This is a genomic window from Chitinophaga sp. sic0106 (assembly GCF_019219075.1).
In the GTDB taxonomy this organism is placed as follows: Bacteria; Bacteroidota; Bacteroidia; order Chitinophagales; family Chitinophagaceae; genus Chitinophaga.
Genome location: NZ_JAHUWJ010000027.1, coordinates 1 through 57,671, shown reverse-complemented (window position 1 = coordinate 57,671; position 57,671 = coordinate 1). Strand labels below are relative to the sequence as shown.

Genomic DNA, 57,671 nt, shown 5'->3' with positions numbered 1-57,671 from the left:
AGCTGTGCACCGAGTATCGGCATTCCTACCAGGGAGCCGGCTAATGCGCCCACAGCCCCGCCGCCAATGCCCCAGGCTACCTCTGTGTCATTTTTTATGGTCTGAAAACTATTTTCAGCGTTGGCATGCACACTGTATTGCTTGGCTGCAAAGGACACCAGCTGCGTATAGGTCTCAGGGTTAGCCAGGGTTGATGTTAATGCCTTGCCGAGTCCTGCCAGCGGATACCGCCTTGCATAGCGGCGTTGCAATTCATCATCACCGCCACCGCTGCTTCCACCACTCCCGCCGCCGTCACTGCCTTCGCAGGAACATTCCACTTCTGAAGGGATCAGGTCACCGAGCTTGCCGATTTCTTCCTTTACGGCATCTATTGCGGCTACGATGGACCCTGCTTCATTGGAAAATTGTGCTATCTGTTGTTGTGCGGCGTTGCTGATGGCGTCCCGGTTATCATGCATGGCCCTTACCAGGGTATCAAACTGGTCAAAGCCACCGGACGAACCTTTTGCCTGTAAGCCGAGATTTTGACGGCTGGTGGTATAACTCCAGTCAACCTGACCTACTCCACTGAGATTGGTGGCGCTAACAGCTACTCCTGGGAGGGACTGGTGTGACCGAATACGCTGCAGCTCAGTTTCCGCTTGCCGTTGTTCCCGGTAAAAATCTTTCCGGCGACGAGCCATGGCCACTTCCAGGTTGCTGAGTTTGGTCAGGGCATCCACCTGGTCATTGATCAGTTTCAGCTGATCCTGTGCTAATTTATTTTGGGCCTTACCATCATCCTGCAATTTTCTGTTGGTTTCCGTTGCCTGTTTCTGCAATTTTATCAGATAGGCTGTCAGGTCTATTCCACCATTACTAATCGTAACTTGAATACTGTTTTCTCCAGCCATAAGATTAATATTGAATAGTGTTTAAATCGATATTGGACAGGTCGCCAAAGAGTTTATCTTCCTGTTCAGGATCTTTTCGTTCCCTGATCCAAATACCATCTTTCAATTCTTTTTCATTCTCTTTCTGGTGTAAATGGAATTCCTGCGACTCAGTAAATGCCTGTTCCTCGAGATATTCGACCAGGATATTGATCTGGCACAGCTCACGATGAGCGGCCGTGCCAAATCCTACCTGGTATTTTTTCCTGTACCATTTATCCAATGGGTAACGATTATTCCATTTTACAGCATATGATTTCAAGTTATCCAATGCCGGATGTTCCATTATGGTTGTTTGTCGTTGGGATTGGCCAGCAGCTGATCCCATTGTTCAAACCAGGGTACTACTTTAGAGATATACTCGTTGAGCACCATTTCCATTTTGTCGCGGTCCAGGGCAAAGAGTGACTTCACAGTCAGATCGTCTTTGAGTTGTGGCAGCAACACATTGAAGGTGGCTACCGCATCAATCGTCACTGCGCTGCGCAGGAAACCTGCATCATAGCTGTATTTCAGCTTTTCATAATTACCTCCAGAGAACTGTGCCTTCAACACGTCAATATCAATTAATTGACCGGTGTTGGGATAATTGATGGTATAATCGTTATTGCCAATACGGACGGATACAGATCTGAGTGGCATTTTCTTTTCGTTTGTGCCTTCGTTCATTATGAAAAAGCATTAATTGTTTAGAAATGTGTTAGGGGTCCATTACTTATTATTGGATATAAGTAATCGGGGTCAGGTATTTGAATGACTGGTTATGTCCGGCGATAGCTGCTTCGCTGATGTTGAAGCTGTCGGATTCAATCAGACAGTTTTTCACGCTGGCGTAGGGCTGTAATTTAGGTTTGATGACACCTTGGGCATCAATTACGTCAGATACCTTTTTGAAGATATCCAGTTGTACGCCATCCGTATCGAGGATCAGCTGATCTTCGAATGAAGTACCATCATTGAGTACCTGCGAACCGATGCTTGGGAATGCTCTTCTGATTGCATTTTTAATACCTGTTTTATCGAAGCGTACTTCCATAAACTCACAGGTAAGCGTACCTTCCCACTCGGTAACTGCCTGTTCAGACGCCATGATGGTGCCGATACCTCTTACGGGTACTCTACGGATATTTTCAGTAGCGGTTACGTTACGCATTAAACCGATTACTTCTCCTTCACATTTAATTAAAGCTATAGCTCCAGTAAAAACCTTTTCTGCCATTGAATAAAAAATAAATACAAACAGCGATCTGCAATCGTTACGGTGGAAGTATTAAGCTTCCAGGATCACGCCGGTGATCACTATTTTATTCACTTCATAGTTTGGCACAAACTCGTACAGCACGTAGTAGTTATCACCGGAAACGGTAGCACTTACATTACCGAAGCGGATGATCAGGTTATCCGTGAGTGCGTTAGCTGTTCTGCTTTGCAGGAATCCTTCCAGCCATGCTTTGAGGTCGGCTTCAGTAACGGTATTGCGGTTAGGGCCCACATTATCTTTACCGAAGAATTTACGTTTTGCATTCACCACGATTTCTTTGTTCAGCTGTGCGGTGATCCGTTTCACGGCGATGCTGGCGGAGGTACCATCTTCATTGACGAGGTACTCGTTTTGCTGCAGCGTATTGATACCCTGAAGGATTACGTAGTCGTCCAGTTCGTAATCGTAGTGGGTCACCAGCAGCCCGCTGTTGTTAGCCAGTTCCAGCTCGGCATTATCCAGTTTATGTACTTCTCCGTTGATACCGATACGTTTGAAAGTAGCCGGTGTTTGTGGAGCAAGGCCTGCGATGCGGCCTAATACTGCGGCGGCTTTATACAGCTGACTTACCAGTTTAAAACCTGATTGGGTGGTTATTTTGGCAGCACCATGCACAAGGATTACTTTATCATTATTGTAATAATGTGCGGCAGCAATGCTGGAGTTTTCACCGGTATTGAATCCGGCTTTATCTGCCTGGCCTGCGGCCAGCATAAAGCGCTCGTATTTGGATTCACCGCTGGTGATAAAGTCGAGCAGTTTCTGGTTGTTAGCATGTTTCACCTCATTGGCATAGCGGGTGCTGAAGAAGAAGGTGAAATCCTGGGTGTTCAATGCGCTCAGTGCTGCATCAAAAGCTGCCGGGGTATAGGATTCTGTTGCACCTGTTGCCAGTACATAATCCGGGTAGGTTACCAGGTCGGCCGCTACGATAGCGCCGGTGGTAGTTACCGCTGAATCTTTCAGGCGGAAGCCGGTTTTAAATGCACTGCTGGCATTCATCCAGGCTACCAGCTCAGTGATGGTGGCTACTTCCGGGGAAGACACGATTTGTGCCGCACGGGTGTCGGCAGCTGCAATGCCGTCGTACGGGGCATTGTTCAGCGCATCAGTACCCCTGAAGGCGCCATGGTAAAGTGACAGTACAAACTTGGTGGCATCTGAAACACCAGCACTGAGTTTAGCGGCATAACCACGTACCAGCTTACCGGCGGTCAGCAAACCGTTTGCATTCATTCCTTCGTCCAGGGTTTCGATATCCAGGCTACCGTTTGTCAGCTCCAGGCTGATAGCAGCAGGCGCCGTTTCTCTGGCATGGATGAGAAATACTTTGCTTACGCCATTGATAGGCGCCGCAGAAGATCTGGCAGGTTTGAACAGCGGTAAAGCCAGGTTCCACAGCTCACCACCTTTCACAAAATCACGCATCGCCTGCAGGGAAGAAAATTCGTAGATACTGTCGGCTCCCTGCTTCGCAGTGCCCAGCACGCCTGTACCCGCACCGAAACCAGCGCCAATACCGTCATCAATAATTACAATGTTACCATAGGATAAATTGGTTGGCGGGTTAACAATGCCTGATTTGGTAATTGCATACACGCCTGGTAACGACGTCAGCTTTCCGTTAATGTTTACTTTTGTTGCCATTAAAAATACTAATCAATAATGATAGCAATCTTTACTCAAGATTCTGTGAAGCGATCTTTTTATGCAGAAATAATACTGCCTTATTGCAGTCCCGCGGGAATGGAAGGAGCGCTGTAGTTATACTCAAAGTTCAACAGGATCACCCTGCTGGATATGGCGGGTAATAACGCCTCATAACGCCCGCTGCTTCCGCCCCCAATGGTTAACTGCTCCAGCCCTGATAAATGCAGATGTAATTGCAGGGATAACAACAACCCGGTCATCGTTGTATACAGCATCGCTGTTTCGGCAGGATTATCGGATAGTATCGTCAGCGACATCGTCGCTTTCTTTCGCCTTGTAAAATAGGTAGCCTCTCCATCTCCCAATACCAGATCATCCGCAGTCACAAACCCCTGCCCCAGCGCCAGCCACTCATTAGTGGATGCAGGCTCCTCACTCTCCATCGCCAGGATCAGTGCAGGAGACACCGTTTGCTGCGCATCATACCGGTACCCCATTGACAGCTGCCTGCCGCCGGATTCTTCTATCAGCAACGACTTTGCCTGCTGGTAGAAATCATAACCCTCCCACTGCATCCCATTCAGCAATACGGCCAGGTAATCCATAGTACTGGTCTTAATATGGGTCAGTGCTTTACCTATACTTTCCCTCACCAATGATTCAGGAAAAATATTCAGTGATTCCGCCATAAAAAATACAATTGAAAACTCATCCCGATGTTAACAAACGCCTGCAGTTATAACTGGATTAACAAACTAAAAAAACAAGTATGCAACATGCTTGATCAAAAATAATTGCATCTCTTTAAAACGGCTGCAGGAAAGTATTTCAGGGATTAATTCATTCGGTTAACTAACAATCTTTTGATAAGTCAAAGATATAAATTGCGAAGAAGAAAAACAAGTTTAAAATGATAAAATTGAAAACTTGTTTTTCTCATAATTTATGCAGCAGATCGCAGGTATTGCACCACCGGCACATCGGTTGTATCTGCATAAATTTTTAGGTTCAACTGCTGTATCTCCGCAAAATAAATCATCTCATTTAAAGTATAAGGCACACCTTTACTCCAGCAATAAAACAACTGTTGATCAAGGTAAGATGTGATCCCGTTGATAGCAGCCAGGTAAAACTGCTCCTCCTTATCCAGCGGATCTTTCAGGGTAGTAGCCATACTCACTGATATTTTCCTTTCCACATCGGTAAATGTTAGCTGATGCATGTAATTGTTATGTTTTAATTATAAATAATAAGACTGCCTGTTTGTATATCGCTCATCTTTTTTTACGGAAAATGAACAGTAATACAGCCACCAGTACCAGCACGTACCACCACCATTTTATCCCTACGGTTTTACGTGTATGCGCCAAAGTTTGTTGCTGCTGCTGCCGTGTTTCATTTTTACTGGTATTAATTGTTTTACGGGAGATAGTAACCGGCACCTGACGCGGTTCCGCGTAAATCTTCGTCTGCAACTGCTGTGTACGGGTATTGAACACCGCTTGTATATGCAGGCCATTCCCATTTACGGCTCTATGCACTATACGATCTTTGCATGTATCACATTGCAGATCTATTGTAGTCGTAAGACTATCTCCCGCTATCTCCACCAGCGTATCGAGCGTGGTGGCAGTAGTAAGCGTATGCAGTTCGGTCCATTCGGCAGAGGATTGCAGCTGCTGCACCGACCTCACCGTTTTCCCACAGGCTGCCAGTCCCAGCGGCAGCAACAGCAACAGGTATTTCATAGGTTAAGGATGTGAATTTTTATGAATAAGCTTTGCCAGCACGGTGTATTGCGCAGCAGCATCCTGCAACTGATGCATCGTGGTGTCCAGCTGCTGCACATTCCGGTGATGAGTCATCACAATCATGCTGTCAATCGGCCTGAATACTTCCGGTGCACTGGCCGGAGCAGAGGCCGACGGGGAGGCACTCAAGGTGATCATCACCAACATCACTACAATTATTGGCTTCATTTAATGGTGTCTTGTTTTATTTGTTCGGCTATCTTTTTCCGGATTTCAGTCACTCTCTTTAGCTCCATGGCCGCTTTCAGGCGGAGACTATCAATCTCTCTGTCTTTTTCATCCAGCTTTTGCTGAGTCCGTAGTTGCAGGTCCACCGCAAAGGCAGCGAACTTTTCATTGCAACGGATCGTTTGAATTTCGTTGTGTACTCCCCAGGAAAACAATGCGATGATAGCGGCTATACATCCCATAAATGCCCCGATTACGAAGTCTTTTTTCAGGCTTTTGTCGAGTGTCTCATAAATACTTTTTTTGATACTCATTGAATTGTTTTAAAAGGATACCATTCTTTTTCATACATGACTACCGGCTAATTACCAGCCACGAGTATAAACCCATACTGTTCTTCATAGTCGTTATACTCATGCCGTCCAATCAAAGCTATCGTTCCTTCTGCTTCTGTTTCGATCCTGATTTTACCCTGCCATACGCGGCCATCAAAGGAGGTGAACTTGGTAGTTACATCCAGGATAGCATCGTTGTACAATTGCGCATTGGTGATGATTACATCTGGCTGCTGCATCCTAATTCGTTTTTTCCGTACCTGATTGTTCTGCCAGTTCCCTGACCTGAAACTCATAGAAACGTTTTTTATCGATCCTATTCACTACACGTGCCCCTTTATGAACCGCTGCAAACTCTCCTGCATCAAAGGCGCGCAGCAACGATAATTTCAGCAGCTCCAAACCTTGTGTTCGTGCATACGCCAAAGCCTTATCTCTATGCGGAAACAACCCTGCGGGCAACTGATCATCTACATAAAAAAGTGTACGGTTTATTTTTACCATGCCGGCATGTAACGCCTGTTTTCCGATTACAGGAATATAAAAAGATGCGCGCATCACCAGTGTTTCCACCTGCAGCAACTGTTCCTGCAGCTGCTCTGCCGCTGTAAAAACAGGAATCATTCTCGGCTCAGCAGGATGCAACACCGGCATACTAATGCAGGCAGCAATGTTATCCCATACCTCATCAAAGTGCGCACGCTGCCTTACAGACAGGCTTTGGCCTATCGGATGTAACTTCTTCATATCAAAAGGTGATTAAACGGTTAACAAATTATTATAGAGGCACCCCATACAGTAGTGGCTGATTAATACCGGGATGAACAACCGCAGTCACCACACCCATTCTCATCAGGCATCTCAGCTGCGTGCCCCCCCATACTGCTGCTATACTGTACGGGATGCCGAAGTCGAGCCCCACCGTTACCGGATGCACAAACGTTCCCTTTCGGTTTAACAGGTATTTATAAATGCGGAATTGTATTTCCGGTACGTTATTATTGAGGATGGTGTAGGCAATAGCCGCCCCTTCTTCCCTGCGGGAAATCACTTCTGGCTTCATGATAAACGATACTTTAAAAATGAACAAACAATGGTATCCGGCACGCGCCCTTGAGGTACAGGCACACCGATCCGCATACAGTTATAGTATGGCATAACGCTGGCAGTGGCTTTACCGGGAAAGACCAGGCTTAAATAGGATATTATTTGTCAACAGTCATGACACGATCTGTTAAACAGTCTGCAATCTTCGATACTTGAGTGTCCAGATAAGTGAGGTAATCTGAGAAAAGATGATTCGGATAGATATCTGCATTTTACAACGCGAATAATAGGGTTCAACATCACAATTTAAATTAAAAATAGGTTCACACAAAATTATCCGACACGAAAAAACAACATTTTTTATACTTGATAACTAGCTTATCGCAGGTTGCTTTTTTATCGTGGCTTCCAATACAAAGTACGCCATTTGCTACGCATTGGATTTGCGTAATGAAGAAATTAATGCGCTATTTTTTCATAAAAAAAGTGGTTGCACCTAAAGTAAATTCCGTAGCGGATTACACTCATCTGGTTACTCGCAAAACTCCGGCTGTACTGGCTTTACAAGCAACAAAACTTTCTGCACCGGTAATTTACTTCTGGTACAACCACTGTAGGTTTTTGGTTTATCTCAGCATGGTTAATTACGCAGGAATATCATCCACCGCTTCACGTTCCCAGAAGCGATGTTGTGCAATGGCATGCATAAATGCATCTGCATCACTTCCGGTGATCAACCCTGCCGCCGGTGTATCCGAAGGCAACGCAGTTTTCCGGAGGAATGCAATGGCATCTTTATGCATACAAACCGCCTTGCAGTGCTTGTATGCTTCATTTACAAAATGTACGGCTGCCGGGATAGTAGTGAGCTTAGTAACACTATCTGCTCCCCCTGGCACATACACGGCATCAAACAACACAGAAGCCGCCGCCAGGAAACTCTGATCCACCGGAAGCATCTGCCCATCCGCGCCATTAAGGTCTCCCAAATGCATAGCTACCAGCTGTACCACCGCTCCCGCCGATACCAGCGCCCCCTTCATCGCATTCACATCTCCCACATCCACCCCATCTGCTACCAGAAAAGCGACCTTTCTTGTTTTAATGGAATCCTTAACGGTATTGGCCATACTTAATGCCGCGGAAGCGCCCACCTGTTGCGATACCCACTTCGGCTCGTAGTCCTCTGCGGCTGCATCCGCCGGGCGCACCCTGTTGATTGGCTTCTCGAGCACTTCCGGCACGGGCATGCCCAGTCCCTCGGCCACTTTTTCCGCCAGATAAATATCTACCTGACTCAATATCCCCAGCATACGCTGGCGGATTTCCTTTCGGGAAACCTTGCCCAGCTCAAACCGGAAAGCATTGATGATATGTAATTTTTCAGGCTCGGACTGACTATGAAAAAACAAGGCTGCCTGACTGAAATGATCAAAGAAACTTTCGCTGCGCCCCCTCACCTTATGTGCATCTACCCGCTCCTGGTAAGAAGTATAACCGCCCTGCTTCATCATCGCCTGGTACGGACAACCACCAGCCACCGTATTGGGCTCATAGGAGGCCGGAGAGCGGTTTATCGCCTGGCGCATATAACCATCCCGCTGATTGTTGTGCACGGGCGCAATAGGCCTGTTAATTGGTATTTCAGCGAAGTTAGGACCACCAAGCCTGATCAGCTGTGTGTCGTTATAGGAAAAGAGTCGCCCCTGCAACAGCGGATCATTGGTGAAATCAATGCCAGGCACCACATGCCCGGGGTGAAATGCCACCTGCTCCGTTTCCGCAAAGAAATTATCCGGATTGCGGTTCAGCACCATCTTGCCGATTCGCTGCACAGGCACCACCTCTTCAGGAATTATTTTAGTAGGGTCCAGTAAATCAAATGGATATTTATGCTCATCTTCTTCCGGCACCAGCTGTACGCCCAGCTCCCACTCTGGGTAGTCGCCCGCTTCTATCGCATCCCATAAATCGCGGCGGTGGAAATCAGGATCTTTCCCTGAAATTTTCTGCGCCTCATCCCAGGCTACAGAATGCACGCCCAGCAATGGTTTCCAATGGAATTTTACAAAGGTGCCTTTACCCGCTTCATTCACAAACCGGAAAGTATGTACACCAAAGCCTTCCATCATGCGCAGGCTCCGGGGAATTGCGCGGTCGCTCATCACCCATAGTACCATATGTGTGCTCTCCGGCGATATAGACACGTAGTCCCAAAACGTATCATGCGCGGAGGCAGCCTGCGGCATCTCATTGCGCGGCTCCGGTTTCACGGCATGTACAAAGTCCGGAAACTTCATGGCATCCTGGATAAAAAACACAGGCATATTATTTCCAACAAGGTCGTAGTTACCTTCTGCTGTATAAAATTTAACGGCAAATCCTCTTACATCCCGCGCCAGATCACTGCTTCCCCGCGAACCAGCCACGGTAGAAAATCGTACAAACACAGGAGTGATACGTGCTGGTTCCGTCAGAAAACCGGCCTTCGTATATTCTGCCATCGACTCATATACCTGAAAATAACCATGGGCAGCCTCTCCACGGGCATGCACCACCCGCTCGGGAATACGCTCATGATCAAAATGTGTCATCTTTTCACGGAAAATAAAATCTTCCATCAAAGTTGCACCACGCTCCCCAGCTTTCAGAGAATTCTGATTATCGTTGATGCGCACCCCCTGGTTGGTGGTCAGAAATTGTTCGGCCCCATCCTCGGTATGCCGGGTTAACTGCTCATCTTTTTGAGTAGGCTTATCAGATTGCTGCTTCTTTTGCATGGTCAGGATAGTTTTATGGTAAGTGGTAACAGCGAGTAACACAAACCATACCCAACAGGCACACACCATTAAAACCTGCTACCACACTACATTACACACAACACACCTCCATCCGCAGGATGTGGCGTTAATCCCCCGGCAACTACAGTGTGAGGAACTGTACCGTGTAACAATTACTGACAATAAGATTCCAGGTATTCGGCAGTGAGGTTCACGCCACCCAGACTTTTAGCCCTGCGAAAGGCTTCGCAGGCTTCATCGCGATTGTTCATCGCCATATATATTCTGCCGATGTTAAACCAGGCAAAAGAATTTTCGGGATATATTTCCAGGCTCTTCCGGATGATGGCTAACCCTCTTTCCCGGGATACGGACATCCCCTGGGCATAGCCAATGGTATTCATAATAGTACCGGTAAGTTTGGCCTCCTTCGTGTAGTTGAGGGCCTTGGCGCCATATAGCGCGGCACTGTCATAGGCTTCTCCTTCTGCATAATAATAAGCCATATTCGCAAAGATGTTAGCATCCGCAGTATCAATAGTAGCGGCTACCTGCAGGTAATCCACGGCTGCGCGGTAGTCGCCGTTGGTGCCGGCCAGGTACGACAGATTGATCAGCGCGGCAGTTTCCCTGGGATCTACGGCACGCACTCTTTGCAAGTCGGCCATGGCGCTATCGATGTTTACCTCCCGCATCCAGGCATTGGAGCGTAGCAGCAGCGCCTCTTTATAATACGGGCTGGTGGCCGGTAATTTATTAATGGCAGTGGTCAGGTAACCCATTGCTCCTTCGCTCTCCCCCTGTATCAGCGCAGCTTTCAGGTAATCCACCGGGGTGGCTTTACCCGCACTTATTTTTTGCTGCAACTTTTGCCAGCCGGCAGGTCCTTCCTTTTGCACCTGCATCAGCAGTGGCTTCAGGGGATTATCCTGGCTAAACACAACCAGGGGATAAATAGCTATTAACAGGAACAATAATTTCTTCATACCGGCAACAAATGTAAAAAAATAACCTGACGGCCGCTATACGCAACCGCCAGGTTCTGGGTGTATTCGGGTTATCCGGATTACAATTTCATAAACTTCTTCACCTCATACTCTTTCTCGGCTTCCACACCTATCAGGTAAATACCCTGCGGCAGGTAACCGATATTGAATGGAACGGCGTGACTGGTACCGGTCACAGATTTTTTCACTTCCATCAGCTTACCATCGTTAAAGTAAATTAACCGAACTGTAATAGCGGCAGCTCTCGACAACTCTACATCTACTTTAAACTGGCCGGTAGTTGGGTTCGGGAAGATGGTAATGTTGCGGATCAGCTTTTCCCTGTAACCGAGCACGCTATCGATAGTTTCACGTTCCTCCACCGGTACCACGATTACCGTTTTGGTAATAGCATCAGCACATTGTGCCAGCTGGGCGGTCAGCGTAATATCATAGCTGCCCACCTGTTTAAAGATCAACTGTTTCACGCTGCCATCGCCACTGCTGCTGATTTCGGTGATGCGCTCCGGCAAGGTCCATTTAAGACTGGAAGGCTTCGGCTGCGTTACATCCACGAGGATCAGCGTATCGCCCAGGGTGTTGTAGGACGACATCAGGAAATCAGTTTTCAGCGCAGTCAGCGAGGTGGTGATTGTGAAGTTTTCCTGCGCCGTACATCCTGCCGCATTTTTTACGGTGATGCTGTACTGCCCGTCTTTACTCAATTTAATATCAGGGGTGGAGCCCAGCACTTGGTTGCCGGTTTTCCACTCGTAAGCTGTACCAATGTTGCCGGTACTCAGCTGTATCTCCTGTCCTACGCAAAGCGTAGTATCCGTAAAGCCCAGGTTCAGCGGAATGACAGCCGGCTGTGTAAGCACCGTTTTGTCGCTTAGCTGACAACCATTAGCATCCTGCATCAACACTTCATACACGGCGCCTTTCAGGCCGCTGATCAGCGGTGTGGTAGCGTTGCTGCCATTGGACCAACTGTAGGTATAAGGGGCAACCCCACCTATCAGCGCCACCTGTATACTACCATCAGAGGAATAGCTGCATACCGGGTGGTGGAAATCTTTCGTAAAGCTGAGCGGCTGCGGCTGTGCCAGTGTAACGTTTTGTGAAACGATACACCTGTTTTCATCGGACACGGATACCAGGTAACTACCTGCGGTAAGACTTTTGAAAGTATTATCCAGTTGGTACGGCAGGTTATTCAAGGTATAGATATAGGCTCCTTTACCACCGCTGGCAGTGAGTGCTATTTCCCCGCTGGCACTGCCGAAGCAGTTAATATCCTTGCTGGTAAAAGTTGCCTGCAATCTGGAAGGCTCGGTAACAGTGGCTTGCAGCGGCACGGCACAACCCAGTTTATCCGTTACCGTTATCTGGTAGTTTCCGCCGGAGAGGGCGCCGAAGTAAGCGGATGACTGGCTCGTGGTATTGAGCTTAAAGTTATATGGTTGCGTACCGCCGGTAGCGTTGAGGATGATTTCCCCGTTGCCATTACCAAAGCAGTCGATGTTTTTCACAGATGCAACGTTGGCGCTGAGCTGGTCCGGCTGATTCACCGTTACCTGCTGACTTACCGTACAACCACTGTTATCCGTAACAGTAATGCTGTAGCTGCCTGCTTTCAGGTTATTGTAATTACCGCCAGGCTGAGGAGTACCGGCACCCATGGCATAAGTATATCCTGGTGTACCACCGTTGGCGGATAGTGTTATCATACCATCGGACTGGCCGAAGCAGGTGACGTCTTTTGTGGTTTGTACCGTTGTTTGCAGTGCTGCTGGCTGGTTTACCGCTGCACTGAGTTGCACCAGGCAGCTGAATGGTATATCCCTTACCGTTACCTGATAGGTTTTATCACCAGCCAGGTTATTAAAGGCAGGGGAAGATTGCCAGTTGTTGCCATCCAGCGAGTACTCGTAGGTGCCGGAGCCTCCTGTTACATTGCTGATTACCACACTGCCGTTTGTTTTACCAAAGCAGGTAGCAGCGGTGGCGGCAATGTTTCCGCGCATGGCTGAAGGGCCGTACAACGAAATATTCTGGCTGGTAGTACAGCCGGCTGCATCTTTCAGGTATACAATATGTTCTCCGTTTATCAGGTCGTTAAACACCGGAGATGTTTTGTAGTTACTGTTATCCAGGTTATACTGATAAGGTGACAGCCCGCCCTGTGCCTGTGTTACGGTGATACTGCCCTTATCCGTACAATTCAACGGAGGAGTGCTGCTCAGCGTCATAGCCAGCGGAGTATACAGTTCCACAATTGGAATATTAACCGTGGTGCTACAATTATTGGCATCGGTAATTACTATCGGATAATTTTTCTTGCCGAGGTTGGTCCAGGTAGGATTGGATTGCGCATTACCACCGTCGAACCGGTAGGAGTAGGTACCAGCACCGCCGGTAGCGATTATTTGTATTTCACCGGTACTTGTACCGGCGCAGAGGATATCTGTTTTGCGCAGCAGCGTATAGCCGATAGCGGTAGCAGCGGTAACCGTTGCATTTACCTGCGTGGTACAATTGGCGGCATCGCGGATGGTGATGGTATAGTTACCCGCGGTTAAAGTATTGAATGTATTACCATTCACAAATGCAATCCCATTAATGCTGTACTGATAAGGCGAGCTACCACCCGCAGCCGCAACAGTGATGGCGCCATTGTTGCCACCATTACAGCTAACCGGCTGGAGATTGGAAACACTTGCGGTTAATTTGGTGGGCTCTCCCACCACTAATGTGGTGGATTGCTGACAGCCATTATTATCCTGGATAATTACTTTCGCATTGCCCGCTTTTACATTGAACACGTTTGTAGACTGGAAAGTATTATTATCCAATCCGTACAAATAAGGCAGCGTGCCACCGGCACCATTGATGGTGATAGTTCCGTTGGCTTCTCCGTTACACAGTACAGGCGTTACCGTGGTGGTGAAGCTCAGCAGCGTAGGTTGCCCTACGGTAACGCTGGCGTTTACACGACAGCCTTTATCATCTTTCCCATAAACGGTATACGTACCCGCAGCAAGATTTTGAAATACAGTGGTAGCGCCATAGCTGATATCATCGCGACTGAAGCTATAACCACCATTACCGCCAAACATACTGTTGACGGACACTGTACCATTGGCCTGACCAAAACACAGTGCGTTGGTGCTTGCCAGCGTCATTTGCATGGCGGTTGGCTGTGATACGAGCAATGAGGATATCTGCGCCTCGCAACCGTTATCATCGCGGGCAATGATACTGTAAGTACCGGCAGGCAGATTGATAAACTTACCGGTGGTGTTTGGAACCCCAGGGTTATTACTAATAAAATAACGCAGGTTACCCGTACCGCCGATTGCAGCTACTTCAATCACTCCATCAGTACCTGCATTACAGCTGGCAGGCGTAATATCCTTAGCGAGCACCAGTGTGATCGGCAGCGGATTATTAATGGTTACACCTGGTACAGAGTTGGTACATCCTTTACCGTCTTTTACGAAGATGGTATAGTTACCGGATCGCAATTGATTGAAACTGGCAGTGGCGCTCCAGGTATAGTTATCCAGGCTAAACTGGTAGTTGCCATCACCGTTCTGGCCCTGGATGTTTAAGATCTCGCCGGTAGCGGCGTTGAAGCACAACGCATCTTTGGTTTGGTAGGTAGCTGATACTTTATTGGCAGGTTCTGTAATCACTACCTGGGTGGTAGCAGAGGAACAACCTTTTGAATCATCCACCCGGAAGTTATAGGTGCCGGCGGGCAGTGAAAACACGTTGGTGGGTTGATCACCCTGGCCGATGTTGATATACTTAAATACGCCGTTGCCGCCGGTAGCCGTAAGTATCACCTGGCCATCGCCATCGCCTTTACACAGCGGATTGGTGGCGGTATAGGTAAATGTAACAGGTGTAGGAGCACCTACAGTAACGGAGTGATGCGCCTCCACATTCTTATCATCTATCACCCACACTTCATAGGTGCCGGCAGCCAGGTCAGTAAACAGGTTATTATTTGCCCTGTATACGCCATTATCCAGCTTGATTTTATAAGGAGAAGTACCACCGGTGATATTCAGTGTGATGCGGCCATCTTCAAGGCCTACACAGCTTACCGGCGTGCTGGTTGCTGTAAAATCCAGCTGCTCCAGCAGTACAGCCACAGGTTGCGGCAGCAGGCATCCGTTGGCATCGCGCACAGAAATGTTATAGCTGCCTTGTGGCAGGTTGTTGAATACATTGCTGCTTTGCCAGTTGCCATTATTATAGTTATACATGAACGGAGGCGTGCCACCGGTAGCCGTCACTGATATCTCCCCATCACTTGCCCCACCTGAAGGAGCTTTGGTAGTATAGGACTGTATACTGATGGCCGCAGGGGTAGTAACAGTTACTGTCTTATTACACTCATTGGCATCGTAGTAGGTGATAGTATAGGTGGTGGCAGGCGCCAGATTGGTAAACAGATTGGTACTGACTCTTCCCCCACCATTTAATGTATACGTAAAAGGTGCAGTACCTCCTGTTACTGCTATTGCCGCCGCCGGTTTACCATCTACACAAGATAAAGAGGTGGTAGCACCCAAATCCTGCTGAATACCTTTCACTTCCGGTAAACTAATCGTACGCGGGCATTCAGAAGCATTATTTTCAATATACATGGTATACACGCCAGGTATTACATTCACTGTAACCGGTGCTGTGGAATTAACTGCTACATTATATGTTTTGGCAGGACTGGTTAATGTGAGATTCAATGTTTTGGTTCCATCATAAGCTGCGCCACTGGCATATCTGAAATCACTGAAGGTAAAAGAGCCTTCACCACCAAAGCAAAGCGCGTCCTTTTTAACTACTGCCGGCGCAGGTACTGCATCGGTAAAGTGAAAGGTAGGCTCATCTGAATATTTCCAACGCACATCTCCAAAGTCAGCACTCGCACGGATAGAGATATTTTTTGTGATATCGATACCAATGCTGGCAAAATCAGCTGCAGTACCTCTGAACTGGGAACCATTCACCCAGGTAACCGAACGAAAATAGTCTCCTGTATTGGCTACTTCCCAGCTTACGCGATCTGCCGTATAAGGGAAGTTGAATTCTACATATTCGTCCTGGCAAAAGGCTGTTTTATTCTTAACGTTATACAACCGAAGATACATCTGTATGATGGTCACCGTGGTCCGTATGGTGGTGCCACAACCTCCCATGCCTCCTCCGCCAGGGTCGGGAGCAGTACCATACCCTTCCAACTCTGTTGTGCTATATCCATATTCATCAAAGGTTTGGTTGATGGGCCCCTGGGCATCCGCATTTGAACCGGTACCAGCCATAGCGCCAAAATAGGCATTGACAGGCATTTCATCTGTATAAAAATTATCACCAAAAGTAGTGGGCCCAGGTAACCATACCCCATAATGCATTTTGTTCCATATACTGGTATAATCTTGCCGCGCAATATTTGTGTACACGCTGGCATTTCCATTATAACAACCCCAGGAGCCGGAATTCAGACCAAAATCCCCACTATAAATAACCCTGTAAATCAGCGCCTGCCCAAAGAGCCGTGGGGCTGTCCCCAGCATCATGATTAGTAATAGTAATTTGTAAAATTTTTTCATAGGTAATCGCAATAAGAATCATTTAATAATTTACAATAGCTTCATCCGTATAGCCGCTTCGGCCATTGCTCGTATTCATCATTCTCAGCTTGTATTTATAGACCGTGTTTATTAATAGGTTATTGTCCTTATAACTATTTTCTGCACCTGAAAATGTTTGGTACAATTGATAAGGCCCATCGCCGGCGGAGCGGTATACATAAACCTTATCAACCCCTGTAATCCGCTGCCATTCCAGGTTTACGACTTTATTATCCCTGTCAATACCTATACGCAGTGCCTTGGCTACCTGTAACCGGCCCATATCGATCCGCGCACCATTGGCCGGTTTGGAGATTCCCTTTAATCCGCTGTCATCTGTAGCCGTCACCTGGTATTGGTATTTCACACCAGTAATAGCACTGGTATCGCCATAGCTATGGGTGCTGTCGCCGGCAGCATAATACTGCACGAGTTCCCAGGTACTATCCTTTGTGCGCCACAACTCATGACAGGCAACATCTTCGCTACTGCTGGGCATCCATTCCAGTTGTACGGCCCCTTCGGCGGAGGTCACTTTGGTAAAGAAAGGTGCTACCGGAGGAATGATGTCCGGCCGCTTCAGCACCAGCATTTCAGAAAAACCGGAAGGGTTATAATGTTTATCCAGTGCCACCAGTTTGTAGTAAACATTCTTAGTAAGCGTATGCAGGGAAATCGTATCTGTGAAACTGTTTACCTCCGTAGCTTTGCGGGTCACCTGTACAAATTCTTCTTCCGGGGCGTTGGCTCTGAACACGCGGTATCCAAACAAGTCTTTTTCCTTATTTTCTTCCCAGGTAAGAGATACAATTCCTTTTTTATCGATACTGCCTGCGGCGCCTACCGGTGGCACCGGCGGGATGGAATCTTCCTGCTGCACAAAATGGGGGAAGGAATGCATTACCTGTCCATCCCTGGTAGTGGCTCTTATCCGGTAGTAGTTACTATTCAGCGGCTGTTCATCGGTTACAATGGAGTCTTTTTCGGTCAGCGGCTTTTCATTCAGCAGGCTATATTTTTTTTGGGGAGATGTGGATCGCTCGAGGTCAAATCGTACGATATCGGCTTTATGCGCCGGCATCTGCCAGCGGATAAAAACTTTGCCAAGCACCATTTCTGTTTGCAGGATCACGGGGCTCTCATTGAGTTTTTGCTGCACCGTTACTACTATCGTGTCCGATGCGGGGCCAATTTCACCGAAAGCGTTGATCCCTCTGATCCGGTAGCTGTAAGGCTTTCCGGCCACCAGCCCGGTATCAATGCGGTAAAAGTCGCTGATGTTATCTGCCAGGCCTTCCTGCGTGTTGATCAGCGGCTCTTTACTGACGGAAGTAAATGTTTTACCATTATCGGCCGACTTCTCCAATATCCAGGCATTGTAAAACGGCTCGTACAGGGACTTGTTCCAGCTGAGCATCACTGCGTTTTCCAGGCCGTTGCCTTTCAGGCCTTTGGGTACCGGTAGTGGCTTAGCATCAGCGGCACCGCAAAATGCATAGCCGGTATCATACTTCAGGTCCGGTGCGGTAGCGGCTGCATACACGCGATACAAATATTTTTCGTTGGGCTTAATATCATGGTCCACCCAGCCCAGTCCTGCCGCTTTAGCGACAGTAAAATCCTGGTCTGCCGCAAACAATGCAAAGCCATACCGGGATTCCTGCTCCTGTGATTGATGGTAAATATCCGCAATCGTGTTGCCGTTACCGGTAGCCCCTACTTCAAACTTTTCTCCGTAGAGGGCCTGCGCTACAATGCTACCATATTTCTCATGCGTTTTTACTACCTGCTCCCAAGCCGCCAGCGGCAAGGGCTTGAGCGGCCCCGTCATCACCGTGGTAACCAGCGGCTGCGGCAGCATTTTATTATCGCGCATCACGGTGAGTCGCGCAATCATATAGCCGCTGGCGTTAGCCTGCTGCCATAACAGGGAGGCGGTAGGCGCCCAGCGTAACAGGATCGAGTCTTTGGTGGGTCGTGCCATCACTGCTATTTTCTGCAACTCTCCCTTCTTTTGCTGTGCCCGGGTTGTTAACCCAAAGCCTGCCACGGTAGCGAGTAAGATGGTGATTAGTTTACCTTTCATTTTCATCAGTTATTATAGCCCTAACGGATTTTCGATGGTGATAATTCTGGTGCTGGTCACCAGGTTGGTACCAGGCAGCACATAGCTTACCTTAAACCGGTAACTGCCTTTACGCACTGCCTTAAACGGCTGCTGGATCATCATTTTCACATTAGCAGGATATTCCACTCCTCTTGCATAGATGTTATTAACGATCCTGCTGATCAGGTTATAGTTATCCCGCTCCATAAAGTGCGGCAGATTGTATACAAAGGTGCTGATGCCGGTATACTTCGTTTGTGCGTCCGCGTTAAGCAGCATACCCTGGTTATACTGGCGCAGATTTATTGCGCGCACCGGTGGCACGCCCAATGTTTCCGGTATGCGCCAGTCGATGGTAACCGGTACTACGGCACCACTGGCAGCTGCAAACGGATAGCTGTCGTATACATACGGATAGATATCCTGGTCGTACCAGGCGTTACCCTCCAACATCGCCTCATATTTCAGCAGCTGGCTGCCACCATTCACATCCACTTCATAACCGTCAAACAGCTCATTGTTGCTGAGCTGGTAGCCCAGTTCATGAACCGCGTCGCGCAGTGGCAGGCGGTAGGAATCGCCCATGCCCAGTGCATCCAGTTTCTGATTGAAGGTGTTGTAGGCACTTGTTCTGAAGTCCAGCTCAAAGAATGATTTTTCGGAACCGGCGGTAATGGCTTTGGTAGCTTTTTTGGTAGTCACCGTCATGGAGCCGGCTTCCTGCACATCCACCTGTTTTTGTTCAGATACTACGTTGCGGCTGATATCCATTTCATCTTCCGTAGGCACGTTTACTAACGCGAACGTATATACTTCATCGTTCTTCAATCCATCCGGAATGCGGAAGCTGAGTCGGCCGGTATCATAGCTAAACGGTATGTTCAGCGGATCACCGGTGTTAGGTACGAGTCGCGCTGTTTGGGTGAAGGAGCTGTCGGTACGGAACATCGGTGCCAGGTCCTGCGTAAACTGCATATACCCGATCCGGGATGGTGATTCGTTCTGATAGAAGTTCAGTTGATTCTTCAGCGGGTAAGTATATTTGATTTTATCTGCCGGAATTTTGTCTGGCAGGTTTCCGGTGCTGAAGGTGTTATTTACTTCTTCCACATAGGGTTTACCTTCTACGAGGTATGGCGTCCAGCTGCCGTTCACATTTTCTTCGAAGGTGACTTTAGCGGTTAGTTTATAGATAGATTTAGGTTCAAGGCATTGGGTGGTGTTGAGTACCAGGATGGTGTTGTCGCCATTCCACTGCTGGGTACCATTGGCGTTTTGCGCTTCCCTGCGGAGCGACATATACTCCAGTCTTGTTCTGAACTCATGGGATTTACCGCCATCATCGCTGATGCGCATGATGTTGCCTACCGGGATATTGAATACCAGCTGTGGTGCCGTGAAGATGCTCTGATCGGCTTCACCATCGCGTGGGGTAGCGTCACCTATTACCTGTACACCTGCATTGGCGAAGATATTATTGCTTACAATTTTACATTCTTTACCAATGGTGAGTTCGAAGTTACATCTGCCTTTGATGAGGCCACCAAACAGGCTGTAGTAGCCTCCTACGATTCCGCGCATCCATACCGGGTTAGGCATTTTGCTTTGGAGTACAATGGCAGCACCGAGGTCGATGATATCGAAGTTTCCTTTTTTGAAGAAGAGGTTTACCCTGATCCCGATTTTTCCCTGGAAGTAGCCATATACCTGGCCGTTAGCATACCAGCCGTTGATACCGAGCGGACCACTGCTGCCTTCGCAATGGAACTGATCACCATAATTTTTCAGCATCACGTCGAAGCCCAGGCCAGCACGCAGGCGGGCGTAGAACATGAGGAATTTGAGATCGCCGGTATCGAAATCGAGGCCTGCTCCAAATGCAAAGCCGGAGCCTTTACCCAGGGAGTTGAGATCCCGCATGTAATCGAGGTCCATGCCGCCGAGTATTTCCGACACTACGGCCGGTGGTGGCGGACTTCCCGGCAGTCCGGTGCCTACCATGAAGTAGGATCGCGATTTGGCGATGCCCAGGATGCTGATACCGATCGGGTTATCCGGCTTACCGGCGAAGAGGTGCCAGCCTTCGGGGCCTACATAAAATTCTCCTTCACCTGCCAGGTTTTTAGGGCCTATACCGGTGAGCACTCCATAAACGTCAATATATACTTTCAGGTTAGCCAGCAGGCTGCTGTTTTCAAAATCTACATCTACCAGCAGGCCGGCAGAAATAACGCCTTCCGGTGTGAATGAATTCGGGTCGTAGCCGCAATCGCCGGCAGGTGCGTCAGCGGGGCCAGGCTTCATCATGCCGCTGATGCCTTTGAGCAGCGCTACATTGCCGGGGGAGAGCCCGATGGACATCACATTTACCTGTCCGCGGAAAGTAATCCGTTTCAGTCCACCTGACCTGTTGAATGCCAGCTCCAACCCAACCATGCCGCTCAGTGTTTTTTCCTGCATGGCAATGAATTTGAGCGAGGCTTTAATGCCTAAACCAGCGGTGGGGTCAGGCTTGTAGATGATACCTGTGTTGGTTTTACCGAGGCGGTAAGGTCCGGTGTTTTCTCCTTTGCCGAGTACGGATACACCATAGAACAGCGCACCGCCGAACCCTTTGATGCTGACTGCCGGCGGAAAAATGAAGATGGCCACTGGCAGATCTACCATGATATCCGCGTACCAGTAACGGTCGCCATTTACATTGCCAAACAGCGCGGTGGAGGCGAGTTTTACTTCGGCCTTGCAAATTTGCAGTGAGGCCGCAATGTCTCCCCTAAACCCGTTACCATACACCGCGTCATCCGTGAAGAACTCGAGTGCGCCAGCCAGTGCAAAAACGCCCTGGTGTATATCGACACCTACGCGACTCACTTCCAGCCCGGAGAACTTGTGACGGATGCGACCATCGGCATCTTTGGAGGCCACGCTCATGAGCGACATACTGGCGTCCGCACCGAAACCATTTTCGCCTTTTCCACTGATATTTACTTTGATGGTGAAGCTAAGGCCACGTTTTTCTCCGCTCTTTACTAATCCCAGGCGGTCAATAGAAAAACTAAAGCCCGCAACGGTGGGCAGCTTCAGCGGAGAGGAGAAAGAGAACACCCCTTCGTGAAAATAAGGTGCTTCGGTAGAGATGGTGAGTCGTTCGAATGCCAGGTCCGGCACATTCAGCTTTTTGGCTAACGCGGACGCACCTTCGCTGGTGCCGCCGTTGATGGAAATATTTCCATTCAGTATCGCCTTCGCCTGAAACTTATCATCCTTAACGGCCACCTCCAAACTGGAGCTGGGCAATAGCTTGGCCTTACCGATGAAGATGGGAATATCAACAGTATCTTTGGCTGCTACTGTAAAAATATAATCGTTGCCGGGTTGGAATACGGCGGAATAATCAAATCGTGTATTTTCTTTGGTGATGGGGATGTTGATGCCGCCGGCGAGCTCCCCGCCTTTGAGCTGGTTGGCAACAAAGCTGAGGCCTACCTTGTCCACAGAAAAATTCCAGCCGCCCAGGTCGCCGTCTTCCAACGGAATCAGGTTGGTGGCAAATACATCACCGGAAAATCCTTTATCATCTATAAGCGCGTTGCGGACGCCAATAACAGGCGGCTTATCCGATTTGCGGGAGCGTATCTCCGGCGGCAGCTGCACTTCAAATTTGCGGAGGAAAAAGCCTCTCCAGAAGGTTTTATCGTCGGTGTTATATTCTTTGGGAAAAACCACATCGGGACTATTATTAGCGTCGCTGAGGTCGATGATGGCATCCTGAACGGTGAATTTTACATTCTTAACACCCCTGATCTGGAAGGGCTCAATGCTTACCCCGGCGATGATATCGTGGATATTGGAGGTAGCTACTTCAAAAGTGCCTTTTACTCTCTCTTTGGTATCAGATTTAGCATCTGCATTGGCAGGTACCAGGTGCGAAGGCAGTTTGATTTCTACGCCGAGTCCCAGCCGTTTAAAGCCATCACAATCGAATTCCACAAACGTTTTCCCATGCAGAAAGGTCATTACCGCATCATTGCCGAAGGGATTGAATGGCTGGTCGTTTACCAGTTCCAACCGCGCTATACCTACCAGGCCACCATTGCGACTCACCGGAATCCTGCTGGCGGCAAACATCAGTTCCCGGCCATCGCCAGGCACGGGAATTACGAAGTAAGCGGTAATTTCTGCGTGGTCCGGCAAAAAGCGGATACTATCGATGATGATGGGAGGATTGCCACTGTTGCCACCGCCGATACCTACCGGCAGCTTGAACTGACTGGTATCTTTCAGCTGATCGTACAGGTCTTTGTTGTTAAGGGTATTGGCAGCACGGCGTTCCAGGATCAACTGGTTCACATCGTGAATATGCTGTTCCAGCGGTGTACGCTGTTGCGCCTTCAGTGATGTGGTGATCACTAAAAGACCCAGCAACAGGGGAAGGTAGCAACGGGTGATAAAACTAGGCATAGGATATATTCGGCAATAGGTATAGGTAGATGCCGTGGCAGCAGTTAGCTGACGTCATCGGGTTTGAGTGAATAAATATTTAGTCTGTTATCATTCGTTTCTCCACTGCTTATCATATCCACAAACAACATATCCTGAGCAGCTTTGAAGAGGTAAGGGCGGATTTGCCAGTGCTTGTCGGCGGTAAAAAAAGACTGAATGATCCTACCGCTGTTGTTATCAAACACCAGTACTTCACAGGTTCTTGTATTACCGAGCAGTAGATAGTCCGACGTTACAGCCACGCGGGTTCTGAAATAAAACGGTGCATCTTTTACATAGGGCTCAAAATTTATTTCCTGTATTACTTCACCATGCGCATTCAGCTTGATGATGTGTTTATCTCCTGAGAAGAAAACTAGGTCTTCATAAAAAGATGGGAAAACAGCAGCAACGAGGTCACTGTAGAAAGTCCATGCTGCTTTACCTGTGTAAGCATTGATCTTAATGATTGCCTGGCCCTCCGTAAAGCAATAAAAGTAGCCGCCATGCACAGCTGGCACGCCTGTTTTATCCAGTGCCTGGCCGGGTGCTGCTTCGGATACTTTACATCTCCACAAAATATTACCCGTAGCGGTATCCACTCCCATCAGTTCATCGATATCATCTGTCAGCAGCAACACCTCACTATGGGCGGCGAAATAGTAAAATCCAGCCGGGATGGTGGCTGTCCAGCATGTTTCTCCGGAGGAAATTACCTGCTTATGCAGCAGCTGCTGATTGTCCGGAGCAGCTTCCTGCAACACGATATGTTCACCGCTGGTAAACCCACATACTGACATTTTAGGTTCAAACTCATTTATTCGGGTGCCAGTTACGGCATCATATTGCGTAAAGTGGTCGCCTTTTCTAACTACTACCTTGTCGAAAATAAGCTCATAATAATCGTCCCTGTCCACCGGAATGGTCCACAGGGGTTGCATATCCCCATAGCTGCAGCCAGTCAGTTTTTCCCATGTAGTGGTAATAACTGCGGACTGCGCCAGGATAAATGCATTTAAAGGCCCGATGGTATGTAGTAGTTTCATTTTGCTAGTCTATTATGTAAAAGATTTTTTCGAAGTTATCTTCTACAAACTTAATGAAGTTCTCCTTGGTTCGATCCCTTGTTAAATATTTGGATATCACGTCAACCGGTATATCAGACTCTTTCAGATAGGCGGTCACTGTTTTCTTCAGGGACTCCATGCCTTCTACACCGGCATAAGCGCCTTTTTTCTTGAGCAGCCAGCGGAATTGTCCGAGCTTGTCTACCCGGGCAAAATCCTTGAGGAGCTGGGTCACATACTTTTTCTCAAAGCTCAGCACACTTTTCAACTCATTGGCAATGCTGAAGCTACCTTCTCTGGTGAGGATATCTATATCACGACCATCAATCGGGAATTGGAAGTCTATTATATCCGATGGTTTGAATGGCAATTTTTCCGGTCGGTTGAGGCAGTAGATCACAAACTCTTCTCCGATGTAGCTGATACCTTTTCGTTGTTCTTTGGCCAGGTTAGCGATTACTGATTTAGCGTTGTTTACATCAGCAAATTTGTCAACGAAGGCAACCAGGTCATCGCGGAAGGTGGCGAATTCGGCTACATTCTTTGTTGCGAGGGCTCTGGCTGAGAGGATCTGCGACATTTTAGCGTGGTCGAGTCCGAGTTTGGCTGCTTGCGGACTGGTCAGCAACTTGTGGAACAACCGTTGGTTCTCCATGAGCTTACAGGCGTTAGGTGCCACGCTGAGTACTTTCCATGTTTCCATGCTCACTTCCTGGCCCAGGTTAAAGGCTTTTAAGGCAGCTGCATCTCCACCAAACTGGCTGAAGAATCGCAGCTGACTTTCCATATCCAGGTTTTTAAGCTTGGCAAGGAGGTCAGCATATTCTGCTATGGTGGTGGCAGCTTCCCGGAAGGTGCGATACTGGTTCCAGAGTGTCGGGTTGATAAGCCCTTTTGAACTTTCCGCGGCTTTTTCGAATTTGGCCATCATGGCCGGGTCGCCATCAAACTCTTCTACAAATGCTCTTTTCGCATCTTCACCAAGGGCCTCCAGTTTTTTCTTCAGGTTAGGGAATCCTTCCAGGAGTTTATCGATCTGCTCTATCGTCATGGCTACGCGCCTGCCGAGCGCCAGCTCCTGTTGCCCGTTATGTTCCACGATCACCATCATGTCGCCGGCGCGGTCACGGAATACTTTCCCTTCATCTTCCACGGCTTCAATAAACCGGTAGGCGCCTGTTTCCACATTATTGAGCGTGGTAGGATCTACGGCCAGCTGCGTTCCATCGCCCATGGCCATGACCACCCGGCTTTGATTGCTGAAGTTCTTCCAGGTGTTGGTGGCCTTATCCAGCCATTGTAATACCGGGCCTAACGGTTCCGCATGTATGCGAACTACGAATTTACCTACCTGGTACAGTCCTTTTGCTGCTTTACCGGACATGGTAAAGGCAAACTTGGTCAGCTTCCCCGCTCCTTTCATCACATAGGTGAGCGGGTCGATGGCGTCCATCAGCTTACCAATTTGGGCTGCTGTACCGGTTTTGGCGAAAGCGAAATAGAACGAGGCGATGTTAATCACATCTACCCCAATGGTATGGCTAACCTTACAGGGATTACCCGTATGGGAGTCCTTGATCATCTTCCCAAACAAGCCAAACACACCGGAGATACCTTCTTTATCGTACAATTGACCCAGCTTAGTCAGTCCCTCTTTCATATTATCCCACTCCTTACCTCCGGACAGCATATTGAGGGTGGAGGCTATGCCTTTAATAAATTCCACCGTACCATTCCACAGGCCTACGGTAAAGGCGAAATTCACGCGGGTCATGGTGAACTTGTCCTCATCCGACCCATTTTGTATGGCCTTCAGAATCGGGTAAATTGGTGCTGCTACAAGGTTACCAACAGTAACACCTACTACCAGGCCAGGGAGGGGATTATATTTAGGATCTTCCGGATCATAATACTTAGGCTTTACAATGGCTTGCCCGATCAATCCGGCTATGGCATCAAACATATCTGCCAGCGGATTACCATGCAACTCCGGTAATACTTTAGAAAGAATTGCTGCAAAAGCGCTGATATCCTCCTGCTCCGGTACATCCTTGCCGTAACCGTATTCATATTGAATTGATTTATCCGCATCAATATGTACCCATATCACGATCTCCTTATTACCGGCCGGATTGGCCACATAATCCTTTACCTGCTTCAGAATTTCATCCGGCGTAACATAGGAGGTAATGAATATTTTAGGATCATAGCCAGTTTCCGCGGCGGTGCTGTTGATGCCTTTGAGGATATCTTTCATTTCCTCCGGCTTCACACCGTGGCTATAATCGATCACCGGCACTCCGCGCGAGGCTTGCGGTTCCGGATCTTTACCTCCGTCTTTATATTCTTTCGGCGCCTTGTCAGCCAGTTCGCTGAAATAGGTATTCAAGGAAGGCTTGAACTTGTTTTTTAGCTTTACCGGAATTGTTTTGGCACGAAAGGCTTTATATAGCGCCGGCGGATAGGTAGTGAGGTATTCCAGCGGCGAACCTATGCTGGATACATCTTTCAGATTCGCATTGAGGACCTGCAATTTTTTCGATGAAATACCATTGCCCTGTGCCTGCGTAACCGCCAGCACCCTATGTACAGCATTGTTATATAAGAGTATTTCCCTTCCATACACCACGCCTACACGAACTTCAAAATCATTTTGCGTAAAGCCTACCTGGTCCCATATTTCCTGGTTGAGGTCATCGATTCTTTTATCAATATCATCCACATCCCCGGCGGCTGCGAATTTTTTCAGACTCAGTAAGTGCGGGATGGAATCTCTACGGCTAATAGCTTTTGTGAGATTGAGGATGTAGCTGTTGAATACCATTACATATACGCCAAACTCTTTCTTGTTATCAGCCGCATGATTTACGGACTTGAGTGTTTCATTGATAACCTGCAGGTCTGCGCTACTGATAAACTCTTTCTTCCACACCCGTCCTTCTCCCTTGGCATCTTCCTTTTGGCGGATATAGACGGTATCTAACCGGACTACATAGGTATTTTTGTCGGACAGGCCATGCGACTCATTCCAGGCGTTTTGCGCCATTACCTTTTTCAAGGCAGCCACTCCACGTTGCACCATTTCCTTGTGCTGCAAGCTATCCAACGGGCCGGCCTTTGCCGGCATCACCGCCAAACAGTACAGTGCTACTATCAGCAATATTTTCATCAGGGCTTTCATCGCTAATATTTTTCTAGTATTTCAGCAATCAGGGATAAGATCGACACACTTAGCTTTTTCGCGGTTCCCTCTTTATCAGTTTTCACGGCATCCGATGCGATCACCTCTGTGGCAGGCTTACCATCTACTTTCAATTGTTTAATCACTTCCTTATCGGTGGTCTCATCTTTGTTATCGCGCAGGATCTGGATAAGGGTGCTTTCATTCTGCTTGTACAATGCTTCCAGGTATTCATGGATAGCTGCAACAGCGGTGAGGTCCAGGGATTCGTTTGGTAACGATTCTACCTGTCTCAGCAGCACCACGGTGCTATCGGCAGCACCCCCGGCTGCCGGTTTGGCCTCCGGATTCACCCGCTTCAGGTATTGTTCAAATGCCGCTTTCTTCTGCAGGTAGCCGGAACTGTCCGCCTGCCCGCGCTCTTTAAACAATACATCCAATGCCAGCTTATAGATATTGAGGAGGTCTTTTAATTTCTGCTTCGCCATTTCGAAGGCAGTTTTGGCATCGGCCGCCAGTTTCTTCAGATCGCCGCCGAGCTTTTGCCCTACGGATTTCTGCTCTTCCGGACTCATATCCGGGTACTGGGCCTGGAAGGTTTGCAGCTCTTTCAGTTTTTCCTGCAGTTCGCCGAGCTGCTCTTTGGTGGCCTGATCCAGGTCATCCCAGCCTTTCATCTTGTCTATTTCAGATATCATCTCTGCTGCGTCGATGAGGAACAATTGTTTAGGATCGCCGGAGGCCAGCATGGTATCCAGCTTGCTGAACATGTTGTTGATGGCATTATCCAGGTTTTGTTTTACTTCGGCGTGACTGCTTTGCGCGAGCTCTATAACGCCGGCGTACATACGCTTATCGGTATTCACGCGGATGTTATTAAACGTAACCGGCAGATCCAGGAATCCGAGGAGCGGCACCATAACCTGACCGGTACCACTGAACTGGCCGTTGCTGCCACTTACGGTGGTGAGTATCACTTTGAAATCCGCGGCGTAAATGGTATCCTGTATATTTAGTTTCTCTATATTGTTGGTGTTGGAAATTTTCTGATCACCGGCATTTTTACCACACACGAAGTCGCCTTCACTGAGCGTTTCATTAGGCATGGTAAATGTTTGGGAGGCAGCGTAATCGCCATACCCCCACATACACTGTGCTTTCACCTGGTATTCATATTGCTTGCCTGGTTTCAGGCCGCTGATGATAACCTGCGGTGTATAGGAGGTTTCTTCATACCATTGGGATGGCTGGCTGCCACCTTCGCGGTATCGCACGGTAAAACCCTGCTGTGATACCGTAGCGGCCCAGGAGATCTTCAATTCATTCCTGCCGGCAAAGGCGGCCACGATCTGTTGGGGTACACTACATTTTTCGCCGTAGGTAAATTTCACTACTTCGCTGAAGCCATCGTTGATGAACATATCCTTGCCATCAGCTTCAATGGCCTGCACCTGTACGGCGTAGTTATTACCGGGTGTTAGGGCCGGCTCGCCGGGGCCGTATATCAGCGATGTTTGCTGCACAATGTTTTCGTATATGGGTCGCAGTGAGCGGATGGCATCGTTGGGATCGCGGTCCTGTGGTACCAGCTCTACCAGGCGGAATTTATATACTACGTTGAATGCTGCGTTTACGGAGGCGGTATGGCGTGGCATCCACTGAAACATCACATTTTGCGGGTCCATGGCATCTACTTTGGCGTTTGCCAAGGGCAGGTTGATGATGGGTGGGTAGCTCAGGAAGCTGGCTACCATAGCAGATCCGGCATTGGAGATAACCGTATTGCGGTTATAGTCTATCACTTCTACCGTAAAGCGGTAAATGCCTTCCGGCAGTTTGGCGCCATTTTTCGTAAAGGAATTATCCAGTCCCTGTACAATGAGGTTGCGGGGATCGAAATAGGGCGCGAGATCGGCCCCTGATAAGGTGACCATCTCTCCCCCATTAATTAAAAAAGGAGCTACATAAAAGCCTGTTCTGTTTTGTATGGTGATGCCAATACCCTCGATGGTTACACGCAGACGGCACTTGTAGTTCGACTCCGTCAGGTCCTTGAGCAGAATATGCACCTGCATGCGCTGCACTTCGGGGGCGGCATAATCGCTCAGGTACAGACTATACGGCGGATTCAACTGCACATTCACCATCACCGGATGGTTGACCTGCGCGGCTGCCCACAGTGGCAGCAGCAGCAAGGTGAATAAGATTCGTTTACCTATCGACAAGTGCATGTTTTAAAAATTGTAATTGTATCCCAGTGTGGATGTTAACTCCGAAATACTTTTTGTGGAGGTACTGTTGCCCGAGCGGTTCAGGCCAGTGATCCCCAGGTTCAGGTTATGCTTTTTCTTTACCGTATATGCGCCGGAAACCCTTGCTGTCAATACCTTTACGCCGGCATTGCCATTGTTGAAATTTCCATTCCAGGATACGGTGCCGGATGTGCGCAATTTTTTATTCAGCATCGTTTTATTGACGCCCACGGTGGGGCCCAGGGTCATGCTTTGCATGTTCATGGCGGAATTGCGGTTGGCATTAAAACCCAGAGTGATGGACATATTCTTAGGAATCAGCTGCATGCTGTAGGCGGTATTGAGATTATAGAACACAGTGCCGGTAGGTTGTTTCACGCCGCCTTGCAAATCACTGCTTTTCATATATGATAGGTTCGTCATCAGCATCTGTGCTTTTTCCCTGGTGCGTGAAATGCTATAGTTCATGCTCACGCTGGCATTGCTGGAAATCTGTGTGTAGTTGAGCGTATCCAGGTTCTGGTAAGGAGATACCTGATTGATATAATCGAAGTCCGATTTGATATTGACGAAGGACTGAAAATTGCTGTAGGAAAAGTTAATGTTCATTTTCTGGGAGGCTACCCAGGAGAGGTTCAGGGCTCCCACCCAGCGGCTCATGGTGCTTTGCTTGTCCTGTTTCAGGTTATTGTGCTGCACACCACCGTTGAGACCTCCGGTTACTTTGTCTTTAAACATTCGGAACTGGAAGTTGCCCGTAATATTTTCAAAGTCGTTGGTGAAGTAGTAGGCGCCCAGGGTTTTATATTCCGGCGCCACCCATTCATAGCCCATGCCCAGAGAGTATTTGGTGGCGGAATAGGTCATGCCTGCCTTATAGGCCATATACAAAGCGGTAGTACTATTTTTTTGTATCAGGCCGAGAGATGGAAATTTCACCTGGTTACTGGTATCGCTCTCGAGGCGGGCATCCCTGGTAAGCGCACTCCAGGCTACCTCCGCATTTACGCTTAGCCGGGAAAGCAGTTGTTTTCGCACGTTTACGCCCAGCACCAGGTTTTCCTGAGGCGTAACGTTGTATTGGGGACTGAGTCCGGTGAGCGAGTTAGGATCATCCTTACCCCGGAACAGGATCAGGTCTATATTATCTTTACCGGTACCGTAGCTTGCCTTAAAGCCATAACCCATACGCCTGTACGCAGGTACGACTTCGGCGCGGTTGGTGTCGGGTGCCACTGCCTGCTGGAGCCTTCCGTACATGGCACTGAACTTAAAACGCCCTGCCGGCGCGAGGTCTACCCCTACGCCATTGAACAGGTGACCACTTAAGGTATAACTGGAAAAGTTCATGCTGGTATAGCCTATGTGGCCGGTAATCCATTTATAGGTAGGAGTGAGTCCATATTGGTTAAAAGGCTGACTAAATGCCACTCTTCCCTGGTTAGTATAGGAAAATGAGAATGGCACTGCCCATCCGAAGAGGTCAAAGTTGATGTTACCAGTCAAAAAAAAGTTATAGGGCTCTCTCCGTCCTTCCTGCAAGCCTGACGACAGGTATCCTACCTGTTCAAGGCCAATTCCGCCGGTCACTTTGATGGGCTTTTCCTTGCCGATGGCATCCAGACGCTGGGCCTGTGATGTAGCGGGACTAAGCAAAAACAATGCAGATACAAGTACTACTACTGTACTGCAGGCATAGGTATGGTATTTGGGCCGATACACAAACTGGGTGTTTTAGGTGATCGGGTTTTTCAAAGGGATAAGGTTAATCTTTTCTACTGAGGCACAAAATATAAATTATTTACATACATTAATATTATAATTCATGCTTGAAAAGTTCGGATACGTAACTGATTGTATTATAAATAAAAGCGGGTGTATCAAATTTGACACACCCGCTTTTTGGGGGAATCTGGCACCCAAATTATGCTGCGCTCAGGCAGCAGCAGCCACCGGAAATCTCCTGGCCTGCACCTTATCATATTCTTTCACATAGTCCGGATGCTCCGTACCCATGAGCCGGTCCCATACGCGGAAGTACAGCCCGTAATTCCCTTTAAACTTACTGTGATGGAGGTTGTGATGCACGGAAGTATTAAACAATTCAAAGGCCCAGGTATTGCGGTACCAGCGTGGCATCAGCTCATAGCCGAGGTGGCCGTATACGTTGATAATAAACCCGGTAACGGTAAACAGCAGCACCGTAAGTGGATGCAGTGGCATCATAACGGTGATCACCAGCAGCACGCCGCCTTCCACGATGGCTTCCAGCACGTGAAAGCTGTAGCTCGTCCACGGCGAAGGGTTTGTACTCTGGTGGTGTACCAGGTGGGTTCGCTTAAACAACGCCGGATGATGCATGATCCGGTGCATCCAATAAAAGTAGGTGTCGTGTACAATGAGCGTCAGCACCAGGCTTACACCGATGTACCATATCGGGTAGTCGTTGATGTTAGTATATAACTGGGTAATATTTCGTACGGGCGTAAACAGTATGACCACTGAAATAACTGTAAACACCAGTGTGCTGGTCATAGAATGCCATACTTCCCGCAGGAAATCCTTTTTAGCGGCCAGCCGCTGCTGAATTTTCCGCTGACTGTTTTTACGGGGAAACAACCAGTAAAAAAGAACAAAGGGAATACCTGCCAATAAGAAATACCGAATAACGGAGGTGGTAAAAATGTTGATCGTTGCTGCAATTACTGCTTCCATATCCAATGAGATTAGTACCTCAAAAATAGCTATGGTGGCAGCAATACGGGGTTAACAAATGATAATAAATCAAATTAACAAAGGTTAATTTCCTTCTTCCGGTTTACGGCCCCTGGCATGCAGACGCTTACGGATACGGCTCAACGAAACGGGCGTTACGCCGAGCATAGAGGCAATGTATTTATCCGGCACCCGGTTTACCACCCCCCATTTACTGTCTACCAGCCGCAGGTATCTTTCTTCCGGAGATAGAAATACAAACCCTTCCAAGCCTTCCAGGGCTTCGGCCAGCATCTTCATCAGAAAATAGTTGCGCAGCGGTTCAAATTCGGGATGGTCTTTCAGCACCTCTTCCATTTTATCGTAGTCGATTTCCAGCATGGTTACCGGCTCCAGTGCGCGATAAACAAACCGGGATGGCTGCCGCTGGATAATGGCATCGTGGGAGGCGATCAGCTGTCCTTCCCAGCGGAGGAACAGTGTGGCGTCGTCGCCGCTGGCCTTTTCGGCATAGGCGCGCATAATGCCCTTTTCAATAAATGCCAGCTTCCGGCTCAGGTCACCTTCCCGGATATACACCTCTCCTTCTTCCAGTTTCAGCACACGGGTAATGGTAAACAGCGGCGCCGTATCTGCCGGCAACACACCACTGAGCTCCTGTAGCAGGCCCTGTAAAATATTTATTGAAAAAGACATTTATGAAATTTGTGGCAAGATAAAAACTATTTCGGTGAATGTGGCTCCGCAACTGCCGGCTGCTGCCGGGTAAGGGTGCGTATGAGCCAGGGCAGCGTAAGGCCTTGCCCAATAAGCGATATCAGTACCGCCACCACCGAAATGAATATAATGATATCCCGCTGCGGAAAGGGCGCACCGCCTTCCAGCGTTTTAGGTAAACCAATCGCAATAGCGAGCGACACAATACCCCGCATGCCCGCCCAGGAGATGATCAGGCTGGTTTTATAATCCAGCAGCGCATTTACACTCACCCGCTTATCCTTCCGCTGGAACGCCCGCTGCAAGGAACCCTTCTGCATAAATACCCTTATCATTCTCACTACCAGTGCCACAATATTTACCAGGAAAGCATACCCCACATACAGCCATACCTTATCCGGTTCTATATTTTTTAATACATACGGAAACTCAAGGCCAATAAGGATAAAGATCAAGCCATTGAGCATAAATATGATGACATCCCAGATGGATTTTGACTGCAACTTGATACTGTCCGGAAACACCTTTTTGCTAAAGCGGGAAATACCCAGCCCCAGTATCACCACAGCAATAACGCCGGATACATGCAGCTCCTCTGCCAGCAGGTAAGTAATAAACGGCATGATTAACATAAAGCTGATAGTCACCATATCATTGCCTTTCACACGGACAAGGATAAACGCCAGCAACTTTGCCATCACAAATCCTATCAGAACCCCACCGCCCATGAGCAGGAAAAATTGCAGCAAAGCATGCCAGAACACAAAAGCAGTTCCTGTAACCGCCGCAAGGGCAAAACGAAAAGCAACCAACGCCGACGCATCATTTACCAGGCTCTCTCCTTCCAGTATAGTCAGGGTTTTATGGGAGAGATGCAAACCCTTCGTAATACTGGTGGCCGCAACTGCATCCGTGGCCGATAAGATAGCCCCGAGCGTAAACGACATAGCCCAGGTCATACCGGGAATAAGGAAATGCGCCAGCACAGCAATGCAGCAAGCCGTTAAAAATACCAACCCTATCGCCAGCGTACCAATAGTATTAATATTGGTACGGAAGTCTGCGAAGGAAATATTAAAGGCCGCATCGTACAATAAAGGCGGTAAAAATATCAGGAAGATGATTTCAGGATTCAGCACTATCTCCGGCAGTGTGGGAATAAAACCGATGGCAATGCCCGCTACGATCAGCATCACCGGGTAAGGTAATTTTATCTTACCCGCAAAGGCGGACAAACCAATCATGACTGCCAACAGAAACAGAACGATGCTGTAATTCTCCATGGGTTAAAGATAGCCAATAATGTAATCCTGTACCTTCTGTATAGGCGGAGCCGCCCCAATACATGACAAAGCTGGGAAAAGCCTGCTCATGCCAACATACAACTGCATTGAAACATAGATAGTTTTTCATTTCACTACTCCTTACTGAACATATTAAAAAAGCGGGAAAAAATCCTTCCGGATCTTTCCCGCTCTCTGCAGGCAGGATCAGCCAAAGCCGCTCCTGTATTAATTTTCCTAGATCTTCAACAGCTCCCACTCCGACATCTGCATAATTGTACCACTTACTACTGCGCTTACATTCAGGCGATAGTAGGCATAGGAAGTGGTATTGGTAATAGTGTAGGTTTTTTTGAGGAAACGGGTAGCAAAGGTTTGATTCGTTTGCGTATCCAGGGTGGTCCAGCTGGTACCATTGTTAGAACCCTGCAAGGTCCAGTTCTTAGGATCACGATTAGGTACATCGTTAGCCGAAGTAATGGTATAACTTTTCACCACTGCCGCCGTAGTAGCATGGAACTGTACCCATCCGGAACCATTGGTGGTAAGGTATTTGGTGCTGGTGCTGTTATCTGTCAGCTTACCAATTTCCTCGCCGGACGGTGAGTTGTTATACTGTGCAGTGGTGGTACCACCCAGGTCCGTTACATCGTTCGGATTACCAGGTGTAGTAGTGGTAGTTACCGCATCCAGTACGGCATCGGTGTACGCTTTGTTTACGTTACCGGCAAACACCATCACACCGGCTTTATCCGGCGACGGGTGCCATTGTGCATGTGATACAGCGCTGCTCTGACTGTTGTAGTCGTACGACATCCCATCCATTACTTTAGCATTGCCCAGTGTGGCCGCCCAGTAATTGAAACGGGAGGTATTGTCGTTGAAGTAGCCCATGTCCATCACAAAGTTCAGGTACTTCGCTAAGGCAGTATCCCTGAAAGACGGGCCAGGTGCGCCACCGGAGTAAAAAGCACCGGTATAGATCTTAGTGGTAGGGCTGGAAGAAAGCGGACCAAAGTACTTACCCAATTCCTTGATCAGGTTCCGGTAATTGGTGTTGTCGGTAGCGCCATGCTCCACATCCAGAGAGATACCATCTAATCCTACGGTGTTTACACAGGTGTTGATAAAGGAGGCAAACTGTGTGTAATTGTATCCCGTTCCATTGTAGGTGGTAAACGGTGTAGCGGTGCTCCAGGAGGCAGCATCATCCACATTCATTAATACAATCTTGCCTTGTGAACGGAGTGTCTGGATGTCTTCCAGCACTTTCTTTTTGTTTTTGTAAATGCTGTTGATCATCCAGCCTGAATTGTAATTCACAGTGTCGGCCAGCTCCCATAAGGTACCTTCAAATACCACGATGATGTTGGCTTTGTCGGTAAAATTGGTAAGCGACATGTAACCCTGCCCCTGGGGGGTGGCGTCAAAAGCGTAATAGGCTACTTTGTTCTGGCCCGCTGCCGGCAGCGTTACCAGTTCGGTACGTACAGCAGGGCCATTGGGCTCCGCGAGAGGGGCTACCTCTTTTTTGGTACATGAGGTCAGCAGTACCAATAATAGCATTGGTACCACAGCTACAAGATGCTGTTTTCTCATAACGAGGGGTGTTTATGTGGTGAATAAATCGAGGGTGATAAAAGTTCCCTAATTAATATCCCACCATAACCTGGTTCCTCCGTTGTCTGGTCCAGTCATAGTTTTTACCGCTCTGTCGTATCCAGGTTTGTTGGCAGCCTGATATTTACTGGAGATAGGCAATCTGTTGATAAATCCAGGTATCAGTCCACCGCTGCTATTCACCACTACGGGGAATAACTTTGGATACCCTGTACGTCTGAATTCACTCCAGGCTTCCTGGCCATCAGGATAAATGGCAATCCACTTTTGTGTAATGATTCTTTCGAGCTTTTGGGCAGGCGAAGCGCCGTCGTCCCATTTGATGGTGATCTGGCTCAGGTTAGGATCTTTGGCAAGCACATCGTTCTTGCCGGCCACCATAGCCTTAGGGTCCGCATAAGGGGCCGCCGTGGCGGTGTTGTTAGCGGCATAGTCGGCGGAAGAGCCGGCGCCCCATTCTTCAAATGATATGGCGATACCTTTATTGTAGTTTTCCGCTGCATCCCCGGCATTCGCCCAGTTATTAAGCGCTGCTTCTGCCATCAGAAAATAAGTTTCTGCGGCAGATGCCAGCTTCATTTTACCGGCTTTGGCATCAAAATAATCACCGGAAGCGGCTTTGGCCAGTGGTATGGAGTAACCGGAGTATCTCGACTTATCATCAATCGCCACACCATTGCGGATACCGATGTATTGGCCGGCTACCGCACCGTCGGCAGCAGGAGCTACCATATGGGTTAAGCGCGGATCACTATATCCGATTAACAAACAAGATAAAGGTGCACCGCTGCGGATATCATCCCAGCCAATGATTTCACTCACCGGATGCCGCATACCCAGGTCCACCAGGGCGTTGGCAGCGTTGGTGGTAATGAGTCCGCCACTGGCTGCTGCCAGCGCTTTCTCACCCTGCGTTTTTGCCAATGGCCCATCAATGTTAACAATCCTGATGGCAAGTCGTAAGCGTAACGTGTTCACCAGTTTCAGCCAGTTACCGGCATTACCCGCATAAATGATATCGGCCCTGGTGAATGCCGACAGCACTTTCTTCTCCCCGGAAGCAAAAGGCTTTAACAGCGTTGCCGCCTGATCCAGGTCTGCAAAAAACGCCGTATAGGCGTCCTTTTGGGAATCGTAATCAACAGACAAATCAGCGTTTGCCTGCCCGAAGTGGGTATAGATGATAGGCCCGAAAATATCCGATACCCGGTGCATCGCCAGCACCTTAATCGTTTTAGCGATACCGTCAGTAAAAGAAAAATCTACCCCGGCATAAGTTTCACTCAAATCTTTGTAATCACTCAGCGAGCGCATTACATCGTTATACGCCGCATCCAGGATGGAGTTATTCCACCCATCCATCATGAAGTAAGTGCTGTTATTATTATTACCATTGAATGGTGTTGGCGTCATCATGTAACCACTGTAAATATCCGCATTCAGGTTTTGTTGTATCTGGTAGTTACCGGAATGCTGTATCGCCTTCTGTGCATTCTTCAGCGGCAGGATGATCTGCTGGAAATCCGCCTTGAACACATCTTCTGTAACACCGGCAGGATTGGTATTCAGCTCCTCAAACTTTTTTGTACAGGACGTAAGCACCAGGGCTGCCAGTATGCAACTTTTATAGAAAGTAATTTTCATGTTGTTCATTTTTAAGGAAAAACAAGTGATCCGGATTACAAGGTGGCTTTAATGCTGAAACCAATACTGCGGTAGGTAGGCAAACCAAATACGTCTACACCCACACCACCGGGGTTTACAGCCGCTACCTGCTCAGGATCAAACGGCGCCTTGTTGTAAAGGAAGAAAAGGTTATTACCGATCACGCTGAACTTTAGTTGTTTCACCATTTTATCCAGCTTCAGCGTATAGCCAACGGAAAACTCGCGCAGGCGAATAGCGCTGGCATCATACATATAAGCCTCTGCTATCGGACCTTTACCACCAATTGTTTTGTAGTAATCTTTCGCATCAACTTCCGCATTAATTACCTTTCCGGTAGGATCTACCGCATTCGCAATTACCACTTTGCCGCCATTATCTCGGGCTTCACCGGTTCTTTTGCTCACACCCATCTGGTCCATCAGCGCCTCAGTGATACTCAGTACCCTGCCGCCAAATTTGCCATCGATCAGGAAGCCGATCGCGAAGTCATGAATGCTAACGCTGTTGCTCCAACCTACAATGGATTTAGGGTTAGGATTGCCCAGGTACACGTTATCTACTGATAAAGGCAGATTGTCCGCTCCTACCATAATACGTCCCTGATCATCTCTCTTGAAACCACGACCATAAATATCACCGAAGGAACCACCCTGTACCAGGAAGCCGGAGCCACCGTTCAGCGAATATTTCTGATCCGCAGACGGATTGGCCACAATAGAAGAGTTGAAGAGTTCTATTACCTTGTTCTGGTTGTAGGAATAGTTCAGCGTGGTGGTCCAACTGATCACCGGTGTTTTAATCACACCATAGGATAAAGCTACTTCTACCCCGGTATTCTGAATATTACCACCGTTTACATCCGCACTGGTACCGGCACCAATGCCTGGTGCTACGGCAATGTTCTGGAAAAACTGGTTGGTGATATTGGATTTATACCCGGTAACATCGAGTGTGAGCCTGTTTTTGAGTATGCTCCACTGGGTACCTATTTCAAGGGATTTATTCTTTTCAGGTTGCAGGTAGTAACCGGCCACGTGAATGGGATTACTAACCGGTGGCGTGGAAATACCCGCATTGAAGGTATACAGCGGTCTGGTTCTGAACGGATCAATATCATTACCCACTACGGCATAGGATACACGAACTTTCGCGTAATCAATGGATTGCGGCAGGTTAAAGATCCTGCTGAGTACCGCACTCACACCAGCTGAATAATAATTGAATCCTTTGCCGGAAGTAGGCGTATATGCCAGGGTCGACGACCAGTCGTTCCGGTCAGTGAAATTCAGGAATAATTTATCCTGGTATCCCAGTTCCACCGCACCAAAAACGGACTGTATCTGGCGTCGGATAGAGGAATTGGTATTAACCGCCCTTGAAACATTGGTCCAGTCGATGGCTGATTCAAGGAACACATTCGGAACAGTAAGCGCACCGCGTACGTTGGTAGTAGCTCCTTTCTGATCCTGGATGGAAGTTCCCAGGGTAACGTTCAGTCCCAGGTCTTTATTTATATTTTTATTCGCCTGTAATACGAAGTCGCCATACAGGGTCTGATTATTTGTTTTGTTGACATTAATCAAACCGTTCTCAGGAGCCAGCGTAGTTTGGGTGGTAGCGTAGGTATTGCGCTGATAAGCGTTCTGATAACTATTATAGTTACCACGCATCTGTACATTCAGCCAGTCGTTTACCGCGTAGCGGAGCGACAACGCCGTGTATACGTTCCTGTTCTCGTTGTCCGTAGGGTTACGATTCAGAATCCAGTAAGGATTTTGTTGGTAGTCCTGGCCGGAGTAACCTTTATCAGGATTGATATTCCACCAGTTCTGTGCCATCAGGTAGCGGGAAGTGGAGAAGTATTCAAAGTTTTTATACTGCTCAAAATCGAGACCTCTCGGGAAGGCGTATAAACCGGTGAGCGGGTTGAAGTACACACCCGGGTTGATACGGTTATGGGTATTCTGGATAGAGCCCATAAAGGTACCGTCTACGGTGAGTTTATCATTCAGGAATTTCCCTGATTCGCGGAAGGTGAGCGAGTTTTGTTTGAGTGTGTTGGTGGGTACAATCCCTTTATTGTCGGTATTGGAGTACGAGAGATAGTTGGACGTTTTGTCGTTACCCCATGTCAATCCAACGCTGTTAATCCAGGTAAGGCCGGTATTGAAGAATTTGTTGATGTAGTCGGAGCCAGGCTGTGTGGCGCCTTTCGCGCCCCAGCTATCCTCGCTGCCAGCAGTAGTGGCAGTAGCAGCAGTAGTTTGACCGTAGTTGTACTGTTGCTCGGGAAAGTTGTAAGCCTTGTCAAAAGTGAGATTACTGGCAATATCCACTTTGGATATCCCTGCTTTCGCTCTTTTGGTGGTGATGAGGATAACGCCGTTACTACCCTGGCTGCCATACAGTGAAGACGCCGATGGTCCCTTGAGGATGTTGATGCTCTCAATATCTTCCGGGTTGATGGTGGAGAGAATATCGCCACCGTCGGCAGTGGAATTATACCATTCTGCGCTGGCGCCGCCGGTAGGGTTCAGCAAAGGCAAACCATCTATTACATATAGTGGCTGGGAGTTGCGGGTAGATTTATCCCCTCTGATCACGATACGCACGGAGCCGCCGGCACCGCCGGAGGTGCGGTTGATCTGCACGCCGGACACCTTGCCGCTCAGGCTGTTGAGCACGTTAGTGCTTTTTACGGTCGACAGTTCCTGCGTACCGAGTTGTTGGGTGGCATAGGTTAGGTTAGACATTTTGCGGCCCAGGCCCAGTGCTGTTACCACGAGTACTTCACCGATCTGGCGGGAGTCGCGGTTGAGGCTCAGGCTCAGGTTTTTATCTGTGGCGGACACGGCTACTGTTTTAGATTCGTAGCCGATAAAACTGATTTCCAGGAATCCGTTACGCTCTTTCAGGGAAATGGAAAAGCGGCCGTTTTCATCGGTGGTGGTACCGGTATTGGTACCTTTCAGTTTAATACTGGCGCCGATGAGTGGGGAGCCTTTATCATCCGCAATGCGGCCCGTTACCTGGCGGGTGGAGTCCTGCCGCAGATCGAAATTATCTCTTTGTTTGATGATGAGTGTTTTCTCCACCAGTGAGTAACTGAAGGGGATACCGGAGAAACACTTTTGTAGTACATCATCGATGGAGCTGTTGGTGACGCTGAAAGTGACCGAACCGGACTTAGTCAGCAGCGATTCATCACAAACCAGGTAGTAACCGGTTTGTTTCCTGATTTCGTTAAATACTTTCTTTAGCGATGCATTCTCGACTTTCAGGGATACGCGTTGTGAATAGCCGGTAGCACTGACATGCAGACAGATAGCCAACATCAAAAAAGCAGTGCACTTCATTAAAAGCAATATTTTATACCTGCAGTGGCGGGCACGGGGCAGCCAGCTGCAAATGTTCATTTTTTGCATACCTTTAGGTGGTTGAGTTAATTAATCAGTTGTAAACGCGATTGTTAATACTTGACATGGACCAGCAATGTGAGCGCATTGTTGGTCTTCTTTTTTTTGGAAATACGTGATGAACGATCTACATGAGCAGTCATTTTTTGGTGAATCAATAACGTGAATTACATCTGGCCGTGTTGCGTGATTTGGTTGTGTTTATTACGATTTTGGTTTTAGTTTACAGGCATAATAACAAGTGTCTTTCCTTCCAGGCGGCTGTTTACGCCCATTCCTTTCAATACGTTCATTGCTCCCGACAATGGTCCGTTTCGGCTGATCATTCCCATAAAGCGGGCTTCCGGCAAGGCACCTTCATAAATAATTTCCAGGTCATACCATCGGCCCAGCTGGCGGATAATGCTTTTCAGATCGGCGTGCTCGAAGCTGAAGTAGCCATTTTTCCAGGCCAGGGCTTCTTCTTCGTTGCCGGCTACGGTGGTCATGGTGGCTTGCTTGCGGTTGAATCGTCCTTCTTCTCCGGGTTTCAGGACTAGCGGCTGATTATTACTCCAAAGCTTTACAGCGCCCTGCAGCAGTGTGGTTCGGATGTCTTCTTCATCGGCATAAGCCATGACGTTGAATCGCGTTCCCAGGACCTGTATATTTATTTCGTTGACAGTTACATTAAATGGTTGATGTTCATTGGCGGCTATCTCAAAATACCCCTCCCCTTTCAGGTCCACGCTTCTTTGCTTTGCCTTGAAGCTGGTAGGAAAATGCAGGGAAGAACAAGAGTTTAGCCATACCCGTGAGCCATCCGGCAATACCACCTGAAACTGGCCACCAGGCGGTGTGGTGATGGTATTATATTCCACCGGTGCCTCATTGTTGCCTGACACCTCGTATACAATCTGCCCCGTGCCGTTTTTTTGCACCGTGATACCTGCCTGGCTAAGGATAACTCCCTGCCTGCCTGAATCCAGTACTACTTTCTGTCCGTTTGCCAGGGTAAGGATGGCTTTATCACCTCCGGGGCCAACGTCTGTAGGCTTATTGGCTGCCACCAGCTGTTTGGCTGGGGACGGCTTCAGGGTGATGTACAGGCCAACGCCGGTAATTAAAATAGCTGCCACCGCTGCGGCTGCCCAAATTCTCCTGCTGGAAACAGGGACTGTTGTGGCATTATGTTCCTGAATCCTGCTGAAAATAGCTTCTCCCACCGGATCAGTTTTATCCGGAGTGGCTGGTAGCTGTTCCCAGTCGTGGTCAATGTGCGATTCGAGGTAGTCCCGATATTGATCGGAAGCCAGCATTGCTTCCAGGTGCTTCTTTTCCCCGGCACTGATCGTGCCGGCTAAATACTTATCCAGTAGCTGTTTAAATACTTGCTGTTGTTCCATAAACTTTCAAAATATCGGCCTTCTATATAGTAAGACGCAATTATTACCAGGTAGGGTACACCTGTTTTAAAATATTTTTTTCGGGAGATACTAACGCCATTATTTATTAGTGTCGAGGTACTGTCGGATGGATACCAGAGCACGCACAATATGCTTTTTCACAGTTTCCCGTACAATTCCGGTCCGGGAGGCGATCTGATCATAGGTCAGCCCTTCTTCCCTGCTGAGTTTAAACACCTGGCGGCGTTGTGGTGGCAGTTGTTCTATAGCGTTATTGATCAGGGTGGTTGACTCGCGGGATACGGTGAGTTTATGGGGTGTATGACTTTCATCTGCTCGCAGTTCCCAACCAGCCTCTATTGCAACAGTTGGTAACTCCTGTTTACGCATATACGAAATAACTTCATTGCGGGCCACTACCCGCAGCCAGGCATCAAAACTGCTGATACCTGCGAGGGCATTACGCTTGAGCCATAGCTTTATAAAAACATTCTGCACGAGGTCTTCCGCCTCATGCGATTGTTTTAAGTAAGTCAGTGCGATTTTATATACTTTTTTCCAATACCTGCTGTAAAGTTCCTCGTAGGCACTCTCATTTCCTTGGGCTAACAATTCGCATAAATCTGCTTCAGATAACAAATTGTTCATTGCGCTGGCATTTGGATAAAGGGAATTCTAATAAAGCTAATTAAAATGATGAAATAAAAAAACTGTATCCCACAGATTTGTAGGAATTTGAGCGGACACATGACAAGAATGTACCGGGAGCAGAAGGACCTGCGGCATCACAAAAATATATCCGTGCATGTTAGTACTGGTCATTTACATCTCCCTAAAAAAATTTATATAGGGAGATATGAAACCTGCAAAAAAATATAGTGATAGTACAGCAAAATTTGCAACTTTGCAGCGGCAAATTTCTGACAACTCCACTTCCTAAAAACGAGCCATCTTATGAACCCATATCAACAACCCATTCCTTCCCGGTTTAATGCGCAGAGCACTGCCAGTGAAGTAGCTGCCGGTCACCAGCTGCAAGGAAAAAATGTGATCGTAACAGGCGGAAGCGCCGGCATTGGTTTCGAAATTGTACAAACATTCTCACGGGCAGGGGCCAACGTAATTGTAGGAGCCCGGGATGCCGCCAGAGCCCATGAAAAGTTAGCCGACTTACCAAACACCACTTTTATCCCGCTGGATCTCGCCGATCCGGCGTCTGTGGATGCTTTTGCCGGTCAATACCTGGCAACGCACCAGCAGCTGCATTTCCTGTTTAATAATGCGGGGGTATTTTTTCCGCCTGAACTGAAAAAAGATAAGCGGGGTTATGAATTGCAATTTGGTGCCAACCACCTGGGGCATTTTCAGCTTGCCGGGCTACTATGGCCTGCGCTCCAACATGCCGGTGGTGCCAGGGTGATTGCGCATTCTTCCGTTGGCCATCGCCGCATGGGATTACGGTTGGATGATCCCAACTTTGAGCAACATCCGTATGACCCCATGAAAGCTTATGCCCAGTCAAAAACTGCCAATGCACTGTTTGCCGTGCACCTGAATAAACTGGGGCTGTCACATCAGGTACAGGCCTATTCCGTGCATCCCGGGGCTATCCTCACTGATGTGGTGCTGCATATGTCGCCCGAAGAACTGGAGTCCTGGAAAAAGCGCGTAAAAAACTTTAAGACGACGGAGCAGGGTGCCAGCACAGCTGTGTGGTGTGCCCTCAGCGAGGAGCTGAATGGCATTGGTGGCGTGTATTGCGAGGATTGTAATATAGCACCGGTGGTAGCCAACGATGAAAGTATAGTATATGGTGTGCGAACCTATGCCGGGGATGAGGACAGCGCGGCGGAATTATGGCAGTTCAGTGAGCATGCCACCGGGGTAAGGTGGGGGTACTAATTTAAATCCTTATGCCACTTTGAAAGAAAAAAGATCCGCGCCAGGCGGATCTTTCCATCAAAATAACACCGGAGGTGCCATTCAATTAACTATTTATGTTGCTTCAGCGCAGCAATGCGCTCTACCAAATCTGCCAGTCGGTTCGAGTAGCCGTACTCGTTATCATACCATCCTACCACTTTCACCAGGTCGCCTACTATAGATGTCAGCAAGGCATCAAAAGTGCAGGAATACGGATTATCCACGATATCGATGGATACGATGGGGTGTTCGGTATATTTCAGAATATTTTTCATCGGGCCTTCCGCCGCGGCTTTGAATTTTTCATTGATTTCTGCTACACTGGCCGGCTGCTGCTTTAGGATGCAGGTAAAGTCGGTAAGGGAGCCATTGAGCACCGGCACACGAATACCTGCCCCTCCCATCCTGCCTTCCAGGTGTGGGAAGATGGAGGTGATTGCTTTGGCGGCTCCGGTGGAGGTAGGGATAATGGAGGCGGCGGCGGCACGTGCCCTGCGAAGGTCGCGGTGTGGGGCATCATGCAGGTTCTGGTCACCGGTCATGGAGTGCACCGTGGTAATGTAGCCGTCTACGATACCCCAGTTATCATCCAGCACCTTCACCATGGGCGCCACGTTATTGGTGGTGCAGGAGGCGTTGGACAGCACCGGTGCGGTCAGATCAATGAGGTGGTCGTTAACACCCAGCACTACGGTAGGGATATCCTTATCCGAGGAAGGTGCGGACACAATCACCTGTTTGGCGCCTGCCTGCAGGTGGAGTTCTGCGGCGGCACGGTTGGTGAATTTACCGGTGGATTCTATGACCAGGTCTACTTCCAGGGCTGCCCATGGCAGCTGCAGTGGATCTCGTTCCGACAGCAGGCGGATCGGCTTTCCATCGATCAGGAGGGTGTCCCCGGTGATGTTCACATCTCCCTTAAACGGCCCATGTACGGAGTCATACATATAAAGATGCGCCATGGTAGCGGCATCTGCCAGATCATTAATGGCAACCACTTCTATACCCGGCCTTTCCAGGGCCATTCGTAAGAATATCCTGCCTATACGTCCAAAACCGTTGATAGCTATCCTCATGTTGATATTGTTGTAAAATGCAAAATTATCTGAAAAGGAGACGCTAGCAAAATCATTATTACTTACGGTGGACATCATTAAACATCAGAAAATTAATATCTTAGGCCACAAATTGGGACCATATGAGCAAGGAATTCCTTTCAGTTAACAACTATAAAAAATCTATTTCTAAAGCCATACTTGGCAAAGCTGCCAAATGTACTGTCCGTGAATGCGATGAAATTGAAAAGAATCAATTCCAGGCATATGTAGATGCAGGTAAGGAAACTTTTGATGTAATCCTAACCCTAAATCCAGACCTGGAAGTCAGCCATCACCAGTGCGATTGCGGGCAGAAAAGTAACTTCTGTGAACACAAGACAGCAGTTCTCAATTTCCTTGCAAACAATACAAAAAATAAGAAAACAAGTGCAAAAACTACCAAAGCAGATCCCCTGGAGTTGTTATTGGCTGAAGTGGATACTGCTGCATTGAAAGCCTGGGTAAAGACCCTATTGAACAAAAATAAGGAGCTTGAGCTTTCATTTATGCATCAGTTTTCCACCGCGCAGAAACCCTCTACGCCTGAAGCAATCGCTCAGGCCACCTTGCAGGTAATAAAAGCGGTTATTGGAAAAAGGTCCAAAGCTGAAACAGCTGAAACAAAAAAAATAGTAGAGTTATGGACAGAAATTCACGAGGAAATTGTTCGTGCTTATTATAAGGATGCAGCAAATGAAGATAAGTTTCAGTTATTTATCGCTGTTCTTAATGCCATCGGACATGCATCTAAACACTTACATACGAACAGTGGGAGAATTCCCAAATATAAACTTACTTTAATATCAGGACTGGCTGATCCGGTTTCGCAATTGGAGTCTGAAACCGAATGGGATAAAATTATCCAATTGATTATTGATCAAATTTCCATATTCCGTTTGATCCAGGTGGAGTTCCTGACACTGCTCTCAGAAATTCTCGGAAAAAGTAGCCAACCCAGGAGAGAGAAAGTAATTGCTTTGTTGGCGGCGCATTATACTAAGTTTAAAAAAGCTGATAACTATGAAACTGATATGTATACGAAAATATTTTTCAATATAATCATAGCCAGCGATACCTTCGAAAAATATTTTACACTTTTCCATCCAATACAATGGCAAATTGCCTATAATGAAGCGCTTATTGAAGAATTAATGGCTATTGGCCAATACAATATCGCAGAAAAATTTAGCTTAGAGCAGATTGCGTCAAATGTAAAAAAGGAATACAACCTCCCGTATCTTAATTTCTTAAAAGAGATTTACACCCAACAACAAAGAAATACTGAACTTGCAAAAGTTCTGGCCGAATTACTTCCTGATAGCTATGATATAAATGATTACCTGTTTGTTATGAAATATACCCAGAACCCCGCTGTTCAAAAATACTGGAGAACCAAAGCTATAACCAGCGCCAAACATGCCTCCAAATACCACCGGAATGCGCATTCTTTTTTATTTCAGTTGTTTGATGCTGAACAGAATTACAAGAAAATGATCATCCTAATAGAAGATCATACAACTTATGAATTGATAGTCAGGTATGCAGAGAAGATGATCCTGACCAATAAATATGATTTTGTTAGTGCGCTATTTCGGAGAAATGACGCGTACGATTATGATGACAATATGAGGAAAATACAATTATCTCAACTAGATATCTCCAGGCTCCACGAATTAAATGACCTGATAAAGCGTTATTATACAGAGTATGAAATCAGGGAAATCGCAAAGAAGGTCCGTTCATATACTTATTCAAATAGGACTAATTTCCTCCTTGATTATATAAGAAAAGGAGAAACAGCAGGTTAGGGAAATCTGGTGATGTCACCTGTTTCCTGCTACCATCATTTAATTCCAACAACAGAGCGTGGCACACACGATAAACAGGCACAGGCCATTTTTTTGTTAATCAAATTTAAATTTCCGGTACCTCCTGTGATATTGGTGCTTATTCCTGGTAAAAATTATACCGTAGGATGAAAAAGCTCATAATAGCATTTGCTACCTGCCTGGTAATCAATCAGGCGCAGGCGCAACAGGGAATTAAGGAAGTTACCGTTAGTACGGGCCGCTTTGACATGGACAACTCCTCCCGCAGTAAAATTTCGTTGTTATCCATGGGCTGGGAAACATGGGGAGAGAATAAGTTCAACCCCATAGCCAGGGCAACGGACATCGATAACTGGGACCTTAACGGCATGAAAAAGAATGTCATGAAGGTGGAGTGCACCGCTAAGGATTGCCTGGACAGTATGCAGCTTAACATGCTATATACCCAGTTCAATTTTACGGAGCCTATGAAACAGGGTGGAAAATTTGATGTGGACCTTAAAATAGTATATGAGGATTCCACTGGTGTTACCAAAACATTGAAGCGCTCCATGGAGGTGCATATTCCTAAGAACTCCCTGACAGCGATGTTGAGCTGGGTATGGGAAGATCCTCAGCAGGAGAAAGGAAGGAAAAAGAAAAACGACTAACAGCACAGGATAACATCTCCCAAAAAAATAAAAAAAGCTCCGGATGAACTCCGGGGCTTTGGGTGTTTAATTACATACAGGATAAGTTGCATATCTACAACGTAAGATGTATTTATCTTATAAATAAAGGATTCAGAACGAATATTTTTGCATCCTTAATGATTCCATGGGTAAAGATGGTATTTTCGCCGCTTCAAAATTCATATACTATGATAAAAATCCCTGTCCCGATAAAAGTGTTATCGGCAGCGTTATTGCCCTTGATGATTTATTCCTGCTCCACCACAGAAGAGAGCGGCATGCAACCTCAACCAGAACCTAAGCCTGTATATGAAATTCCAAAGTCCCATCAGGATACGGTAGCATTTATTTATTCCAGAGCCTTGGGCCTGGACTCTACTGCTGTTAAACCGATGGATGCCAACAATGTCCTGATAGATGGCGATATGGTGCTGGCTAAGTCCACGCTGACGCAGATGCTCTCTACCTTACCCATCGTAGAAGCGAAGGACTCTACGAAGTCGGTGAAAAGTCCGTATGTGGTTAATAACTATCGCGTTTTTAAAATCGGGATCAACCCTGGCCAGATGGCAACCGGTGTGGAAAGTGCCTTGTACAGTGCTATTGGTTACTGGAACGGTATCCTGATTCAGTATGGGGCTGAGTTTAACTTCATGGCTTTTTCCGATCCGGGACCGAGTGATATCATGTTTTACACTTCAGGCTACCCAACAGTCGATGAGCCTTTCCTGGTGACCCTGCCAGGTACAGCCGGACTACCGGGTGGTGCTATTACATTAAATACCAGCTACCTGGATACACACAATATTACCAGGGATCAACTGGTAAGCGGTATGGTACATGCCTTAGGTCACATTCTTGGTTTACAGCACAGCGACAGAAAGAAAAACGCTTATTATGATGCTGGTAACATCGGTGATTCTGCTTCCGTAATGCACTCTCATTTCCCTAAGGGCCCGCATACAAAAATGTTCTCCAAGGGCGATACTGCCATGGTGAAACGTCTGTTCCCGGCGCCTAACTGGCCGGTACAGTCGGCCGGTAATATTACCGATCTGGCGGGTATTGAAATAACTGCCGGGAATGCGACTCTCTACTACACAAAAACCGGTAAGGTGATCAGAGGATCATGGGATAATGCAGTAGGTCCTACTACTACTTTTACAGGCCGTACCGATATTGCCAATACTGACATCATAGAAATTTCCATGACTACTGCGAACAGGTTCTATGCTTATTTCAGCAATGGTTACTATATGAATGGGGAGATGTACAAGCTGGGCAACAACCCTGTTGACGCTTATAATCAAGCCTATCCGGCTCCTGGCCAATCTATGGCTACCTTTATTGGTACTACCGTTAAGCGTTCAAATAATGACCACTGCTACTGGTACACTGATGGAACTTATTCTGTTGGCCGCAGCAATAATTGGGCAACCTATTCATCCGGAGGTAAATATACCGTGCCGGCAGGCAAGAAATTTACTGATATCAAAGCGATTGCTACGGACGATGAAGGAAGGTATTATTTCTGGTATAAAGACAATACTGTTTCAAGAAGTGCAACCCTGGATCACAGCAACCCTGAAGGGCCTGTGGCTGTAAAGGTTAACTAATTTATTTTGGTGAGATGTAAAAGTCCCGGTAGTCATATATTACCGGGACTTTTTTATTAAACGATTTATCGCCAGCCCAGTCCCGGGGCTACGTGTTCAAGTATGGCGGACAATACATGTACGTTATAATCCACTCCCAATGTATTAGGGATGGTTAACAACAGTGTATCTGCTTCCTGTATTGCTTCGTCCTCCGCCAGCTCTTTGATGAGCAGGTCTGGCTCCGCGGCGTAACTTCTTCCGAAAATGGCGCGTTTGCCTTGTTCAATCATGCCGAGTTTATCTACGCGGTTACTTTCCTGTCCGAAATAATAACGATCCTGGTCGCTTACCATCGCAAAAATAGACCGGCTAACGGACACTCTTGGTTCACGGGTATGACCTGCTTTTTTCCAGGCTTCTTTGTATAACCTGATTTGCTCGGCTTGCTGGATATGAAAGGGTTTTCCGCTTTCATCGTATTTGAGGGTGGAGCTTTGCAGGTACATGCCATTTTCGGCGGCCCACACAGCGGTAGCATTGGAGGCGGCACCCCACCAGATGCGTTCCCTCAATCCTTCTGAATAGGGTTCCAGTCGCAGCAGTCCCGGTGGATTTGGAAACATGGGATTGGGATTAGGTGCTGCAAACCCCACCCCGTCTAATTTGGCTAAGAATTCCAAAGCCTTGCGGCGGCCCATCTCCGCATCCGATTCTCCTTCTTCTGGTTCGTAGCCGAAATATCGCCAGCCGTCGATTACCTGCTCCGGTGATCCTCTGCTGATACCCAGTTGTAATCGCCCTTCCGAAATCAAGTCCGCAGCGCCGGCGTCTTCCACCATGTACAGTGGATTTTCGTACCGCATATCAATCACACCTGTTCCAATCTCTATCTTGCTGGTTTTAGCGCCGATGGCTGCCAGCAAAGGAAAGGGAGATCCTAATTGCGCTGCAAAATGATGCACCCGGAAATAGGCGCCATCAATACCAATTTCTTCAGCAGCTACAGCCAGGTCAATAGATTGAAGCAGGGTATCGCTGGCAGAACGGGTACTATAGGCCGGATGGTTAGCCCAATGTCCAAACGATAAAAATCCTATTTTCTTCATAGCTTATCTTTCGTACTGAAAGGTAACGCTTTATTGTCTATCATTGTTTTACGTAGTGCAAGGCCATACATCCGGATGCCAGCGTTGTGGCATCAGCCAGCGTGAGTGACAGCTGTTCCGGCAAATTGGCGCCGTCCAGCAGCTTCCTCCCCTGCCCTCCGAGCACAGGATGTACTACGAAATAAAACTCATCTACCAGTCCTAGTTTAATCAATTCACCGGGGAGCGTCACTCCACCGATAGAAATATCCTTACCGGGTGCCTGTTTCAGCGCCATGATCTGTTCAGTGAGGTTATCGTGCAATACCCTGGGGTTACCTTCAAAATCAGTTCTGGTGCGCGAACAAACAATTTTTTCGATGCCGTTGAAAATTTGTGCAAATCTATCAATAGCCTTATCTCCAGTTGGCGCCTTGGCCACATCCGGCCAATACGGCACCATTAAATCGTATGTTTTACGACCGTAAATGGCGAGGTCGGTTTTAGCGAGGAGGTCCGTGAAATATTCGTGGATTTCAGCGCTGCCGGGAAGCTGTGTATGTTCGCAGTAACCATCGATGGTGAGATTGATGCCGTAGATGAGGTGACGCATGGCTGTGTGGTTTATGATTTAAAGTTAAGAGACAATAATTATATTTTCAATTATGTGAATTTTCTAAACTCAGTTTATTAATTGCAGCATAACTTTAAAGTATAAAAACAACCATTAATCAAAAGTCCATTAAAGTTTAATAATGTTTACATTCAACCATAGAGGATACTTAGTCCCCAATACGAATATCATATCCACTTTGAGTGATTTTAAAACACAATTTGTGGATTCAATCCATAGTTCGAGAAGGCAAGAACTTTACAATAATTATATTAATTATTCAGATGACTTAAAACATGTTCTGGAAGGACAACCACTTTTGCAGTGGATTGACGGGTCTTATGTAACCCAAAAAGCAGAACCAAATGATATTGATCTGGTTACCTTTATTGATGTCGAACTCATTGAAAAGGCTGGTAGCAAATTGAACCAATTTAAATATCCACAATCTTTAGAAAGGTATGGGGTTGATGCTTATCTAGTTGTGAGATATAATCGAGAAAACAGAAAATATCCACTTTTTATCGGAGATCAAATGTACTGGAAGGACCTATTTGAAAAAACCAGCAGAAGCCGTACTGGACAAAAGCACCCCAAAGGTTTTTTGGAAATAATTTATTAAATTTGATTCAATGAAAAAGGCAGAACTAAATAGTTTAATGGATATTCTTGATGGCATCAAGAAGATTGATTCCATGATCCTATTACATGAGAGTCTGGATGATTCTACTTTTATGATTAGCCAATATCAATCAAAAAAATCAAAACTTATTGACCAGTTTATTGACGAGTTATTATCGTCACATATCCAAACGGAACAAAGGGTTTCTTTGATTCAGCAAGTCATAGTCAAATATTATCCGGCACTTAGTAAGGGGGAAACTCATTATGATGACGAAGAGATTGAGCAATTATCAAGGGCTATTTAATTCAGGGTATCAGGCTGCATTAACAATGCACACTACATATAATTTATTTCCATTATACTTTACTAATTAAAGGCAAAATAATCCAAACTGCATTTACATCTCCCTATAAAAATTAGTTTATATTCAACCATGTAAACTACCTGATATGGAAATAATTTCAGTAGCACCGCACCACACTCTTTCACAGGTTGTTAAAAGCTTCTGGTATGCCAATATTCAGGATGCTGGTCGAAACAAGTCTTTTAAGATTCTGGCAGACGGGGCAATGGGGATTGTATTCCAACATAGCAACGGCTCCTCGTCTTTGACTGATGCAAATGGAAACCTATTTCCCATTTCCTTTGCTTATGGGCAGAAACAAGACAGCCCCTGCATTAACACGTTCCATGGCAATTCTTTCGTTTTTGGTGTAAATCTCCAGCCGACAGCTTTTAAAAAGTTGTTTCATATAAATGCATCCACGATTACCAATGCAATAATTGAAACCGATACAATCTTTTCAAAGGAGTTCACCGATCGCCTCCTTTACACAACTTCACCGCAACAGGTTATCCAACTATTTAGTGCGCAACTTCAACAAAAACTACGTGATGCCAAACATGATAGGATAATTGATCTGAGTGTAAAAATGATATTTGATGATAAGAAGGGAATGAATCCGTACGAGGTTTCATCGAACTTAAATATTTCCCGACGTCAATTTCAGCGAAAATTCAAAGAACATATGGGGGTATGCCCGGAGACTTACCTGCGCATCATTAGATTTCAAAAATCTTTGCATTTATTAAAAACCAAGTCATTTAACAAGCTGGGCGACGTTGGTTATCATTTTAACTATGCAGACCAGTCGCACTTTATCAGAGAATTCAAGTTATTCGCAGGATGTACGCCAAAGGAGTTTACATCCGCAATGAAATTGCAGCCTTATGAAAGCACCCCCTTTGACACCGTTCGTATATTATCTTAAATTGTCGCCAGGGTTCTATTTTATGTAAGCGCTCCTCGATTACTTAGCAACAAGAATTATAAAATTAGTTGCTATGGTAAAAATACATCACCTTAATTGCCTGGACCTTCAATCTCCGATAGGCGGGAGCGCCATAGGGCATTGTTTATTACTGGAGACTGAACATAAATTGGTGCTTATAGACACGGGCATCGGTCTGTTGGACACACTGCAGCCGGCAATCAGAATCGGGCAAGATTATATTGATCGCATTGGTTACCGTTTTAATGAAGCCTTAACCGCCTTCCGGCAACTTGAGCAGCTGGGTCTGCCAACTGACTCCGTTACCGATTGTATTATCTCCCACCTCGACAACGACCATATCGGAGGACTGGCTGATTTCCCGGATGCCGCAGTGCATATCAGTACAGAAGAATATGAAAATTTCAAAGCTGGCAATCCCCGTTATTTACAAACGCCACTAGCACATCATCCAAACATTATCACCTATGGTCCCTCATCAGAAAAATGGTATGGGTTTGAGGCAAGAAAAATTAACATTGATATAGCCTGGGATATTTTTCTTGTTCCTTTGTTTGGTCATACTAACGGACATTGCGGTGTGGCAATACACGCCGACGATCATTGGATTTTTTACGTAGGAGATGCATATTATCTGAGGGCGGAACTAAATGACCCTCATCATCCGATACATCAAATGACAAAAATGAACGCGGATAATGATGAGCTACGGGTGAATAATCTGAATAAAATTCGGGAGCTGGTTCAAAGAGAGCCGGGGATAGTAGTGTATGGGTATCATGATGAGGAGGAGTACGGGGGTGAAAATCATTTTGCATAGTGGGATTTACATCTCCCTAAAAACCCAAAAAGCCTCCCGATAAATATTGGGAGGCTTTTAATTTTTTGCCAATCCCTATAAATTTATCCTGTAATACTCAATTTATTGCTCTAACTTTAACAAGGTTGACTTTGGCTTATCCTTAGGTAGTTTGAGCGCTATTTTCTTCCTAAAATCCTGAATTTCAAAATAGTCTATATTAAATTAAAATTATATTTGTGAATATTTTTGTAGGTAACATAAGTGACAGAACAACTGAAGTAGAGATTTGGTCGTTATTTGACCCATTTGGCGTTGTATATAGTATTAATGTGGCTTATGATAAGTACAGTGGCCGTTCTAAAGGTTTTGCATTCGTTGAAATGCCAGACGACTCGAATGCGGTACTGGCAATTAAGGAATTGAATAATTCGGAAGTGGATGGCCAGAAAATAGTGGTGTATGAGGCTCGTCCAAAACCTGAAAGACCAGAAAATAATCGTTTCTCCAGACCCGGCCCACGCCCTGGATTTAGACCCAGATACTAATAGTTGGACGTTATTACACGTCGATTATCTTTATCTGTTAAGAGAGTAGAAGAGCAAAGCCGCAAAATACAGTAGGTAGTTTGTGGCTTTTTCCTAACTTCATTCGAATGGATTTTTCTCCACCCATACAAATTCCTCCTCCGCTGCAACCCTACATTTCCCGTGTCTGGTACGCAGAAGGAGCTGCTGAAAATGCCTTCCCCATCTTTGCTGATGGCCGAACCGGCCTCATTTTCCAACAGTCCGGAATGATATTGGGCAACACTCAAAAGGTTCTTTCCCAGTCTTTTGTATTTGGTCAAACCCTTGACCCCATCATTTTACACACGAATCCTAATTGCCGGGTCCTCGGCCTTATTTTCCATCCACATGTACTTCCTTCCATCTTTCGGCTACATGCCAAAGAACTGACAGATGAATGTGTGGATATATCCCTTCTCCCTGCCGTTCCGCGGGTCAGCCTGAATGAACAGCTGTGGAATACGGTATCACCTCAGCGACAATTTGAAATCCTCTTTTCCTACCTGGAGAAGATGATAACTCCTGTAGACCCTGGTATGGAGTACGCTACTAACCTGATTCTGACCGCCAAAGGCAAAACCTCATTAAAAGACCTGCATTACCACCTCAACCTCACTGAGCGCACTTTTGAACGAAGGTTTGAGCAATACGTCGGCATATCCGCCCGCTTATTCTCCAATATTGCCCAGTTCCAGTCCGCCATCAGCATGCTTGACAGAGGACAATTCTCAAAACTATCCGACATCGCCTATGCAAATGGCTATGCCGACCAATCCCATTTTATCCGCTGGTTTAAGAAATTTACCGGTGTTACCCCACTCGAACATTGTCGGAATCATTCTATTTTAAAAACTGATATCGTCTGACTTTTGTGTTGTTAATAGCACAAACAGATGACACATTTCCTAATTTTAACAGGACTTCTCTTTCCAAAACTATCTGATTTCAAACAGGCAGTACCCTACAACGTGGCTACGCCCTTATTTTCGGATTATACCGACAAAGAAAGAATGATCAGTATCCCATCAGGAAAAAAAGTAATCATTACTGACAATGGATTACCGCAGTTCCCTGAAGGTACCGTACTGTTCAAAACCTTCTCCCAACAAGGAATTAAAATAGAAACGAGGGTATTATTAAAAACACCCACAGGCTGGGAACCAGGAATCTATATCTGGAATACCACACAACAAAACGCTTACCTGAGCAATGGAGGAGAAAAAAAGGTAAATGGATATATACTTCCAACGATCAGACAATGCCATTCCTGCCATGGCAAAGACATACAGCCTATCGGCTTCAAAGCCCGGAACATATACCAACAGATCCCTGCTCTTGTACAAGCCGGTATCCTGGAAACACCAGATCTATCAAAGATATCGCCGCTTCCTAACTGGCAGGATACTACGCTTACGATAGAAAGTCGCGCCCGCGCCTATCTGGATGTGAACTGTGCACATTGTCACAACCCTACCGGAATGTGCAATAAGTCTGACCTGCGCCTTGCATATGACGCATACTTAGACCCAACCTACAAGAAACTCATTTTGAAATTCATGCAAAACGGCAAAATGCCTTTACTGGGTACACACATGATCCACAAAGAAGGCGTTGCCCTCATCGCAAATTATATCGCCAAGTTAAAATAATATTACCATGAAAAACATTCTCGTATTAGGCGCCAACGGAAAAACAGGTCGCCGTGTAGCCGCCCGCTTACAAGCTTTTAATGTCCGCTTAGGCTCCCGTAATGCCCCTATTCCATTTGATTGGGAAGACAACAATACATGGGCCCCTGCGTTACAGGATATGGATGCTGTCTACATTTCCTTTCAACCCGACCTCGCAGTACCAGGTGCAGATCATACCATTGCCGCATTTTCAAAAACGGCATTTGCAGCAGGCGTACAAAAACTGGTTTTATTATCCGGCAGGGGTGAACCGGAAGCAGAACGCTGCGAACAGGCAGTCATACAATCAGGAATCGACTGGACAATTGTCAGAGCCAGCTGGTTTATGCAGAATTTCACGGAAAGTTATATGGCAGCACCTATAGAGGCCGGATTTGTAGCCTTACCAGTAGGTGAAGTGGGAGAACCATTCATCGATGCGGATGATATTGCAGATGTAGCTGTAGCCGCACTTATAGATAATAAGCATTCTCAACAAATCTATGAAGTAACCGGCCCTGCACTATTAACATTCAGAGAAGCAGTAGCTGAAATTGCAAAAGTTACGGGCAGGCAAATACACTATGAAGGCATCTCTATGGATGAATACACCACACAATTAGCCCTTCACGGCGTACCAGCAGACATCACAAATCTTTTAACCTATCTATTCACAGAAGTATTGGACGGTCGCAATGCCACTGTCGCCAATGGCGTAGAACGCGCACTGGGACGTAAACCCACAGACTTTTTCACCTTCCTTAAAAAATCAATGCCATGAAAATAATCACCATTATCCTGCTTGGATTAATTACAGGAATTTTCTATTGCTGGTCTGTATCTGTAACAAGAGGATTGGCATTGCTCCCGGACAAAGCGTATATCCTGGCTTTTCAGAAACTGAATCAGGCCATACAGAACCCGCTATTCTTTATCTGCTTCTTTGGGCCATTAATTTTATTGCCAGTGTGCGTATGGCGCAATTTCAGCATCTGGTTGTTACTGGCTACGCTAAGTTACTATATCGGCGTAATGGGTGTAACAATAGTGGGCAATATCCCGCTGAACAATATGCTGGAAGCATTCTCCGTGCAGGGGGCCGGTACAGAAGAGCTGCGGCAGATGCGTGCTCAGTTTGAAGGGAGATGGAACACGCTGAATCACATCAGAACATTATGCAGCCTGGGATCATTTGTACTGACACTGATAGCGATGCGTTAGTTCCAAACCCGGGACCTGTTACAGTCAAAATCATTACATCTCCCTAAATCGAGTAGGAAGTGAGGGATTATTTCCCTCACTGTCCTCTCACACCACCGTACATGCGGTTCCGCATACGGCGGTTTGTTAGAATAAGTTCATTTGGTGGGTTGTTTTCCAATAGTAGTAGTT

Annotated in this window: 46 protein-coding genes (1 of these 46 running past the window's edge); 13 read left to right on the top strand and 33 right to left on the bottom strand. The window is 47.1% G+C overall.

Annotated features, from left to right (window positions below; all coding sequences use genetic code 11):
* The 30 genes from KW844_RS26950 to KW844_RS26805 all read right to left on the bottom strand — a co-directional run.
* On the bottom strand, positions 1-896 hold the 5' portion of the coding sequence (locus tag KW844_RS26950) for a hypothetical protein (RefSeq protein ID WP_218379878.1). It extends 1,195 nt beyond the left edge of the window; only the first 896 of its 2,091 coding nucleotides appear in the window; the start codon lies at positions 894-896; its stop codon lies beyond the left edge, outside the window.
* Between the two features lie 4 nt (positions 897-900).
* Positions 901-1,221 (bottom strand): hypothetical protein, encoded by a 321-nt coding sequence (locus KW844_RS26945; protein ID WP_218379877.1) that lies wholly within the window; start codon positions 1,219-1,221, stop codon positions 901-903.
* On the bottom strand, positions 1,221-1,604 hold the full coding sequence (locus tag KW844_RS26940; protein WP_218379876.1) for a hypothetical protein: 384 nt from the start codon (positions 1,602-1,604) through the stop codon (positions 1,221-1,223). Before KW844_RS26940 ends, KW844_RS26945 begins: the two co-directional genes overlap by 1 nt.
* A 49-nt stretch (positions 1,605-1,653) precedes the next feature.
* Positions 1,654-2,088, bottom strand: coding sequence for a hypothetical protein (locus KW844_RS26935; RefSeq protein ID WP_218379875.1), 435 nt, complete (start codon positions 2,086-2,088; stop codon positions 1,654-1,656).
* Positions 2,089-2,205: 117 nt separating this feature from the next.
* Positions 2,206-3,843: a hypothetical protein gene (locus KW844_RS26930; protein WP_218379874.1), complete on the bottom strand. Its 1,638-nt coding sequence runs from the start codon at positions 3,841-3,843 to the stop codon at positions 2,206-2,208.
* An 80-nt stretch (positions 3,844-3,923) separates the two neighbouring features.
* On the bottom strand, positions 3,924-4,535 hold the full coding sequence (locus tag KW844_RS26925) for a hypothetical protein (RefSeq protein ID WP_218379873.1): 612 nt from the start codon (positions 4,533-4,535) through the stop codon (positions 3,924-3,926).
* Positions 4,536-4,789: 254 nt separating this feature from the next.
* Positions 4,790-5,068: a hypothetical protein gene (locus KW844_RS26920; protein WP_218379872.1), complete on the bottom strand. Its 279-nt coding sequence runs from the start codon at positions 5,066-5,068 to the stop codon at positions 4,790-4,792.
* 52 nt (positions 5,069-5,120) lie between these two features.
* Positions 5,121-5,594, bottom strand: a complete 474-nt coding sequence (locus KW844_RS26915) for a hypothetical protein (protein WP_218379871.1) — start codon at positions 5,592-5,594, stop codon at positions 5,121-5,123.
* 3 nt (positions 5,595-5,597) lie between these two features.
* Entirely contained in the window at positions 5,598-5,825 is a 228-nt protein-coding gene (locus KW844_RS26910; protein WP_218379870.1) for a hypothetical protein, read from the bottom strand.
* Positions 5,822-6,139 (bottom strand): hypothetical protein, encoded by a 318-nt coding sequence (locus tag KW844_RS26905; RefSeq protein WP_218379869.1) that lies wholly within the window; start codon positions 6,137-6,139, stop codon positions 5,822-5,824. The genes KW844_RS26910 and KW844_RS26905 overlap by 4 nt, the downstream gene beginning before the upstream one ends.
* A 47-nt stretch (positions 6,140-6,186) precedes the next feature.
* Positions 6,187-6,399, bottom strand: coding sequence for a hypothetical protein (locus tag KW844_RS26900; protein WP_218379868.1), 213 nt, complete (start codon positions 6,397-6,399; stop codon positions 6,187-6,189).
* Between the two features lies 1 nt (position 6,400).
* Entirely contained in the window at positions 6,401-6,907 is a 507-nt protein-coding gene (locus KW844_RS26895; protein ID WP_218379867.1) for a hypothetical protein, read from the bottom strand.
* Positions 6,908-6,938: 31 nt separating this feature from the next.
* Entirely contained in the window at positions 6,939-7,223 is a 285-nt protein-coding gene (locus KW844_RS26890) for a hypothetical protein (protein WP_218379866.1), read from the bottom strand.
* 628 nt (positions 7,224-7,851) lie between these two features.
* Positions 7,852-9,987: a catalase HPII gene (gene katE / locus KW844_RS26885; RefSeq protein WP_218379865.1), complete on the bottom strand. Its 2,136-nt coding sequence runs from the start codon at positions 9,985-9,987 to the stop codon at positions 7,852-7,854.
* 173 nt (positions 9,988-10,160) lie between these two features.
* Positions 10,161-10,973, bottom strand: a complete 813-nt coding sequence (locus tag KW844_RS26880) for a tetratricopeptide repeat protein (RefSeq protein WP_218379864.1) — start codon at positions 10,971-10,973, stop codon at positions 10,161-10,163.
* An 80-nt stretch (positions 10,974-11,053) separates the two neighbouring features.
* A complete protein-coding gene (locus KW844_RS26875) occupies positions 11,054-16,594 on the bottom strand; it encodes a T9SS type A sorting domain-containing protein (protein ID WP_218379863.1) in 5,541 nt (1,846 codons plus the stop codon).
* 22 nt (positions 16,595-16,616) lie between these two features.
* Positions 16,617-18,701, bottom strand: coding sequence for a hypothetical protein (locus KW844_RS26870; RefSeq protein WP_218379862.1), 2,085 nt, complete (start codon positions 18,699-18,701; stop codon positions 16,617-16,619).
* A gap of 12 nt (positions 18,702-18,713) precedes the next feature.
* Positions 18,714-23,183 (bottom strand): hypothetical protein, encoded by a 4,470-nt coding sequence (locus tag KW844_RS26865; RefSeq protein ID WP_218379861.1) that lies wholly within the window; start codon positions 23,181-23,183, stop codon positions 18,714-18,716.
* A 44-nt stretch (positions 23,184-23,227) separates the two neighbouring features.
* Entirely contained in the window at positions 23,228-24,250 is a 1,023-nt protein-coding gene (locus KW844_RS26860) for a PQQ-binding-like beta-propeller repeat protein (protein ID WP_218379860.1), read from the bottom strand.
* A gap of 4 nt (positions 24,251-24,254) precedes the next feature.
* Positions 24,255-27,452 (bottom strand): hypothetical protein, encoded by a 3,198-nt coding sequence (locus KW844_RS26855; RefSeq protein ID WP_218379859.1) that lies wholly within the window; start codon positions 27,450-27,452, stop codon positions 24,255-24,257.
* A gap of 2 nt (positions 27,453-27,454) precedes the next feature.
* Positions 27,455-29,683: a fibronectin type III domain-containing protein gene (locus tag KW844_RS26850; protein ID WP_218379858.1), complete on the bottom strand. Its 2,229-nt coding sequence runs from the start codon at positions 29,681-29,683 to the stop codon at positions 27,455-27,457.
* Positions 29,684-29,686: 3 nt separating this feature from the next.
* Positions 29,687-31,426 (bottom strand): hypothetical protein, encoded by a 1,740-nt coding sequence (locus KW844_RS26845; protein ID WP_218379857.1) that lies wholly within the window; start codon positions 31,424-31,426, stop codon positions 29,687-29,689.
* A 213-nt stretch (positions 31,427-31,639) separates the two neighbouring features.
* Entirely contained in the window at positions 31,640-32,419 is a 780-nt protein-coding gene (locus KW844_RS26840) for a sterol desaturase family protein (protein ID WP_218379856.1), read from the bottom strand.
* A gap of 84 nt (positions 32,420-32,503) precedes the next feature.
* Positions 32,504-33,115 (bottom strand): Crp/Fnr family transcriptional regulator, encoded by a 612-nt coding sequence (locus KW844_RS26835; RefSeq protein WP_218379855.1) that lies wholly within the window; start codon positions 33,113-33,115, stop codon positions 32,504-32,506.
* Positions 33,116-33,141: 26 nt separating this feature from the next.
* Entirely contained in the window at positions 33,142-34,419 is a 1,278-nt protein-coding gene (locus tag KW844_RS26830) for a Na+/H+ antiporter (protein WP_218379854.1), read from the bottom strand.
* A gap of 237 nt (positions 34,420-34,656) precedes the next feature.
* Positions 34,657-36,018: a glycosyl hydrolase family 18 protein gene (locus KW844_RS26825; protein WP_218379853.1), complete on the bottom strand. Its 1,362-nt coding sequence runs from the start codon at positions 36,016-36,018 to the stop codon at positions 34,657-34,659.
* A gap of 48 nt (positions 36,019-36,066) precedes the next feature.
* Positions 36,067-37,683: a SusD/RagB family nutrient-binding outer membrane lipoprotein gene (locus KW844_RS26820; RefSeq protein ID WP_218379852.1), complete on the bottom strand. Its 1,617-nt coding sequence runs from the start codon at positions 37,681-37,683 to the stop codon at positions 36,067-36,069.
* A 35-nt stretch (positions 37,684-37,718) separates the two neighbouring features.
* Complete coding sequence (locus tag KW844_RS26815; RefSeq protein WP_218379851.1) at positions 37,719-41,063, bottom strand: SusC/RagA family TonB-linked outer membrane protein; 3,345 nt, start codon at positions 41,061-41,063, stop codon at positions 37,719-37,721.
* Positions 41,064-41,341: 278 nt separating this feature from the next.
* Positions 41,342-42,508: a FecR family protein gene (locus KW844_RS26810; protein WP_218379850.1), complete on the bottom strand. Its 1,167-nt coding sequence runs from the start codon at positions 42,506-42,508 to the stop codon at positions 41,342-41,344.
* Between the two features lie 99 nt (positions 42,509-42,607).
* Positions 42,608-43,156, bottom strand: a complete 549-nt coding sequence (locus KW844_RS26805) for an RNA polymerase sigma factor (protein WP_218379849.1) — start codon at positions 43,154-43,156, stop codon at positions 42,608-42,610.
* A 306-nt stretch (positions 43,157-43,462) separates the two neighbouring features.
* Here KW844_RS26805 and KW844_RS26800 point away from each other — a divergent pair, with 306 nt between their 5' ends.
* Positions 43,463-44,410: an SDR family NAD(P)-dependent oxidoreductase gene (locus KW844_RS26800; protein ID WP_218379848.1), complete on the top strand. Its 948-nt coding sequence runs from the start codon at positions 43,463-43,465 to the stop codon at positions 44,408-44,410.
* A gap of 89 nt (positions 44,411-44,499) precedes the next feature.
* Here KW844_RS26800 and gap read toward each other — a convergent pair whose 3' ends face one another.
* Positions 44,500-45,513, bottom strand: coding sequence for a type I glyceraldehyde-3-phosphate dehydrogenase (gene gap, locus KW844_RS26795; RefSeq protein WP_218379907.1), 1,014 nt, complete (start codon positions 45,511-45,513; stop codon positions 44,500-44,502).
* A gap of 116 nt (positions 45,514-45,629) precedes the next feature.
* On the opposite strand from gap, the gene KW844_RS26790 reads away from it, so the two are divergent.
* The 3 genes from KW844_RS26790 to KW844_RS26780 all read left to right on the top strand — a co-directional run bounded on the left by KW844_RS26790 (position 45,630) and on the right by KW844_RS26780 (position 49,644).
* Positions 45,630-47,336 (top strand): hypothetical protein, encoded by a 1,707-nt coding sequence (locus KW844_RS26790; RefSeq protein WP_218379847.1) that lies wholly within the window; start codon positions 45,630-45,632, stop codon positions 47,334-47,336.
* A 167-nt stretch (positions 47,337-47,503) separates the two neighbouring features.
* Positions 47,504-48,007: a hypothetical protein gene (locus KW844_RS26785; RefSeq protein WP_218379846.1), complete on the top strand. Its 504-nt coding sequence runs from the start codon at positions 47,504-47,506 to the stop codon at positions 48,005-48,007.
* A 209-nt stretch (positions 48,008-48,216) separates the two neighbouring features.
* Positions 48,217-49,644 carry a M57 family metalloprotease gene (locus KW844_RS26780; RefSeq protein WP_218379845.1) on the top strand — a complete coding sequence of 476 codons (1,428 nt, stop codon included), beginning with the start codon at positions 48,217-48,219 and terminating at the stop codon, positions 49,642-49,644.
* Between the two features lie 65 nt (positions 49,645-49,709).
* Here KW844_RS26780 and KW844_RS26775 read toward each other — a convergent pair whose 3' ends face one another.
* Positions 49,710-50,732: an LLM class flavin-dependent oxidoreductase gene (locus KW844_RS26775; protein WP_218379844.1), complete on the bottom strand. Its 1,023-nt coding sequence runs from the start codon at positions 50,730-50,732 to the stop codon at positions 49,710-49,712.
* A gap of 40 nt (positions 50,733-50,772) precedes the next feature.
* Positions 50,773-51,324 (bottom strand): dihydrofolate reductase family protein, encoded by a 552-nt coding sequence (locus KW844_RS26770; RefSeq protein WP_218379843.1) that lies wholly within the window; start codon positions 51,322-51,324, stop codon positions 50,773-50,775.
* A gap of 223 nt (positions 51,325-51,547) precedes the next feature.
* Here KW844_RS26770 and KW844_RS26765 point away from each other — a divergent pair, with 223 nt between their 5' ends.
* The 9 genes from KW844_RS26765 (at position 51,548) to KW844_RS26725 (ending at position 57,500) form a co-directional block, all read left to right on the top strand.
* On the top strand, positions 51,548-51,946 hold the full coding sequence (locus KW844_RS26765; RefSeq protein ID WP_218379842.1) for a hypothetical protein: 399 nt from the start codon (positions 51,548-51,550) through the stop codon (positions 51,944-51,946).
* Between the two features lie 10 nt (positions 51,947-51,956).
* Positions 51,957-52,253: a hypothetical protein gene (locus tag KW844_RS26760; RefSeq protein WP_218379841.1), complete on the top strand. Its 297-nt coding sequence runs from the start codon at positions 51,957-51,959 to the stop codon at positions 52,251-52,253.
* Between the two features lie 145 nt (positions 52,254-52,398).
* Entirely contained in the window at positions 52,399-53,220 is an 822-nt protein-coding gene (locus KW844_RS26755) for an AraC family transcriptional regulator (RefSeq protein WP_218379840.1), read from the top strand.
* Positions 53,221-53,293: 73 nt separating this feature from the next.
* Positions 53,294-54,061 (top strand): MBL fold metallo-hydrolase, encoded by a 768-nt coding sequence (locus tag KW844_RS26750; protein WP_218379839.1) that lies wholly within the window; start codon positions 53,294-53,296, stop codon positions 54,059-54,061.
* Positions 54,062-54,279: 218 nt separating this feature from the next.
* Positions 54,280-54,588, top strand: a complete 309-nt coding sequence (locus tag KW844_RS26745; RefSeq protein WP_218379838.1) for an RNA-binding protein — start codon at positions 54,280-54,282, stop codon at positions 54,586-54,588.
* A 107-nt stretch (positions 54,589-54,695) separates the two neighbouring features.
* The gene (locus tag KW844_RS26740) at positions 54,696-55,475 is read left to right on the top strand and encodes an AraC family transcriptional regulator (protein WP_218379837.1); all 780 of its coding nucleotides are present in this window, start codon (positions 54,696-54,698) and stop codon (positions 55,473-55,475) included.
* Positions 55,476-55,502: 27 nt separating this feature from the next.
* Complete coding sequence (locus KW844_RS26735) at positions 55,503-56,258, top strand: hypothetical protein (protein ID WP_218379836.1); 756 nt, start codon at positions 55,503-55,505, stop codon at positions 56,256-56,258.
* 7 nt (positions 56,259-56,265) lie between these two features.
* Entirely contained in the window at positions 56,266-57,060 is a 795-nt protein-coding gene (locus tag KW844_RS26730; protein WP_218379835.1) for an NAD(P)H-binding protein, read from the top strand.
* Entirely contained in the window at positions 57,057-57,500 is a 444-nt protein-coding gene (locus KW844_RS26725) for a DUF1772 domain-containing protein (RefSeq protein WP_218379834.1), read from the top strand. Before KW844_RS26730 ends, KW844_RS26725 begins: the two co-directional genes overlap by 4 nt.
* Positions 57,501-57,671: the final 171 nt, after the last annotated feature.

Bases quoted from the DNA above. Each gene is read 5' to 3' on its own strand.
- KW844_RS26725 (WP_218379834.1), top strand. From the start codon at position 57,057: ATGAAAATAATCACCATTATCCTGCTTGGATTAATTACAGGAATTTTC.
- KW844_RS26815 (WP_218379851.1), bottom strand. From the start codon at position 41,063: ATGAAGTGCACTGCTTTTTTGATGTTGGCTATCTGTCTGCATGTCAGT.
- KW844_RS26775 (WP_218379844.1), bottom strand. From the start codon at position 50,732: ATGAAGAAAATAGGATTTTTATCGTTTGGACATTGGGCTAACCATCCG.
- KW844_RS26800 (WP_218379848.1), top strand. From the start codon at position 43,463: ATGAACCCATATCAACAACCCATTCCTTCCCGGTTTAATGCGCAGAGC.
- KW844_RS26940 (WP_218379876.1), bottom strand. From the start codon at position 1,604: ATGAACGAAGGCACAAACGAAAAGAAAATGCCACTCAGATCTGTATCC.
- KW844_RS26785 (WP_218379846.1), top strand. From the start codon at position 47,504: ATGAAAAAGCTCATAATAGCATTTGCTACCTGCCTGGTAATCAATCAG.
- KW844_RS26920 (WP_218379872.1), bottom strand. From the start codon at position 5,068: ATGCATCAGCTAACATTTACCGATGTGGAAAGGAAAATATCAGTGAGT.
- KW844_RS26935 (WP_218379875.1), bottom strand. From the start codon at position 2,088: ATGCGTAACGTAACCGCTACTGAAAATATCCGTAGAGTACCCGTAAGA.
- KW844_RS26740 (WP_218379837.1), top strand. From the start codon at position 54,696: ATGGATTTTTCTCCACCCATACAAATTCCTCCTCCGCTGCAACCCTAC.
- KW844_RS26880 (WP_218379864.1), bottom strand. From the start codon at position 10,973: ATGAAGAAATTATTGTTCCTGTTAATAGCTATTTATCCCCTGGTTGTG.
- KW844_RS26930 (WP_218379874.1), bottom strand. From the start codon at position 3,843: ATGGCAACAAAAGTAAACATTAACGGAAAGCTGACGTCGTTACCAGGC.
- KW844_RS26820 (WP_218379852.1), bottom strand. From the start codon at position 37,683: ATGAAAATTACTTTCTATAAAAGTTGCATACTGGCAGCCCTGGTGCTT.
- KW844_RS26870 (WP_218379862.1), bottom strand. From the start codon at position 18,701: ATGAAAGGTAAACTAATCACCATCTTACTCGCTACCGTGGCAGGCTTT.
- KW844_RS26900 (WP_218379868.1), bottom strand. From the start codon at position 6,399: ATGCAGCAGCCAGATGTAATCATCACCAATGCGCAATTGTACAACGAT.
- KW844_RS26780 (WP_218379845.1), top strand. From the start codon at position 48,217: ATGATAAAAATCCCTGTCCCGATAAAAGTGTTATCGGCAGCGTTATTG.
- KW844_RS26915 (WP_218379871.1), bottom strand. From the start codon at position 5,594: ATGAAATACCTGTTGCTGTTGCTGCCGCTGGGACTGGCAGCCTGTGGG.
- KW844_RS26850 (WP_218379858.1), bottom strand. From the start codon at position 29,683: ATGCACTTGTCGATAGGTAAACGAATCTTATTCACCTTGCTGCTGCTG.
- KW844_RS26865 (WP_218379861.1), bottom strand. From the start codon at position 23,183: ATGCCTAGTTTTATCACCCGTTGCTACCTTCCCCTGTTGCTGGGTCTT.
- KW844_RS26890 (WP_218379866.1), bottom strand. From the start codon at position 7,223: ATGAAGCCAGAAGTGATTTCCCGCAGGGAAGAAGGGGCGGCTATTGCC.
- KW844_RS26790 (WP_218379847.1), top strand. From the start codon at position 45,630: ATGAGCAAGGAATTCCTTTCAGTTAACAACTATAAAAAATCTATTTCT.
- KW844_RS26750 (WP_218379839.1), top strand. From the start codon at position 53,294: ATGGTAAAAATACATCACCTTAATTGCCTGGACCTTCAATCTCCGATA.
- KW844_RS26760 (WP_218379841.1), top strand. From the start codon at position 51,957: ATGAAAAAGGCAGAACTAAATAGTTTAATGGATATTCTTGATGGCATC.
- KW844_RS26770 (WP_218379843.1), bottom strand. From the start codon at position 51,324: ATGCGTCACCTCATCTACGGCATCAATCTCACCATCGATGGTTACTGC.
- KW844_RS26735 (WP_218379836.1), top strand. From the start codon at position 55,503: ATGACACATTTCCTAATTTTAACAGGACTTCTCTTTCCAAAACTATCT.
- KW844_RS26830 (WP_218379854.1), bottom strand. From the start codon at position 34,419: ATGGAGAATTACAGCATCGTTCTGTTTCTGTTGGCAGTCATGATTGGT.
- KW844_RS26805 (WP_218379849.1), bottom strand. From the start codon at position 43,156: ATGAACAATTTGTTATCTGAAGCAGATTTATGCGAATTGTTAGCCCAA.
- KW844_RS26910 (WP_218379870.1), bottom strand. From the start codon at position 5,825: ATGAAGCCAATAATTGTAGTGATGTTGGTGATGATCACCTTGAGTGCC.
- katE (WP_218379865.1), bottom strand. From the start codon at position 9,987: ATGCAAAAGAAGCAGCAATCTGATAAGCCTACTCAAAAAGATGAGCAG.
- KW844_RS26860 (WP_218379860.1), bottom strand. From the start codon at position 24,250: ATGAAACTACTACATACCATCGGGCCTTTAAATGCATTTATCCTGGCG.
- KW844_RS26835 (WP_218379855.1), bottom strand. From the start codon at position 33,115: ATGTCTTTTTCAATAAATATTTTACAGGGCCTGCTACAGGAGCTCAGT.
- KW844_RS26855 (WP_218379859.1), bottom strand. From the start codon at position 27,452: ATGAAAGCCCTGATGAAAATATTGCTGATAGTAGCACTGTACTGTTTG.
- KW844_RS26905 (WP_218379869.1), bottom strand. From the start codon at position 6,139: ATGAGTATCAAAAAAAGTATTTATGAGACACTCGACAAAAGCCTGAAA.
- KW844_RS26875 (WP_218379863.1), bottom strand. From the start codon at position 16,594: ATGAAAAAATTTTACAAATTACTATTACTAATCATGATGCTGGGGACA.
- KW844_RS26895 (WP_218379867.1), bottom strand. From the start codon at position 6,907: ATGAAGAAGTTACATCCGATAGGCCAAAGCCTGTCTGTAAGGCAGCGT.
- KW844_RS26810 (WP_218379850.1), bottom strand. From the start codon at position 42,508: ATGGAACAACAGCAAGTATTTAAACAGCTACTGGATAAGTATTTAGCC.
- KW844_RS26755 (WP_218379840.1), top strand. From the start codon at position 52,399: ATGGAAATAATTTCAGTAGCACCGCACCACACTCTTTCACAGGTTGTT.
- KW844_RS26730 (WP_218379835.1), top strand. From the start codon at position 56,266: ATGAAAAACATTCTCGTATTAGGCGCCAACGGAAAAACAGGTCGCCGT.
- KW844_RS26945 (WP_218379877.1), bottom strand. From the start codon at position 1,221: ATGGAACATCCGGCATTGGATAACTTGAAATCATATGCTGTAAAATGG.
- KW844_RS26840 (WP_218379856.1), bottom strand. From the start codon at position 32,419: ATGGAAGCAGTAATTGCAGCAACGATCAACATTTTTACCACCTCCGTT.
- KW844_RS26825 (WP_218379853.1), bottom strand. From the start codon at position 36,018: ATGAGAAAACAGCATCTTGTAGCTGTGGTACCAATGCTATTATTGGTA.
- KW844_RS26925 (WP_218379873.1), bottom strand. From the start codon at position 4,535: ATGGCGGAATCACTGAATATTTTTCCTGAATCATTGGTGAGGGAAAGT.